This is a genomic window from Rhodococcus sp. Leaf278 (genome assembly GCF_001426085.1).
Lineage (GTDB): Bacteria > Actinomycetota > Actinomycetes > Mycobacteriales > Mycobacteriaceae > Rhodococcoides.
Genome location: NZ_LMRR01000007.1, coordinates 1 through 56,275 on the forward strand (window position 1 = coordinate 1; position 56,275 = coordinate 56,275).

Below are 56,275 nucleotides of genomic sequence, written 5' to 3' on the forward strand. Positions count from 1 at the left end.
CCCACCCCGAACGATTCCGGGCCCAACCCACCGCACCATCGTTACCAACACCGACCGGAATCAACATCCACCTGTCTCAGACAGGTTGACAACTACCGATTCGCCCTCGTATTCGCCACTATTCTGCGCGCGTTTGGCAAACGCGCGCGCGTTTGCCGGGTAAGCGCCTGATAAGCAGGGTGCCGCTGCGCCGCCGAGACAGCCGGTTGCATCGACCGCACTCAGCCGCAAACGCGCGCGCGTTTGCGAGGACCGGGACCGGGACTGAGACCAGGCCGGGATCAGGACTGGGACCGGGCTAGGCCGGGATCAGGACCGGGACCGGGATCGGGATCAGGACCGGGACCGAGCTAGGCCGACGCACCGCTCACATGGGCGAGCTGGCCTGCGCCCAGAATCGTTTCGGGATACGGCCCGCGTGTCGGGCCTGATATCCCGCCGCTACCGCGTGTCGCATCGCCGACGCCATCAGCGCGGGATCCTTGGCCCGGGTCACCGCGGTCGCGAGCAGCACTGCGTCGCAGCCGAGTTCCATCGCAAGGGTGGCGTCGCTGGCCGTACCGATGCCCGCGTCGAGGATCACCGGCACCGAGGCGGCGTCGACGATCATCTCGATGTTGTGCGGGTTGGCGATTCCGAGGCCGGTGCCGATGGGTGAGCCGAGCGGCATGACGGCCACGCAGCCGATGTCCTCGAGGCGCTTGGCCAGTACCGGGTCGTCGGTGGTGTACGGCAGCACCTGGAAGCCGTCGTCGACGAGTTGTTCTGCGGCTTTGACCAGTTCGATGGCGTCGGGCAGCAGCGTGCGCTCGTCGGCGATCACTTCGAGTTTGACCCAGTCGGTCTCGAGCGCTTCGCGGCCCAGCTGCGCGGTGAGTACTGCCTCGGCCGATCCTCGGCATCCTGCGGTGTTCGGCAGTGGCGCGATGTTCAACCGGCGCAGCAGATCCAGGACTCCCGTCCCACCGGCGGCGTCGACGCGGCGCATCGCAACGGTGGTCAGTTCGGTTCCGGATGCGACGAGGGCTTCCTCGAGTACCGCGAGATTGGCCGCTCCCCCGGTGCCGGTGATGAGCCGGGAGGTGAACGTGCGACCGGCGATGGTGAGTGCGCTAGCCACCCTGAACCGCCGTGAGAACGTCGATGGTCCAACCCTTTTCGACGTCGGTGGTGTCCCATCGACTCTTGGGCAGCACGGCGCCGTCGACGGCAACGGCGATGCCCTTCTCCGGCATGCCCAGGAATTCGAGCAGCCGACGCACGGTCATGTCCTCGGTGAGCAGATGGTCCTCGCCGTTGACGGTGATACCGATAGCAACCTGGGTCATGGTGTCCTTTCGATCTGTGAGAAGCGTTCAGGGGAAGCAGCTTTCGCCTCGGGTAACTGCTCACCCATGATCAGCGCGGCAACGGCGTCGGCGGTGATGGGAGCCAGTAGGATGCCGTTGCGGCCGTGGCCGGTAGCGACGATCACCTGGGGAGACAGCCTGCCGATGATCGGTAGTCCGTCCGGGCTCATGGGCCGCAGTCCGGCGGCGGTTTCGTACAGTTCGTATTCGCCGATACTCGGCATGAGCCGTTCGGCGTCGGCGATCAGGTCACGCACCCCCGCTACGGTCACCTGCGTGTCCCCACCGGATTCGTATTGTGTTGCGCCGACGACCAATCCGTCGCCGCGCGGCACCAGGTAGATCGCCCTGCCGTGCACGGTTCCGCGAACGGTGCGAGATGGCGGTGGCGCAGCGCTCGGTCGACGACGCAGCCGCAGGATTTCGCCCTTGACCGGACGGACGGGCAACGTGGGCCACAGCGCCGCCGACTGCGCACCGGCGGCCAGGACCACCTGATCGGCGTCGGGCAAAGTCTGAACGGAGGTCTCGGAGAATTCCACTCCCGCATCGAGACACGCCTGCTCGAGCGCAACGATCAGCGCCCGGTTGTCGACAGAAAGCTCGGTCGGAGCCAACAATCCGAGCCGAATGTTCTGCGCCAGTGCAGGTTCGAGCTCCCGCAGCTCTGCGCGTCCGAGAATCTGCAGTTCGTGACCCTGCTCGCCCACCCACTCGGCAACGGTCCGCAGATCGGCGGCATCCGCGGAATCGAGGGCAACCGTCACCGATCCGGTCGCGGAGAACACCGAGGGGCCGGGCAGGCGCTCGGCAAAGTCCGGCCACCGCTCCAGCGAGGCGGCACCGAGGTGCAGGAGTTCGTGTTCGCCCGGCCACCCCTCGGACAACGGGGCCAGCATGCCGCCCGCCACCCAGGACGCGCCCTTGCCCAGAGCTGGATCGTGCACGGCCACTCGGTGACCGTCCCGGCTCAGGCGGAGCGCCGTCGACAGCCCGATGACGCCTCCGCCGATAACGACGATGTACACGCGATTCACGTCCTCACTCCCTGCGCCCGCATGATCGGGTTCAGGTATTGACGGTAAGGGCGGCGAACCCACTCTCAGCCCCACGATCCTCGGGACTCCCGCGATATCTCGGCCACTCCGTCGTCGGTGGCGGCCACCATGAGAATACAGTTCGTTTCGTGCATCCATCTCAGACCGCCCGCAATCAGACTCCCCGTGAGCGTCTTGCGTCCGCTCGCCTGTACTTGTGTACCGATGCCAGGCGCGACAAGGGCGATCTCGCGCAGTTCGCCGAGGCCGCATTGTCCGGTGGCGTCGACATCATTCAGCTGCGCGACAAGAACTCCGCCGGAGAGCGCGAGTTCGGTCCGCTCGAAGCCAAGGACGAGCTCGCTGCGCTGGCAATTCTGCTCGCCGCGACCAAGCGGCACGGTGCGCTGCTGGCGGTCAACGATCGCGCGGATCTGGCGCTGGCCTCCGGCGCGGACGTGCTGCATCTCGGTCAGGGCGATCTGCCCGTGCACTATGCCCGCCAGATCCTGGGTCCGGATGTGGTGATCGGCCGCTCGACGCAGAACCGGGCCCAGTCCTCGCTCGCCGCGATCGAGGACGGCGTCGACTATTTCGCCGTCGGGCCGGTGTGGCCGACGCCCACCAAGCCCAACCGATCCGCCGCCGGCCTCGAGACTCTGCGGGCCACCGCGGACGCGCTGCCCGAGCGGCCGTGGTTCGCGATCGGCGGAGTCGACGCCACCAACGTGGATCAGGTCAGAGCAGCCGGTGCCGACCGCATCGTGGTGGTTCGCGCCATCACCGAAGCTCGGGACCCACAGGCAGCCGCTCGCGAGCTGGTCCAGGCTCTGCAGGTCTAGCCGGGGCACACTGGACGGGGTGTTCTCCTCCCTGGCCCCGGCCCGCCGTCGTTTCGTGTTCGTTGTGCTCGCCCTTGTCCTGGTGGGGGTCGTCGCGGCCGTGGCGGCATTCGTCGCTTCGCGCGTCACGAGCGATCCCGTGGCGAGCGTCGACCAATCCGTGCCGGGCCCGGTGCTGCTGGTCCCCGGTTTCGGCGGTTCCACCGATGCGCTCGACGTGCTCGCGGCCGGGCTGCGCGAAGACGGACGCGACGCCACCGTGGTGGCCCTGCCCGATGGTGGCGTCGGCGATCTGACCGTGCAGGCGCAGACGCTGCGCGACGCGGCCGACGAGGCTCTGAACCGGACCGGGGCAACCTCGGTCGACGTCGTCGGGTATTCCGCCGGCGGTGTGGTGGCCCGGATCTGGGCAGCCGACCTGGGCGGTGCCGAGCAGGCCCGGCGCATCGTGACGCTCGGCTCCCCGCATCACGGCACCCAGGTGGCCGGGCTGGCGGCCCAGGTTCTGCCCGACCGATGCCCGACGGCCTGTCAGCAGCTCGCCCCGGACAGCTCCGTGCTCGCCGCCCTGAACTCCGGCGACGAGACCCCGGAGGGGCCGCAGTGGGTGTCGATCTGGACCCAGCTGGATCAGGTGGTGACCCCGCCCAATTCGGCCGAACTCGACGGGGCCATCGCCATTCCAGTGCAGAGCGTGTGTGCCGATTCCACCGTCGATCACGGAAACCTGCCCCGCGATCCTCTCGTCGCTGCAATGGTGTCCGCCCAGCTCGGCAGCAGCTCCACCACCCAGCTCGGCGCGGCCGATTGCAGCCGACTCAGCTCGTGATGTCCTTGGTCGTGAAATTGGCCCATGCCGCGCCCAGAAGGACGACGACGTAGACGCCCTGCAGGCCGACGCCGCGGACCAGGTCCCGCGTCGGCACCGGATCGCGGAACAGGTCGACGAAAGCCAGCCAGTACCGCGTCGGCAAGTACGTCGCGATGGCGTCGGCCGCATCCAGGGTCAGCAGCAACGAGCTGGCGATGAGGAAGGCCAACGCGCCCAGCGTCGCGGCGAGCGGGGAGTCGGTCAGGGTCGAGAGGAACAACCCCATGGCAGCGACTCCGAGCATCGACAGCGTCACGTAGAGCACAGCGATGACGGTGCGTACGGCGACCTGTTGATCGGTCAGCACCGTGCCCGAGACGCTGGCGACGCCGGCCAACGACGTGGTGTCGAACAGAGTCGTCCCGACGAAGTATGCGACGGCGGCCACGATGACCACCGCCAGTAGCACGAAGGCGGCCACCGAGATGAGCTTCGCCACCAGTAGCTTCGTCCGTCCCACCGGACGGGCCAGCAGGTAGCGCAGGGTGCCGGCCTGTGCCTCCCCGGCGACGGAATCGCCGGCAATGACCGACACCGCGACGGGCAGGAACAGCGGAAGCACTATCGCGAGCGCGGCGAGCGGGAAAAGCTGGCCGTTGGTGGTCACTGCGGAGAGAAAGGCGGGACCCTCTCCCGGGCGCGGGCCCACATCGGTCAAGGCCAGTAGGCCCGCGACGATGGTGGGCAGCAGGTTGAGCAGCAGGATGACGACCCAGGTGCGGGGTCGGCGAAGCATCGCGCGCAGCTCGACGCCGATCATGCGGTCACCTTCTTCCGGGCGGGACCGTCGACCCGGTCGGCACTGGCGCCGGTGACGGCCAGCACGGACTGCTCCAGACTCATCTGCTGCGTCGTCAGCTCGCTCACCCGCACCCCACCGTCGACGAGCAGTCGATTGAGCAGGGCCGAGTCGGGGTGTTCGATCACGAGTTGCTGCCCGTCACGCTCGAGCACGGTGGCGTTCTCGACTTCAGCGAGCACGGTGACGGCCTCGGCCGGGTCCAGGGTGGACACGAGTACTCGACCGGTGGGCTGCTGGAACGCGGAGAGCTGATCCTGCAGAACGAGGCGACCCCGATCGAGCACGCCCACTCGGTCGCACAGTTGTTCCACCTCGGCCAGCAGGTGGCTGGACAGGAACACCGTGGTGCCCCGGGCGTGCAGGCCCAGCAGCAACTCTCGAATCTCCAGGATTCCCTGCGGGTCGAGACCGTTGGTCGGCTCGTCGAGTATCAGCAGCTCGGGGGTGCGCATGAGCGCCGCAGCCAAGCCGAGACGCTGCCGCATGCCGAGCGAGTACTGCTTGACCGGTCTGCGTCCCACCCCCGCGAGGCCGACCTGCTCGAGGGCCTCGCCGACCCGGGCAGTCCGGGTGCGCCGGGCACCACCCGGCCCGGCCGCGTCGAGCAGCGTGAGGTTCCGGCGTCCGGAGAGATTGGGGTAAGCGGCGGGGTTCTCGATCAGCGCGCCCACCCGCGGCAGCACGCTCGTGCGTCGCCGCGGCATCTCCTCGCCCAACACCTGCATCTGCCCGGAGGTGGCCAGGACCAGGCCGAGCAACATCCGCACGGTCGTCGTCTTGCCGGAGCCGTTCGCACCGACGAAGCCGTAGATGTCGCCGGCACGCACGTCGAGGTCGACGCCGTCCACTGCCCGCACCGATCCGTAACTCTTGGTCAGGCCGGTCGTGCGAATCATGTGGCTGCTCCTTCGAGCTGCTGGGCGGCGGTGGCCAAGGTTTCCGGGGTGACGGTGCCGGAGAGCAGGTAGCGCCGCCGGTCGGCGGTGGGCTCGGTGATGAGGACGTTGAGCGGCCCGATCGACAGCGCGACGCTGCTGCCGGTCACGACTGCGCCCGGGGCTTCCCGTAACTGGTCGACGAGTCCGCGTGCCGCGCGGCGCGGCAGCGGAGCGGCGATCAACTCGGTCACTCCGCGGCCGTAGATTCCCACCGCACCCTGGCCGTCGCGGTCACCCAGGTCGAGTCCGGCCAGAGCCTGAGGAAGACGGGCGGAGTCGATCCCGTCGGCGAACGAGGCGATATCGAGTCCATCCTGTTGCTGCACATCGGTTCCCGGCGGTGGGACGAAACGAACGGTGTCGGCGTCGGGGGTCGCCGAGGAGAAGTCGAGGAACGCGGTGCTGACGATCGGGCGAGTGGCCCCGTCGCCCAGCACGTCGACCTGCAGCGGCAACCCGCTGTCGGGGTCGACCCACACATCGACTTCGGTGACGGTGCTCTGCGGCTCGCTGGGAATCACCCGAAGGCCAGGGGCGTCCCGGCCGGCGATCCGGCGATCCGGCAGCCGGGTGACATCGTCTGCGCTCGCTTCGCTGAGCAACCGCTGCCCCAGCTCCGGGGGGAGCAGGTCGGCTTCGCGAGGCAGGCGCAGGCTCGGCTCGGGGACCGGTGTCACCACTGCCGTGTTCTGTTCGTAGTCCCATCTCCACAGTCGAGCCGGGCTCCGGTAGAGGCCACGTTCACCGGCGAGACGCACGGTGTCGACACGCCAGCTGTCCGGGCCGCGATACCAAGCGCGCAGGGTCGTGGTGTCGCCCAGCAGATCCGGAAGGCCCCCGAGTCCGTCGGTCACCGGCAGCGTCACACCCCCTACCGCCTGGGCGTAGCCCGAATACGGGGTCGCAGTGGAGGACTGGACTCGGGAGAGCAGTTCGGCCGCGGCGATGTTCGACGCGTCGACGGGCCAGCGTTCGATCACCGAGGGGGTGGCCAGGAGCAGAGCGATGCCGAGCACCACTGCCGGCCACCGCCACTTGTCACGCACCTACTCGACCGTACGGACGTACCCGGTGTGCTGCATGTAGTTAGGTCAGCGAGGGCCGGACTCCGGGGGAGCCGCTGCCCACTCGTACTGCCAGCGGGGCCATAGGCCCAATTCTCATCGCGGCTGGACGTGGCGGGCACGATCTGATCCGGCACCGAGGCAGGCAGCTTTCGTCGCACGGTTGAAAAAACATGCCTCCGGCCGGAGGCGATAACACGCGCAATTTAGCGGGCACTAGGGCGTCGACGCCGCATCTTGCGGCCCCGCGTTTGCGTGGCATCGAGAAAACGTCAGACACCTGACGTACGGTCTTGAGCAGAACAAATAGTGGAGGTTAAGTGGACGCGGTAGGACTGTTCGCCGGCATCGGCGGATTGGAGATCGGCCTCAACCAAGCCGGATTCAACACCACACTGATGTGTGAAATCGATCCTGCCGCACGTAAGGTGCTTGACACCCAGTTCGACAACGTCGACACCGTAGATGACGTGCGTAGGCTGCGTTCGTTGCCTAAAGGCACCGAGCTTGTCGCGGCAGGCTTCCCCTGTCAGGACCTTTCGCAAGCGGGTAGGACCGCCGGGATCACCGGCTCGCGATCAGGCCTCGTTGGCGAGGTGTTCCGCCTCATCAAGCGCAAGCAGGGCCCAAGGTGGTTACTACTTGAGAATGTGCCGTTCATGCTTCAACTTGATCGCGGCGCTGCCATGCACCACCTCACACAGTCATTGACTGGCCTCGGGTATCGCTGGGCCTACCGAGTCGTTGACGCCCGGGCGTTTGGTCTCCCACAGCGTCGGCACCGTGTGGTGATGCTCGCTTCGCGCGACGAAGACCCGCGTTCAGTGCTATTCAGTGGCAACGCTGAACCACCGACCGAGTTGCGTACTGGTAACGATCCGTGTGGCTTCTATTGGACCGAGGGCAGAACTGGCCTCGGTTGGGCCGTCAACGGTGTACCGACGATCAAGTCGGGCTCCACGCTCGGCATCGCCAGCCCTCCCGCTATCTGGCTACCCGGTCGTGGCATTGTCACCCTTGGCATCAGGGGCGCAGAGAAACTGCAGGGCTTCCCGGCCGGGTGGACTCTCCCAGCGGTCGATGCTGGTGCTCGTGCGGGCAGTCGTTGGCGGCTCGTCGGAAACGCAGTCAGTACGCGAATGTCGAAGTGGGTAGGCCAACAACTTGTCGAGACCCATCACCCTTACGACAACCAATCCGACCTTCAGGTAGTCGGACGGTGGCCCATTGCGGCTTGGGGCGATAAGACTGGCTCTTACGTGGCTGGCGGGGTCTCTTCGCTCTGGCCGGAAGCGGTGCCGATGCAGCCGATAGAGGAGTTTCTTGAGGATTCCGCATCTTTGTCCGTACGCGCGACCGCGGGGTTCCTAAAGCGGGCGCGTGCTGGATCGTTGCGATTCGCTCCAGACTTTCTGAGCGAGGTCGAGGATCACCTCGACTCAATGACAACCACAGGTTTGACAGCGTGACTTACGGCCCGGCAATCATCGCACGCACGTTATCCAAGCCCAATAATGTCGTGAGCAAAAACGGTTCGCAGTGGCAGTATCATCCGCGCAGCGACCATCATTCTAAAATCGCCTGCTGGGCAGTGCTCTTCGATCTTCTATCCGCGTCGTCACTAATGCAGCGGCATGCGGCAACAGGCAAGGTCGCGTTCGGAATTAATAGAGAACTCAATGATTGGACGACCAACAGAACCAAAAATCTGGATCTGGTTGTCGCGAGGACGGGCGACGATGTTGGGATCACAACCACGGATCTTGTAGACCTCGCAGACAAGTATGGAATTGGCCTGACCGCACAAGAGCAATCTGCTCTAACAGCCTTGCCCACCAGTCCACGCGGTGACGCTGGGGCAATTGTCCTCGTCGCCCTAGAAGCCAAGGCCTGCATGACTGAGCACAGTAAGGCTCGGTCTCGCCTTTATGACGAACTGACCTCCAGCTATCAGACGGTCCACGGCGACAGCAACAACGCATTGGCAGTAGGCCTCGTGATGGTCAATCGCTCGGACTCCTTTGTCAGCCCGTTGAGGCAACACCCTGGCATGCCGACCACCGTTAATGCACACCAACAACCGAAGGCTGCGATAAGGACCATTGAGAAGATGGAGGAGATACACCGAAGGTCGGGCCCCCACAGTGGGCAACTGGGGTTTGATGCGCTCGGGATCCTTGTGGTGGACTCGAAGAATGACGGCAGTCCGGTGGAACTGGTGACTGAGACCCCGGCACCGCCGCCGAACAGCCCCTTCCACTACGACAATATGATTCGTCGAGCAGCTCAGTTATACGACACGAGCTTTAATAATGTCTGATTGCTCGAACTGTAAGTGTGGCGTTCAGGGAAATGTTTCTGGATCCATCCTTTGTGCCTGGTCTTCGAGAAAATAAGGAATCTACGAGTTTTCAACCCAGAACGACAATTTAGACGCACTTCCGACGAAGAGAAATTGGCGGCAAGGTACTACTCGACAGACTCGACTACTGCACTCCCGTCATTCTGAGTCACTTCACTTCCGGCCGACTCCGACGCAATTGCCGACTCGGTTATCGATGCGACTCCCGGAACGTAAACCAACTTTCGTGCGCGCCGTCCTTCACGCTTTACCCAGCCCATAAAGTCAACCTGCCAGGCTCTTTGTGCGGCAAGCAAGGAAACGTCGAGGACATACACGTTGTAGCGGTCAGACTGCTGGTTCGGCACCGTTTCATTTTGGGCGACTGTATGAACAAAGCGCATATTTTGAAGCCGATTTGTTTTGTCAATAAGTTCACGATTGCTTGCATTGATGAGAAAACATGACGACTTGGTGTTCCGACAGTGATCAGTCAGCCTCACCACCAGGCCTTCTAGTTCGTCGGACGCCCCACCGCTGTCTTCTCTCATGTCGGTGTACTTTGTCTCAACTGTTCGACCAGATGCGGAGTTTACGTCTTCTGCGATGATGCGTTCGCTGCCCGATTTTCCAGATGGTCCGCGGTTCTTAGCACTCGCAATACTTTCACTGACTAGACCAATATAGTCGCGAGGAACTCCGCCGGCGGCTAGCACTAGGCGGTCGAGCGCACCGTCGGAAAATAGCGAACTGGGATCGACGTCACATTCTACGCAAAGTCGATTCAGGATCGTTTCCAAGAATTTTTTCGAGCGCTTGAATTCCTGCAGGCCGCGGTCCAGCGATAGGTCGCGCAGGTCGTGCGGAGCCTGCAATCCAATAGGAGGATTGCCACCCGCATAAAGCCGAGTCCACAAGGCTATAGATCCAAACTTGAGCCAGACCCCGGTGTCCTTGACTGCGCGGTGAAAGTAGCCAGCTATTCCAGGCTGATCATCTTGCTTCAAATGGTAAAAATCATCGAGAATTATAAACGTGTTGGGAGACGCCCTACCTATCGCAAGCATAAGCGTGCGGTAGGTCGAAAGAGCGCGTTCGAGGTGTTCACTCTTCTTTGCACTGTACCGCTGAGCCAGCGCCTTACCACTGGTCTCCTTGTTTGATCGACCTTTCGAGTAGTCGAAGGTCCCTGCAAGTGGGCCCGCTTTCGCTGAGGTTTTAATCGCACCATTGTGCGCCACGTTGGATTCTGTAAGGTAATTTTCCGTCCATTCGATTTCGCTCTCGCTCGGAGATTTTTGAAGCTCGCGCAGAGAGCGCACAGCATGATCTAACTCATCCGCCAAATTTTGTTGTGCCGTCAGTGGTACGGCTTTCCGAAAAATCTTCTTCTTTTCAAGAGGCGACTGCGCTCTCAACTGGACAGATATCTGCGTGAACACTTCAGCAAGTGTGCCGACGAGAACGTCTGGGTAGGACAGACCCTTAAAGGTCTCTTGATCCGCCCATGCGACGAGTTGTCCGGATGCCTTCCTCGTGGATTCGATTTGACGAAGAAGGCTGGACTTTCCGGTACCGCGCCGCCCGTATAACACGTGATGAAAGTTGGACGACAGTCGCTTGACAACCTCGTCTTCTGGGGTAACGAATCTAGTTTCGGGCGATCCGGGCCGGGCCCGAGTCACTTCCTCGAGAAGAACCTGGAGGTTGCCGACCTGGTCTTCGTAGTAGTAAGTGTCAGAAGAAGGGGCCGGCGGGGTCATCATGCGGACTATACGCGTCTGGACTTACCACCAAGTCCTATTTTGAAGAGCGAAGTGCAGTCACCAGCACGGAAGAGGAGCCCGCGGCGTCGTTGGAAGGCTCTGCCCGTTTGGGCGGAGCTTACGACAGTGTTGTGCCACCGGGTTCACAGAATGGATCCACGGAGGCACCCAGGCTTTTTAAGTGCTGATGAACTATCCAGGCGTCGCCGGTCTCGCCTGTACCGGAGAGCAATACGTACTGATAGTCCCCTAGAGCCAACCCAGCACGGTCGACGGCGTCAGCACCTGCACCGAATCGGGGAGCCGGTTGCGCAGTCCGCGGTCGGCGGTGACCAATGCCGTCAGATCTCCGTCGAGTCGGGCCTGATCGGCCAAGGTGTCGTCGCCGCTGCCGTCGGCGAGAATCGTCGGGGTGCGTGGGTCGTCCACCACTGCGCTGCGGGCCTCGCCTTCGAGGACGGCTTCGATTCTCGTGAGCCACCCGTATTGGCCGCCGGGCAGTTCGACGGTGCGCGGCAACGTCTCGGCGAGCGAGGTGAGCAGTGCGCCGGTCGATCCGGCGCGGTCCTTCCACCAGCCGTTCGGTCGTGAACCGAGCACGTTGGCGGTGTCCAGCAGTACCCGGAGCGGCACGGTGCGCAGCCCCGACCAGCTCGACGCGAACCCCGGATGCAACGGAAGGTCGGCGACGATCGATTCCGGTACCCAGCGCAGTTCGGTGCTCTCACCGTTGGGGACGGTGGTCAGTGGATGATCGGTGTCGGCGACGACGGTGGTGTACGACCAGCCGCTCGCGACACTCGCAGTGACCCGTTCGCTCCGAACGCACAGCTGTTCGGCAGCGATACCGGCTTCCTCGTGCGCCTCGCGTACGGCCGCGTGCTCGGTGCTCTCGTGCGAGTCACGCGCCCCGCCGGGCAGCGCCCACGTTCCGCCTTGGTGACTCCACAGGGCGCGGTGCTGCAGCAGCACGAGTGGTTCTCCGGTGTTCGACGGTGCGCGAAGCAACAGTCCGGCAGCCCCGTGCTTTCCCCAGTGCCGAGAACCGTCGTCACCGATCACCCAACCGTCCCCGTCACCTCGCATGCTCACCACCCTAGGGGAATCATCCGCCCGTAGTGACTGCGCTGTAGTGCCTGCAGTACCGCCCGCCTGCTTATATGCTCGGTGACGTGATCGCGGCCGGCATTACCCCCTCCGCTGCCGTGCCTCCGACAACGGCCACTCCCGTCGGTGCCGTTACCGGCAAGCCCCCGGTTCGCTACACGATGCGTTCGACGCCTGCGCGGTTGGTAGCGATGGGCACCGCGCTGGTGGTGTTGGCGTTGACGGTCGGAAATCTGGCGTCCACGGCCGTCACCGAGCGGGTGGATACCCTGGGCACACTGCTGGTGCGGACCGAGCCGTTCGCGAACTCGGCGCAGAATTTGTACGGGGCCCTCTCGGTGGCCGATTCTGCTGCCGCAACCGCGTTCATTGCCGGCGGTCTCGAGCCGGCAGAAGTACGCGATCGGTACTCGCAGGCACTCGGCGAGGCGTCGTCGGAGCTGATCGCCGCCTCGGCCGGAGTGACCGAGAACGACGAGGCCACCAGCGCGGTGCTGACACAGATCGCCGCCGGACTGCCGGTCTACAGCGGCCTGGTCGAGACCGCCAGGGCCAACAACCGAACCGGAAACCCGGTGGGGGCGGCCTATCTCGGTGAGGCCTCGACCATGATGCAGACAACTCTGTTGCCACTGGCCGAGAAGCTGTACACCGAGCAGGCATCACGAGTGTCCGCCGATCAGGAACGGTTCACCAGCCCGCCGTTCTTCGCAATCGGGTCGGTGGTGTTCCTGCTGCTGATGACCGGCCTGGCTCAGTGGTACCTCTCGCGCACCACGCGTCGAACGTTGAACGTCGGATTCCTCGGTGCCACAGCCGCTGTCGTCGGTCTGCTCGGCTGGATGCTGGTGGTGGGACTGATCTCCTCGATCGCCACCGACCGTGCGCTCGATCGCGGTGTCGCTCCGCTGAAGTCGTACACGACGGGTTTCATCCTGGCGCAGCAGGCCAGGGCCGACGAGACCCTCGATCTCGCCCGCCGCGGCGGCAGTCAGGACTATGGACAATCGTTCGACGCCAACGTCTCTCGCATGTCCGAGATGTTCCAGGGTGACACGGCGGTGATCGACGCGCTGAACACGTGGTCCGGCTCGCATGCCCGAATCGATTCCGCCCTCGAAGTCGGCGACTTCAACGGAGCGGTCGCCATCGCCACCGGAACAGCAGAATCAGATTCCGCCGCCGCCTTCAACGCTTTGGACACTGTTCTGGTCGACGGAATAGAGAATGCACGAGCCGAACTGCGCTCCAACATCGATCGCTCCGTCGGAGTGTTGTCCGGCCTGTCCAACGGTGCGTACGTGCTCACCGTCGTCGCCTCGGTGGCGTTCGGTGTCGGCCTGTTCCCGAGGCTGCGTGAGTACCTGTGAAGCGCCTGCTCGCCATCGGCATCCTGGCAACTGCCCTGCTGGTCGGCTGCACTCCGCCGGAAAACCCAGTGCCGCAAGTGGATACGACGTTCACCGAACCGCCGCTACCGGACGGCGCATCCGTAGCCGCTCGCCCCACCGAGACCTCGGCCGACGACGAGTGCGCCCGCCCCACCGCCAGCCTGCGCCCACTGCCGAGTGGCACAGACGCACCGCCGGTACCACAACCGACCATCGACGCACTGCGCGCGAAAGGCCGCTTGGTCGTCGGACTCGACACGGGCAGCAACCTTTTCAGCTTCCGCGATCCGATGACCGGTCAGCTGGTCGGGTTCGACGTCGATATCGCGCGGGAGATCTCGCGCGACCTCTTCGGTGACCCGAATCGGTTGGACTTTCGGATCCTGTCCTCGGCGCAGCGACTGGAAGCCCTGCAGAACTCCTCGGTGGACATCGTGGTCAAGACCATGACCATCACGTGCGCTCGTCGTAAGGACGTGCAGTTCTCCACGGTGTATTTCCAGGCGCAGCACCGGATTCTGGTGGTGCAGGGTTCTGGTATTCGCGACATCGGCGACCTGGCGGGCAAACGAGTCTGCGCCGTCGAGGGCACCACCTCACTACGACGACTGCAGCGAGTGCAACCCGCAGCGACCGTGGTCACCGTGCCGATGTGGTCGGATTGCCTTGTGGTGCTGCAACAACGACAGGTCGACGCCATCAGCACCGACGACGCCATTCTGGCCGGTCTGGCTGCGCAGGACCCGTACCTCGAGATCGTCGGCGACAGCCTGAGCCCGGAGCCGTACGGGGTCGGGATCAATCGAGAGAGCGAGGATCTGGTGCGCTTCGTCAACGGTACGTTGGCCCGCATCAGGTCCGACGGAACCTGGAATCGCCTCTACAACCGATGGCTGACGGTCCTCGGCCCCTCCCCCGGCCCGCCGACCGCGTCGTACAGCGACTAGGGGCTCACATCATGGACGACGACGAACAGCAGCCCACGGCCCCGGCGGAACGAACACAGGCGGTCGCGCGCGCCGACGACAGCGAGCGCACCCGAGCAGTATCGAGAACACCGGTCGGAGGGAACACCGACGGACCCTCCGGGACGGACGGCGTCGAGCGCACTCAGGCCGTCTCGCGGTCGCCGGTCGGCGACCGGAACCCGACATCTACTGCTCATTCTGCTTCCACCCGTTCGAAGACGGGCCGCGCGAGATCCGGCCGATCGCGCAGCACCGGCCTTCGACGTCGACTCGGCGGCGGGCTGGTCGATGTCCCCAGGGTGGAGCCGGTCGATCCCGAAACTGCGGTGATGTCGGATCCGACGGTGCCGCAACACAAGCGGTTCTGCTGGAAGTGCAACGCCAAGGTCGGCCGCACCGAGCCCGGTGAGCCCGACATCGCCAAGGGTGTATGCCCGCACTGTGGCACCACGTTCGACTTCACGCCCCTGCTCGAGCCGGGCGATCGAGTGGTCGGCCAGTACGACGTCCAGGGTTGTATCGCGCACGGCGGCCTGGGCTGGATCTACCTCGCCATCGACCGCAACGTCAGCGACCGCTGGGTGGTGCTCAAGGGACTACTGCACTTCGGCGACGAGGAAGCCCACGCGGTCGCGGTCGCAGAACGTCAATTCCTGGCCGAGGTAGCGCATCCCGGCGTCGTCAAGATCTACAACTTCGTCGAGCAACCCCGCAGCGACGGGTCGACCGTCGGCTTCATCGTCATGGAGTACGTCGGTGGACGGTCTCTGCGAGACATCCTCGGTACGTGCGACGGCGGCAGGATGCCCGTCGAGCAGGCACTCGCCTACGTCCTGGAAGTGCTTCCTGCGCTGGGCTACCTGCATTCGATCGGCCTGGTCTACAACGACCTCAAGCCCGAGAACATCATGGTCTCCGACGACCAGATCAAACTCATCGACCTCGGCGCGGTAGCGGGTATCGAGGACTACGGCTACCTGTACGGCACGGTGGGCTACCAGGCCCCGGAGATCGTGAAGACGGGGCCGACGGTGGCGTCGGACATCTTCACTGTGGGTCGCACGCTCGCGGTACTGACGCTGGACATGCCCTCGAAGAACGGCAAGTACCTCGACGGCCTGCCGTCGGTCGAGGATTCCGAAGTGCTGCAGCAATTTCCGTCGCTATACCGACTCCTGCTGCGAGCGACTCACGAGAACCCCGCTCGACGGTTTCGGTCCGCGGACGAATTCGCCGGGCAGGCGACCGGAGTGCTGCGCGAGATCCTGGCCATCCGAACCGGCGTCGAGCGTCCCGGCCTGTCGACCGTGTTCAGCCCGCCCCGTACCACTTTCGGAACCGAGCAGTCGGTGGGCCGTACCGACACCTACGTGGACGGCACGGTCCGCAACGAACGAATGACGGCTACCGAAGTTGTTGCGGCGCTACCTGTTCCACTGGTGGACCCCAACGATCCGAGCGCGCCCCTGCTCGCGGCGGCGGTGCACGTGGAACCGCGTCAGACCCTGGACTCGTTGCAGCACGCCAAACGCAACGGCATCGAACGCATCTCCGCGGGCGCGGACAAGAACTCGGATTCCACGCCCTCCTCGTCCCCTGTCGAGCTGGGGGTGGAGATCACCCTTGCCGAGGTCAAAGCCAATCTGGATCTGGGGAACGTCGTCGAGGCCACCGAGATTCTGACCAAGGTGCAGTCCGAGGACCACACCGCCGATCCGTGGCGGGTGCAGTGGTATGCGGGCCTGATCGCCCTGCTGCATCACGAATACGATTCTGCGTTCACCAGTTTCGACAACGTGCTCGGGGCGATGCCCGGAGAGCTGGCACCCAAGCTCGCTCTCGGTGCGACCTCCGAATTGCTCGGCCATGTCGCCGCGGGCCGAGCCGACGAAGCCGAGAAATGGCGTGCCCGAGCCGAGGACCTCTATCGAGCTGTCTGGCGCACCAACCGAGGCATCGTGAGCTCGGCGTTCGGGTTGGCCCGGCAGCTGCAGCGCCGCGGCGATCAGACCGGAGCCATCGCCGCTCTGGATCAAGTGCCGATCAGCTCACGGCACTACTCGATGGCGCGCATGACCAGCGTGCTGACGCTGCTGATGGATCGCTCGCGAGCCGAACTGTCCGAGGCGGACTTCCGTTCCGCCGCCCGCCGAGTTGCGTTGCTCCCCAAGGCAGAGAGCCGGGCACTGCAGATGCGGACGCTGGTACTCGCGATGGCCCTGGACTGGATCGTCTCCGGCCACGCCGCCACGGCCGAACGCGAACCGATTCTCAGCGTCCCGTTCACCGAGGACGGATTGCGGCGTGGCACCGAGAAGGGGCTGCGGGCATTGGCCCGCAACGCCACCGATCGCGCGCACCGCTTCTCACTGGTGGACCTGGCGAACGCGATCCGGCCCCGATCCCTGTTCTAGGTTCCCTGTTCTAGCCGCGTACCAGATCGGCCGTCGCCCGAGCGATCGCCAGCTCCTCGTTGGTCGGCACCACCAAGACGGTCACGGTCGACGAGTCGGTCGAGATGACCCGAGCCTGCTTGCTGCGCAGCGCATTACGCTCCGGGTCGATTTCGATACCGAATCCCTGGAGGTTCTTCAGAGCGTCGGCACGCACGGCGGCCGCATTCTCGCCGACACCGGCGGTGAACGTGACGACATCGAGCCGGCCGAGTCCGAGCATGTACGCGCCGATGTATTTGCGCAGTCGGTGGATGTAGACGTCGTAGGCCAGCCGCGCGGAGGCGTCACCGTCGTCGATCCGTTGCTGCAGTTGCCGGAAATCGTTGACCCCGGACAACCCGATCAGTCCGGAACGACGGTTCAGCAGGGCATCGATGTCGTCGACGCTCATGCCGGCGCTGCGGCGCAGATGCATGATGACGCCGGGGTCGATGTCGCCGCTGCGGGTTCCCATGACCAGACCCTCGAGCGGAGTCAGGCCCATCGAGGTGTCGACTGCTTTGCCCCCGGCAACCGCGGAGGCCGAGGCTCCGTTGCCCAGGTGCAGCACGATCTGATTCAGGTCTGCGAGCTCGCGGCCGAGGAACTGCGCCGCCTGATCCGAGACGTAGTGGTGCGAGGTGCCGTGGAAGCCGTAGCGCCTGATGTCGTGCTCGGCGGCGACGGTCGCATCGATGGCATAGGTCGCGGCTGCGTCGGGCAGCGAATGAAAGAAGGCCGTGTCGAAGACTGCCACGTGCGGCACGTTCGGCAGCTGCTTCCTGGCGACTTCGATGCCGAGAACGTTCGGCGGGTTGTGCAGCGGTGCAAGGCTACTCAGGTCCGAGATCTGCTGCACTACGGCGTCGTCGATGATCGTCGGACGGTAGAACACCGTACCGCCATGGACGACGCGGTGCCCGACGGCAGTGACGTCGGAGCCCAGTTGGATGCCGGCGTCGGCGAGCATCTCGAACGCCGATGCCAAACCGGCACCGTGATCCTCGATGTGCTGGGTACGCTCGATGCTCTCACCACGATGGTCGAGTTCGACGCGGCCGTCGGATTCACCGATACGCTCGACGAGACCGCTGGCCAGCGACTCACCGGAGCCAGGGTCGACCAACTGGAACTTGACCGACGACGACCCGGAGTTGACGACGAGGATGCTCACGATTCACTGTTCTCCTTGGCCGAGTCGGCAATTCCTTGCGCCTGAATAGCCGTGATGGCAACGGTATTGACGATGTCCTCGACGAGTGCGCCGCGCGAGAGGTCGTTGACGGGTTTGCGCAGGCCCTGCAGAACCGGCCCGACGGCCACGGCACCGGCGCTGCGCTGAACAGCCTTGTAGGTGTTGTTGCCGGTGTTGAGGTCCGGGAAGATGAACACCGTCGCACGGCCGGCCACCTCGGAGTCGGGCAGCTTCGACGCGGCGACGGACGGCTCGATCGCCGCGTCGTACTGGATCGGACCTTCCACGAGTAGCTCCGGATTTCGTTCGCGCACAATGGCAGTGGCCTGTCGAACCTTGTCCACATCGGCTCCGGAACCGGATTCTCCGGTGGAGTAGGACAGCATGGCCACCCGCGGCTCGATGCCGAACTGGGCCGCAGTCTGCGCCGAGGACACGGCGATGTCGGCGAGCTGCTCGGCCGTCGGGTCCGGTACGACGGCGCAGTCTCCGTAGGCGAGTACGCGATCCGAGAGGCACATCAGGAAGATCGACGACACCGTCGACACTCCTTCGGTGGTCTTGATGATCTCGAACGACGGCTTGATGGTGTGCGCGGTGGTGTGCGCCGCACCCGAGACCATGCCGTCTGCGATTCCCTTGTGCACCATCATCGTTCCGAAGTACGAGATGTCGGCCATGATCTCGCGGGCACGCTCGATCGTCATGCCCTTGTGCTTGCGCAGTTCGGTGTATTCGGCCGCGAAGTCCTCGGTGTACTCGCAGTTGTTGGGATCGAGGACGGTGGCTTTGTCGAGGTCGACGCCCAGTTCCGACGCCCGTCGGCGAATGGGACCCTCCTCACCGAGGATCGTGAGGTCCGCAACCTGACGCTGCAGCAGTCGTCCGGCAGCCCGAAGGATGCGGTCGTCGCCGCCCTCGGGGAGGACGATGTGCTTGCGGTCGGCGCGGGCTCGGTGGATCAGCTGGTACTCGAACATCTGCGGCGTCGTGATGGTGGGGATGGCGATGTCCAGTCGTCCCAACAGTGTTTTCGCGTCCACTCGCTGTTCCATCAACCCCAGTGCGGTGTCGACCTTGCGCTGCGATCCCACCGCGACGCGGCCCCGGGTCTGCGCCGCGGCGGAGGCGGTGTCGAACGTGCCGAGATCGGTGGTGAGGATCGGCAGCCGGGGGCCGAGTCCGGCCACCAGACGTGCAATGGCCGGATGGGGCTCGATGCCGCCGTTCATGATGATGCCGGCCAGCGACGGAAAGCCGTCGGCCTCATGGGCATTGACCAGGGCGAGCAGCACGTCCGATCGGTCCGCGGGCGCGATGACGACGACGCCCTCGGTGAGGCGCTCGAGGATATGTTCGGCAGTCATGCCACCGACCATGACCCGCAACGCTTCTCGCTGCAGCAGCGACGAATCACCACTGTAGAGAGTGCCGTCGACGGCGTCGAGCAGCTCCGCCATGGTCGGGGCGACGAGGAGGGGGATCTCCGGCAGGCTCCACGCCGGCACCCCGACCGACGCCAAGGCATCGGTGACCGCATCGAGATCGTCGGGGGCACAGCGGTTTGCCACGATCGCGGCCAGGTGGGCGTGATGTTGGCGTAGTTCGGCCTGGCACAGAGCAGCCAACTGCGCGATCTCGTCGGGTGTGCGGTCCGACCCACGCAGTGCGAGCAGCACCGGCGCACCGAGATTGACGGCGATCCGCGCGTTGAAGCCGAGCTCACTGGGGCTGCCGACATCGGTGTAGTCGCTGCCCACGATCACCACAGCGTCGCACTGGGCAGCAACCTCGTGATAGCGATTGACGATCTCGCTGAGCGCTGCGTCCTGATCTGTGTGCACCTGCTCGTAGGTCACGCCGAGCGACTGCTCGTAGGTGAGGTCTGCGGTGGTGTGCTCGACGAGAAGTTCCAGAATGTAATCGGGTTCGTCCGTGGAGCGAGCGATGGGCCTGAACACCCCCACTCGGGCGGCCGTCGCGGCGAGCATCTGCAGCACACCCAACGCAATGGTGGATTTACCGGAGTCGCCTTCCGGTGACGCGATGTAGATGCTGGAGGGATACATGTCCGACGCGTCGGTCCCGCTGGGCTCAGCCATGGTCAACAGCTTAGTGGTGGTCGTTCCGCAGGCTCCACTCCTGCTTAGTGGTTGGGGTGTTGACACCGGGCGCAGTCGGGTTGTCCTATGAACCATGGCCGATTCACCGTTCCCGGACGTGCGCTGGGGCAGCGAGACCTCCTTCATCCGCAAGCCCGCCGTCAAGTTCGCGTCGACCAAGCCCGGTTCCTGGGTGATCAGGAATCTCGCGGGCGTCGACCGCTGGCTGTTGACCAAATCCGACGGCCGGTTCACTGTCCTCGGCCCTATCGCGGCACCGGTGGTGTTGCTGACCACCACCGGCCGGAAATCCGGCAAGCCGAGGACGAGCCCGCTGCTGTACTACCGCGAGGGCGACAAGATCTTTGTCGTCGGATCCAATTTCGGTCAGCAACATCACCCGGCGTGGACGTCCAACCTCCTTGCCGATCCGAAGGCCGTTGTGGCCATCGGCGGCAAGAAGATTCCGGTGACGGCCACCCGAATCACCGGCGACGAGAAAGCCCGCATCTACCGACAGTTCGACGCGATGGTCGAGGTGTACGGGGAATACGAGACAAGGACCGACCGAGACATGCGATTGTTCGCACTCTCGGCCGATCTCTAGTCTCCTGAGCCTCAGCCGAGCTTGCGCAGGCGCGGTGCCAGATCCTTCTCGAACAGTTCGAGGAACCGCTTCTGATCGTGTCCGGGCGCGTGGAACACCAAGTGGTTCAGGCCCGCATCGGTGTACTGCTTGACCTTCTCCACGGCCTCATCCGGGTCCGAGGCCACGATCCAGCGCTTGGCGACCTGCTCGATCGGCAGCTCGTCGGCGGCCTTCTCCATCTCGATCGGGTCGTCGATCGAATGCTTCTGCTCGGGCGTCAGCGACAGCGGGGCCCAGAACCGGCAATTCTCCAGTGCGAGTTCGGGATCGGTGTCGTAGCTGATCTTGATCTCGATCATCTTGTCGATCTTGCTCGCATCGCGCTCGGCCTTGCCCGCGCCCTCTTCCACGGCCGGGAGCAGCTTGTCGGTGTAAAGCTCCATGCCCTTGCCCGAGGTGCAGATGAACCCGTCGCCCGCGCGTCCTGCATACCGCGCGACGACGGGTCCGCCGGCCGCGATGTAGACGGGAATGCCGCCCTCGGGGACGTCGTAGATCGACGCGCCCTTGGTCGTGTAGTAGTCGCCCTCGAAATCGACGCGGTCGCCGAGCCAGAGCTCGCGCATCAACCGCACGGACTCACGGAGGCGCGCGAATCGTTCCTTGAACTCCGGCCATTCGCCGGTGAACCCGGTGGCAATTTCATTGAGCGCCTCACCGGTACCGACACCCAGCATGATGCGTCCGGGATACAGGCAGCCCATCGTCGCGAATGCCTGGGCGATGACCGACGGGTTGTAACGGAACGTCGGCGTGAGCACCGAGGTCCCGAGTTGAATCGTCTTGGTTCGCTCACCGACGGCAGTCATCCACGCGAGCGAGAACGGCGCATGCCCGCCCTCGTGCCGCCACGGCTGGAAATGGTCACTGACCGTCGCGGAGTCCATTCCGTGCTGCTCGGCGAGCACACCGAGCTCGACCAACTCACGCGGCCCGAACTGCTCCGCCGATGCCTTGTACCCGAGCTTGAGACCCTGCGCCACGCCGAACTCCTGTCGTTGGTCGTCTAGTACATCGATTGTGCACCTGCGGTGATCGACCGAGTCCTACTGGATCCCCAGAACGGTGACCACTGCAGCCAATACGGCCACCGCGCCGATACCGATCGCGAAGATCCACAGGTCTCGAGACTCCGGCATCGGTGCACCGTTCTCCAGAGCATCACGAACACGCATCCACCGCCGCAGGCCGATGATCGGTGCCGCGGCGGCGAGTGCAATCAGAATCAGACCGAGTGCCGTCCGAACCCATCCGGTACTGAAATCGGGGACGAGGTGGACGATCGCAATTCCGCCTGCGAGCAGACCGAGCGAGGTCCGTAGCCAGGCGAGAAAAGTGCGTTCACTGGCGAGCGTGAATCGCTCGTCGGGGCGCGTCACGCCTGAGCGCGTGATGTCGGGGCGGTCATGCGCTCGCGAATCAGACGGGCAACCAATTCAGGATCGTCAGGGGTGAACACCGGCGAGATGCGGCGGATAGTCAGCACCACTGCAGTGTCCTTCTTGGGACGCATCACGTCCAGCGGAAGCCACTGATCGATCGTCGACGCACCCCACAGTCGCCACGTCCGCTCCCGGAACTCGAGTTCGAGCAGACCCTGTCGGCCGGATCGCACGCTGCGCGAGGCCATCAGCAGTCAGGAGAAGCCATTGGCTCCGCCTGTACCTTTTGGTACAGTGTGTATCGATCAGTACAACTTGCACGCCCGACTGCTTCGATAGGAGCCCCACATGTCGCGTCCTCCGCTTCCGCCGTTCACCGAGGCCACGGCCATCCAGAAAGTCCGCGCCGCCGAAGACGCATGGAACACCCGCGACCCCGCGCGCATCTCTCTCGCGTACAGCGAAGACAGCTGGTGGCGTAACCGCTCGACCTTCGTTCGAGGCCGCGCCGAGATCGTGGAGTTCCTCACCGACAAGTGGGACCGCGAGCTCGACTACCGGCTCATCAAAGAGCTGTGGGCATACACAGGCGACGTGATCGCCGTCCGCTTCGCCTACGAGTATCGTGACGTGACCGGCCAATGGTTCCGCGCCTACGGCAACGAGAACTGGCACTTCGACAAGGACGGACTGATGACGCACCGCCACGCGAGCATCAACGACGTCGCCATCACGGAGTCCGACCGTAAGTTCTTCTGGGATGCATCCGGCCCCCGTCCCGCCGACCACGCCGGCCTGAGTGACCTCGGACTGTAATGGCCCGAACTGTCCTCGAACGCTCGGATGCGGTCCGAGCCCTCGCCGACGTGTTCCGCAAGCGCGGGTTCGAGAGCGGCTCTCTTTCCGTCATCCAGCAGGAGACCGGGCTCGGCCGCGGCAGCCTCTACCACTTCTTTCCCGCAGGAAAGACGGACATGGCCCGTGCGGTCCTCGAGCAGGTGGGCACGTGGTTCGAGGAACAGATCTTCGTTCCCCTACGCACCACCGAGAACACCACGAGTGCGATCGAAGCGATGTCACGGGAGGTCACCGACTACTTCATGTCCCGCGACAGCGTGTGCCTGTTCGCGGCGATCACGCTGGGTCAGGAAAAGGCAACATTCGCCGAAGCGGTCCGGAACTACTTCACGGACTGGGTCGACGCTCTCGCCGTGGCACTGCAACGAGGCGGGCTCTCGACCCAGGAGGCGGCAGCCCGTGCCTTGGACGCGGTCGCAACGATTCAGGGCGGACTGATCCTGGCCCGTGCCTACGGCGACCACGCGACCTTCCCGCGGATCATCGACCGCACCGAACAGCGCCTGCTCGCCCCCGCTCCCTGAGCGGGCTCTCGCGGTTGACCGGTTGGCCGCCCCTCGCACACTCCACGCGACCGAGCCCCGGCCTCGCCTTGTTCGTGGGCACACCGATGACGGCAAAGCGACGAAGAGATACCGCCGTTCTGACGTCAGGCGTCGGGCGCACGTTCCGGAGTTCTCACCAACGTCAACTGCGATGTCCGACGCAACTCGAATCCGATAGCGAGGTAGAGGTCGATCGCGCGCACGTTCGCCGCCGACGCGTGCAGAAAGGGCTCCTCGCCGCGGGCGCGGATTCCATGACCGACCGCGCGCACCAGATCCGTCGCCAGGCCGTGCCCTCGGAATGCCGGGTCGGTGCATACCGCGCTGATTTCCGTCCACCCCGGCGGGTGCATGCGCTCACCGGCCATTGCGATCAGTGCGCCATCGCGCCGGACCCCGAGGTACGTGCCGAGCTCGATCGTCCGGGCCAGGAACGGCCCGGGCTCGGTACGGCGAACCAAGTCGAGCATCTCCGGGACGTCTGCTGCCGTGAGCTCGACGGCCTCGGAAAAGGGCCGCGTCTCGAGGTGGGTGCCGATGAGCTGCACCAGACCGAACGCCTCCACCCGCGACCACCCCTCGGGCAGTGCGCGCTCCGGACCGTCCAGCCCCACCACAGTCCGCAGGCCGAACAGGGCCTCGATGTCATCCCAGTCCTGCTGATCGAGCACGTCGGGGTGCGCGAGAAACGGAGACACCTCAGGATCCGCCCGCACGATCCGTCCACGCCGGACCGCAAAGCGCGAGAGCGGACCGTCGAGGGAATTGCGAACGGGGTCGTCGAGAGGATGAGCGGACACAGCAAATAGAGTCGCACGAACGGTCGACGGCCAGCGCACCGTCACGCCCGACACCAATACTTATACCGGTATAGTTATTCGTCACACGACGAAAGGCAACACATGATCGAGATTCTTCCCCCCAGCAAAATCCCACTTGCACGCAAATCCGGCGCTCTGGTCGCCGAGATTCTCGAGACAGTCCGCGAGCGTGCGACCGTCGGCACCAACCTGCTCGAGATCGACGAGTGGACCAAAGACATCATCCTCGGGGCCGGAGCAACGTCCTGCTACGTCGACTACGCGCCCTCCTTCGGTCGAGGACCGTTCGGCCACTACATCTGCACTTCCGTCAATGATGCTGTGCTGCATGGCCTTCCGCACGACTACGCGTTGGCCGACGGCGATCTGCTGACTCTCGATCTTGCTGTGGTCCTCGGCGGCGTGGCCGCGGACTCCGCCATCAGCTTCGTCGTCGGCGAGTCTCGAAAAAAAGACACAGCGATGATCGACGCCACCGAACGGGCTCTGGCCGCGGGAATTGCCGCGGCGCGTCCGGGAAACAAGATCGGCGACATCTCGCATGCCATCGGCACGGTGCTCAGCGAAGCGGGCTACCCGATCAACATGCAGTTCGGCGGCCACGGAATCGGATCCACGATGCATCAGGACCCCCACGTGTCCAACAACGGGCGGCCGGGCCGCGGCTACGGCCTTCGCCCCGGCCTGATGTTGGCACTCGAGCCCTGGATCATGGAAGACACCGACGAACTCGTCACCGACGACGACGGATGGACTCTGCGGAGTACGACGGGATGCCGCACTGCGCACAGCGAGCACACGGTGGTCATCACCGACGACGGTGCCGAGATCATGACCTTGCGGGCCTGACTACAAGCGCTTCTCGAAGGTGTTCGAGAACGGCAGCACCTCGTAGGGCGGAAACACCGGGATTCGGGTGTAACCGCTCTTCTCGTACAGCCGAACGGCGTCGGGCTGCCTGTCGCCGGTCTGCAGTATCAGTCGCGGCAGGCCCTGTTCACGAGCGGCATTTTCCGACGCCTCCAGCAGGGCTGCCGATACCCCCGTACCGCGATGGTCGGGGTGAACGAACATCCGCTTGAGTTCGAGATCGGACCCGTTCCACCGCAGCGCTGCATGTCCGACGGCATGTTCGACTTCGTCCGAGTCGCGGCGGTACACGACGAACGTCCGATGCACAGTGCTCTCGTCGACGGCGTTGGCCTGGGTCTTCGACATCAGCGCGGCCCGGTCTGCGTATCGGGGACCCACCTCGGCGGACATTGCCGCGCGCAGCGCTTCGGCGTCGGGATGATCCCAGTCGACGGCGCGGGTGAACAGGACGGCGCGGGGTCGGCATACATCGGTCACGCCCGATCGCAACACGTCGACGGTCGCCGGTCAACTGTTCCGATCACGATGAGCCGATCCATGGCGCACGAGCCCGCCCTCGATCACCCTGTGACGGTGAACAAGAACTGTCGCTGCCCACGCTGACCAACTGCCCGGTATCCGCAGCACACCCTTGTCTCAGGAGCTCTCCGCCATGACCACCGAAGCGACCGTCGTTGTCCACATCTCCGATTCCGGCACATCATCCCTGCAGGGATTGACCCGACCGCAGTTGCACGCACTCGCCGACGCGCTTCGCAGCGCCGCCAAAAGCTATGCGCCGCATGCAAAGATCCTCACGCGATTCGATGTACGGGTCAACGATCTGAACGCTCCCCTGGTCATCGACATCCCCGCCCGCGACGTGATCCTCGGCGGCAAGAGCATTCGACTCAGTCACACCGAGTTCGAGATTTTCGCATATCTGGCGCAGCATCCACGCGTCGTCGTTGCGAGATCCGAACTCAACACATCCGACGGCGGACGCAGCGTCGATGTCCACCTCTCCCGAGTGCGAACCAAACTGGGGCACTTCGGTCGGCTGATCACCACGGTCCGGGGTACGGGATATCGCTTCGACCCGGAACCCGGAATCCGCGTCATCACCCAACCGACGGTATTGCGCAGCGCCTGACCGTTACTGCGACAGAGCAACAGTTCTGCGGCGACGGTTTCGCCGGACCACCACGAACACGATCAGAGCCACCAGAACCACGGCGATCACGGCACCGAGTGCTGTCGCTCCACGGAAGCCCGGCGCACTGGTGTCGAGTGTGCGTTCACCTGCGTGGGCCGCGTTGCTGGTGCCTAGGACGATCGTGAGCGTCAACAGGTTCGGGATGGCGGTCACGACAGCCAGGATCACCGATCCGATGGCCAACTGCTTGCCCGCTCGACCCTTGCGGACCGACCAGGCGCTCCAGAAGAACATCAGCGGCGCGAACGTGCAGACGATGCCGAACAACAGGCCCCACAGGATGCCCTTGGTGAACGTACGGTCGGCCAGTTCTTCGACCCGAAGACTCCACCAGCGCGGCAGAAACGCCGCCAGAACGAAGTACGCGATCAACAGCAGCACGATGCCGACTACGACGAGAATGCCCCGCCTCTTCCAGTTCGCCGAGCTGGTCGACGGTGCGGGCGTGGTCGGATCGGCAGTCATGAGGACATCGTAGATCGTGCGTGGCCGTACCCCACTCGAGTCGAGACCCGATTGTTAGCTCTATCTGCAGGGACGAACAGCGTTAGGCTTCGCGTCGTGGTCGCCGATTCACTGCGCAACTGGCTCACCGACTCGGACCCAGCGCTGCGCTGGCAGGTCGAGCGCGACCTCATGGACGAACCCTCCCGAATTTGGGAAGCAACTCGCGCCCGAGTTGCCATCGAGGGTTTCGGTGCACGGCTTCTTGCCCTCCAGGATCCGGACGGTCAATGGGCGGGTGGTGCCTTCTTTCCCGCGAACTTCGATGGTTCCGAGGCTCCGGGACAGCCCTGGACCGCCACCACCTGGTCGCTGAATTCGCTGCGCGAGTGGGGTCTCGACCCCGCGGTCCTGCGAGCGCGCCGCACGGTCGAGCTGCTCGACGAGAACAGTCGGTGGGAGTACGACAATCTGCCGTACTGGGGCGGCGAAGTGGACTGCTGCATCAACGCGTGGACGGTCGCCAACGGGGCGTGGCTCGGTGCGGACGTCGAAGGCATCGTCGAATGGTTTCTCGAACATCAACTGCCGGAGGGCGGTTGGAACTGCGAGTGGGTCGAGGGGTCGACCCGCGCGTCGTTTCACTCGACACTGAACTCGTTGAAAGGATTGCTGGAGTATGACATAGCCCTCGGCGGCACGGACGAGACTCGAGCTGCCCGGCGCGCCGGTGAAGAGTACTTGCTGACGCGAAAGCTCCTGTACACCCTGTCCACGGGCGAGAAGGTCTCACCATGGGTGGATCACTTTTTCCACCCATTCCGTTGGATGTACAGCGCCCTCAACGCTGCCGACTACTTTCGGCAGGCCTCCCTGCTCGATGGGACACCGCCGGATCCTCGCTTGGACGAGGCCATCGAAGTCATCAGGGCCGCCCGCCAGAGCGATGGAACGTGGTTGCAGGGTCGCCCACATCCAGGTCAGGTCTGGTTCGAGATCGACGTACCGGAGGGCGAACCCTCGAAATGGCTGACGCTGATCGGAACCAGGGTCTTGACGTGGTGGGATTCCTACTACGGGTAGTCCACGCACACGTCACATTGACGTGATCAGCCGCGGATACCGAAGTCCACGGCAGCGTGGGTGCATGCAGGCTGCGATCCGAGGAGATCGATGATCGCCGCCAGTCGAGCTTTGAGCCTGGTCATGAACCTGACGCTAGGCCCGAAGCCCAGGTGATGCACCCGTTGCGATCACGCTGATTCGAATGCCGGGCGCGGCGCTACCGATCCTGTTCCGTCGACCTCCAGGACGATCCGGTCTCTCGCTCGAAAGCTGGTCGCACGTCGACGGTGTCGTACACGATCGACAGCGATGCGATGCGGCCGTTGTCGTCGAGTTCGGCGACATCGACGACGTCGAACGGGGCAGCCACCCCGGAGGGCAGCCGCCAGTCGAAATGGAACCAGAAGGTGACGAGCCGCCTTCCCTCCGAGGTGCGTCCCTCGGCCACGCCCTTCGACGTCAGCTCGGCACCTGCAGTATCGATGAACAACGCACGATAGAAGTCCGGTGCGGGCGTCGGACCGTACAACGGTGAATGCACGACGGCACCGGGTGCGAACAGACTCAGAATCGCTTGAAGATCAGCGCGATGCAGCGCGTCGAGGTAATGCGCCACCAGGTCGTCAGCGGTCGAGTTCATGCGACCACGCTATCCGATAGAAGCGAAAGTAGCCGTTCATCAACCGATCTCGTCAGGTTCTTACGTGATGCGCAGTCCTGCAACCAATACCCGCGCCATCTTCCGCGGGTCGTAGCGGGGGTCTGCTGCACCGATACACAGATTGCCTACCGCGCGCATCAGCTCCAGTGCGCTCTGCCCCGGTGCAATCTCCCCCGAGTCCGCAGCGGCGTCGAGCAACGACTCGCACACGGGAACCAGCCGATCCAGGAAGTAGCTGTGCAAAGTTTCGAATCCGGCGCTGTCCGACTGCATTGCCTCGGCCAAACCATGTTTGGTGACCAAGAAGTCGACGAACCGGTCGATCCACAGCACCAACGCGGCGTGCGGTGATTCGCGGCCCGCGAGAAGCTCCTGACCCGCGACGACACACGCCTCCACCTGATGCCGAAAGACAGCAACGACGAGATCCCCGCGTGTGGGGAAGTGCCGATAGATGGTTCCCACGCCGACGCCGGCCCGCCGGGCAATCTCGCGCACCGGTACCTCTACTCCCGAGTCGACGAACGCAGACGCAGCCGCGTCGAGCAAGGTCGCTTCGTTGCGCCGCGCATCCGCCCGTTTTCTTGGCTGCTCGGCTTCGGACTCGGTCACTGTTCCTCCCGGCATCGACAAACGGAACCTTGTTCCGTATGTTGGTTTACGGAACGTTGTTCCGCTTACTCACACCGTAGCCCACACTGGGCACAAGGAGATCACCATGCAGTACCGCACATTAGGACGAACCGGCGTCCAGGTCAGCGCGCTCTCACTCGGCGCGATGAACTTCGGAGCGATCGGGCGCACCACGCAAGACGAGGCCACCGCCATCGTCGATGCAGCGCTAGAGGGCGGCATCAACCTCATCGACACCGCGGACATGTACAGCCAGGGGCAGTCGGAGGAGATGGTCGGCAAGGCGATCGCAGGTCGCCGCGAGAACGTCGTGCTGGCCACCAAAGTCTTCAACCCGATGGGCGACGAACGGAATCACCAGGGCAGTTCGCGACGCTGGATCACCACCGAACTCGAGAACAGCCTGCGCCGACTCGACACCGATCACGTCGACCTCTACCAGATACACCGCTGGGATCCCACAACGAGCGACGAGGAAACCCTCGCCGCGCTGACGGATCTGCAGCGAGCCGGGAAGATTCGCCACTTCGGCTCTTCCACCTATCCGGCCTACCGAATCGTGCAGGCGCAGTGGGCAGCCCGGGAACACCACCTCGCACGGTTCGTCACCGAGCAGCCGCAGTACTCGATCCTGCAGCGCAGCATCGAATCCCACGTTCTTCCGGTCACGCAGGAGTACGGAATGGGAGTACTCGTGTGGAGCCCACTGGCCGGCGGTTTCCTCACCGGAGCCATCCGGGCAGGGCGAGCGGCCACCACCAACCGTGCGGTGATGATGCCCGAGCGTTTCGGCACGGACACCCCCACCGGACAGGCCAAACTCGATGCTGTGGAGAAGCTGGTCGCTGTCGCCGACGAGGCCGGCCTGACGTTGATCCAACTCGCACTCGGTTTCGTGACAGCGCATCCGGGCGTCACCAGCGCCATCGTCGGGCCCCGTACTGTCGACCACCTACACTCGCAGCTCGCTGCCGCCGACACCGTCTTGCCAGCCGACATCCTGGACAGGATCGACGAGATCATCGCGCCCGGTGTCGATCTCGCTCCCGGTGACAAATTCGACACCCCACCCGCACTCCTCGACGCGTCCCTGCGGAGACGCTGACATGGCGAGTTTCGGTCTGATGACCCCTCCACAGAACGTCCCCTACGCCGACCTACTCCGGGTGTGGCGCGAGGCAGACAGCATGCCCGAGATCGAGCACGCGTGGCTGTTCGATCACCTCATGCCCATCGGCGGAGATCTCGACGGCCCGATCTTCGAGGGTTGGACCATGCTGGCTGCCCTGGCCGCACAGACCGAGCGGTTACGACTGGGAATCATGGTCACCAGCAATCGCATTCGCCCGCCGGCGATCCTCGCGAAGATCGCCGCCACGGTCGACGCGGTCTCGCACGGTCGGCTGGACTTCGGTATCGGCGCCGGGTCACGGCCGAGTGTGCCGATGGCGCGACGGGAGTACGACGGCAACGGTCTTCCCTACAGTGACGCCGCGGATGCCGTTGCGAGACTGGGTGAATCGCTCACCGTGATTCGCAGACTGTGGACCGAGGACGAACCCTTCGACTTCCACGGTACCCACGTCGACCTCGTCGGGGCGTTCCAGAACCCGAAACCTGTTCAGCGACCCGGCCCACCGATCGTGATCGGCGGCCGAGCCGCAGAAGTGCTGCGTCTCGTTGCCGCGCACGCCGACATCTGGAACATCCCCGGCGGGGACCTCGACGACGCACTGGACCGAGCGAGACTGCTCGACCGGTTCTGCGCGGAGATCGGGCGCGATCCAGCGACGATCACGCGATCGGTCGCTTTCGGAGTGTCGTTCGAGGAACCCGAGAAGACGAGAAACGACATCGGCGACGCCATCGCCGCAGGATTCGATCACGTCGTTCTCATCCTCCCGGGCCCCTACCCCGCCGGCATCGCGCACCGAGTGAGCGAGGAGTTCATCGCTCACTCATAGGAACCTGTGCGCCCGGCCTTGTCCTCAGGGAATCAGGAGGAACTTTCCGCGCGGGTGCGTCGACTGCAACTCAGCATGCGCCTTCGCGGCGTCGTCGAGCGGAAAGACCTTGGCAACCGTCACCTCGAACACACCTGCACCTGCCTGCTCCAGCAGCACCGGGGACGCCAGACGTCGACGCTCCATGCTCGCCGGCCCACCAACGGTGAGGAAACCGTCCGCCGACGCCCGCCCGAAAGCTGCCGTGCTGACCAATCTAGATCTGTTCGTGAGTAATTCGAGAGACACGTCGATGGCCTCGTCGGTGCCCACCGTGTCGATTGCCGCATCGATACCGTTCGGTGCGGCTGCTCGAACACGCTCGAGCAAGCCCTCGCCGTATTCGACGGGCTCGGCCCCGAATGCACGCAGTGCATCGTGGTTCTGTCGGCGCGCAGTCCCGATGACGGTGGCACCGCGCTCGAGGGCAAGCTGAGCCACGACGGACCCGACACCGCCTGCTGCTCCGTGCACGAGGACAGTGTCTCCGCTCTTGATAGCGACCGATTCCATTGCGTCGTAGGCGGTTCCAGCCACAGCGAGTACACCCGCAGCAATGTTCCAATCCAAGGCGTCCGGCTTCGGAAACACAAATCGTGCGGGAACCAGAATCCGCTCGGCGTATGTACCGTTGTGGCCGGACACGACCACCTCGTCGCCCACTGCGATAGGCCCGCTCGGGCCCTCGACGGGTCCGCCGACCGCAACCACGATCCCCGATGCCTCGCTACCCAACGCAATCGGGAGTTTGGATTCGTCGGTGCCGAACGCGCCGCTGTAGCTCTTGTAGTCGAAGGGGTTGACGCCTATTGCCTTCACCTCGACCAGAACTTCACCTTCGGACGGCTCGGGCAACTCTCGGTCGACGATCTCGATGACGTCGGGACCGCCGTAGGACGCCGCAACTGCAACTCGTGTCATGCGCCGTACAACGGTCGCCACGGCGCATATGTTCCGCTCAGATCCGGAGGCGCGGTAGTCCCCATTCTTTACCGAGTAGTTCGTACGAGCGCAGCCGGTCTGCATGTCCATGTGCGACCGAGGTGATCACCAGTTCGTCCGCGCCGGTTGCGTCCTGCAGCGCCTCCAACTTGTCCGACACCGTTGCCGCAGACCCGACGACCTGAGTGTCCACCCGATCGGCGACGAGCTGGTACTCCTCGCCGGTCAGGGGTGCCACAGCTTTCGGATCGGGATACTCGACTGCACCTCGGCCGCTCCGAATGCTGTGCACCCACTGCGGGAATGACGCCGCCAATTCTGCCGCCACTGAATCCTCTGCTGCTACAACCACATCGGCCGACACCGCAACGTATGGCTCGGACAGCCGATCCGACGGCACAAAGGCACGGCGATACTCGTCGATCGCCCCGAGAGTCGTCCCCGGGCTGAAGTGGTAGCTCGCTGCGAACGGCAGACCGCGGGCCCCGGCCTCACGGGCAGTCGGCCCAGCGCTGCTGCCGAACAGCCACAGCGCCACGTCGGCCCCGACACCCGGCCGTGCCGTCAGCGGCACCCCGTCCCGCTCGTAGGTACCGGCAAGCAATGCAGTGAGGTCGTCGAGCTGCTCGTGGAAGTCCGGAGCCTCAGCGTGTGGTTGCTGCAACGAAGCCAACGACGCAGCCAACATCGGGGTCTTGCGCGGGGCGGCCGCGGCGGGGGCTACCGGGAACAGCTCCGAGGACCCTGATGACACCGCACGCTCGGGCGCAGCCTGCTCGGCATCGGCCAGGGCTGCTGCCTTGCGCTGACCGGACCTACCGACACCCAGATCGATGCGTCCCGGATACAGAGCGTCGACTGTCCCGAAGGATTCGACGACGGCAGCAGCCGTCGTGAATCCGAGCTGGACCGCGGCGGATCCAACACGAATCCGGTTGGTAGCAGCGGCAATCAGACCGATCAACACTGCGGGTGACGAGCTGGCTGCCGCCACGAAGTGATGCTCGGCCACCCAGTAGCGCTCGTAACCCCACTCCTCGGTCTGGCGAGCAAGGTCCAGGGTGTTACGAAGCGCTTGCTGAGCGGTCGACCCCTCGCTGATCGGGGACAGATCGAGAACGGACAACGGAACTCGCGTCATCTCGGGTTCTTCTCCCCTGCCTCGACAGCGACAGTCAGCCTGTTCTCGGTAGGCGCGACGGGGCACGTCGCGTAGTCGGTGAACGCACACGGAAGGTTGGATGCCCGGTTGAAATCGAGGACGACGATGTCATCTTCCGGAGCGGGTACTGCCAGAATCCGGGCCGCCGGATACGTGGTGACACCACTGGTCTTATCGGTGAACAGCACCTTCAGATCACTGCCCGCACCGCCGAAAGCGAGCAACTGCTGTGTGGTGCCCGCCAATTCGAAGTCGAGAGTGCCCACGGCCGTGTGGTGGTGTTCGAGTCCTTCCACCACCGCTCCGGTCGTGATGGTGATCGGCGAGTCGTACGGGGTGAACCTACCGGTGGCAACGAAGTGCTCGTTCGGCTCGTAGGCCGGGATACCGGTATAGGACTGCAGGGTCTGTGCTTTCGGGTCGTGTACGCGCAGCGCGACCGAACCGGTCCGACGGATCACTTCGATACGCCGATCGCCGTCCTCGACGAGGATGCCCGGTGCACCCTCCACCGGATTCAGCGTCGTCACCCCGTCGAATCCCTCGACGGTCACCGAATCGGCATCGGCTTTCCATCGGCCGGGTAAGTCCGCGATGGTCTCGAATTCATCCGTCAGCCAATACAAGCCGGTCAACGACACCCAACCCAGCGGGTCACCGTAGGACGTCTCACGGTCGGCATGCCATTGCTTCCAGTCCTGCTCGAAATCACTCATGATGCTCGCACTCCTTCACGCTGTTCGTACGGATGCCGCAGACCGAGGTGGTCGCGCAGGGTGGTTCCGGCATACTCGGTGCGGAAGCTACCGCGGTCCTGAAGTTCCGGAATCACCTTGTCGACGAATTCATCGAGCCCGGCCGGGGTGATATGCGGGACGAGAATGAAGCCGTCGCTCGCGTTGTTCTGTACGTAGCTGTCGATCTCATCCGCCACCTGCGCAGGCGTTCCGACGAACTGCTGCCGCGTCGTCATCGCGATGATCAGTTCACGGATGCTCAGGTTGTCTGCTTCGGCGCGCTCGCGATACTGCTGGGCGATGGTTCTGGGGTCGCCATGTCGCGCGCGGCCGCGGGTGATGGACACGTCCCCGCTGGGTTCGATATCGGGCAACGGACCGTCCGGGTCGTATGCAGACAGGTCCTGTCCCCACACCTGTTCGAGGAACGAAATTGCCGTCTTACCGCTGACCTGCTGATGCCGGATGTGGTCCGCCTTCTCGACCGCGTCCTGAGCAGAGTCTCCGAGCACGAAGGTCGCTGCGGGCAGCACCTTCAGGTCGTCGTGCTCGCGGCCGTACTTGGCGAGCCGACCCTTGACGTCGGAGTAGAACTTCTGTCCGTCCTCGAGCGTGCCGTGGATGGTGAAGATCGCATCGGCCTTCGCTGCTCCGAACTCTCGGCCCTCGTCGGAGTCGCCCGCCTGCAACAGAACCGGATGCCCCTGCGGACTGCGCGGCAGTGTGAAGCGGCCCTCGACCTCGAACTGGGGCCCGGAGTGCCTCACGGTGCGGATCTCGGACTCGCGACCGAAGATTCCCCGCTCGCGGTCGACGACGAAGGCATCGGTCTGCCAGCTGTCCCAGAGCTTTCGCGCGACGTCGACGATCTCGTTGGCACGCACGTAACGGTCGGCACGATCGAGATAGCCACCCCGTCGGAAATTCTCGCCGGTGAATGCATCCGAGGACGTCACCATGTTCCATGCCGCCCTACCGTCGGACAGGTGGTCCAGTGAGGAGAATTGTTTCGCGAGTTCGAACGGTTCGTTGAACGTGGTGTTGATCGTCCCGGCCAGTCCGAGCTTGGCCGTCACCGATGCAAGCGCGTTCAGGACGGTGAGCGTATCCGGCCGTCCGACCACGTCGAGATCGTGAATCTTGTTGCGGTGCTCACGCAGTCGCAGTCCTTCGGCGAGGAAGAAGAAATCGAACAGACCACGCTCGGCCGATTCGGCGAGGTGCACGAACGAATCGAACTCGATCTGGCTCTTCGATTCCGGATCGGCCCAGACGGTGGTGTTGTTGACGCCGGGAAAATGAGCACCCAGATGTATCTGCTTCTTCGTCACAGGCTCTTCCCTTCGAGTGCATAGCGATTGACGGGGCGCGTCAGGCCGAGACGCTCGCGCAGAGTCGATCCGCTGCGGGTGTCGGTGGCCGGTAGTGCCGCCACTCCAGACGGCAGGGCGAGCGGTACCAGGGTGACCCCGTCCAGCCCGGCCGCTTCGATGGAACCGAGCAGGAGATGCAAGCCCGCCAGGTCGCCGATATGCGACACGCTCTCAGCGGCTCTGACGTGCCCCGCCCAGTTGTCGAGCTGAGCGAGTTCCTCAGCAGCAGAATCGGATACCAAGGTCTCCACGTCCAACAGCACGAACACGTCGGCCGGGTCACGGCCTTCGGCAACGACGGCCCGTCGAATGCGGGCGGCGGTCGTTGCCGCGTCCTCGATAGTGTCGGCGGCGATACGGACAATGTCGGAGCGCGCAGCGGCTACCGCCGCAGACTCGTCGGACTCGGCGCGAATCACGACGAGCGGCTGACCCTGAGGAGATCTCGGCGTGATCGACGGGCCCTTGACCGAGAAGTTCTCACCCTCGAAATCGATGTAGTGCAACTTGTCTCGGTCGATGAACCGTCCGGACGCAACGTCGCGGATCTCCGCGTCGTCCTCCCAGCTGTCCCACAGCCTGGTGACGACCTCGATCGCCTCGTCCGCCTCACGCCAGAGGCTGCCGTTGTCCTGCTGCGCTTTCCGACCGAACAGCGCTGCCTGCTCGGCACCCGGACTCACCTCGACCTGCCAACCGGCCCGGCCGTGAGAAGCGAAATCGAGACTCGCGATCTGCTTCGAGATGTGGAACGGCTCGGTGTGCGTGACGGTGATCGTGGGCACCAGCCCGATCGTCTCGGTGAGGGCGGCTGCCCGTGCCGCGACGGCTGCGGCCTCGAGCGTCCGGCTGGCGAACGAATCGCCCAGAAACGCAAGATCGATACCCGCTCGGTCTGCGGTCTGTAGCTGGTCGATCCAGAACCCTGCTGTGAACAGGTCTTCGGCGCGAGAATCGGGACGACGCCAGGCCTGCGGATGGGCGCCGCTGCCTCTCAGGTCTATCGCGGTCAGGAACAGCTTGTCAGACACTGGTGCTCGCTTTCTCGTGCGCGCTTCCGGGTATGGCCCCGAGTAGCTCGCGGGTGTAGTCCTGCTGTGGATTGCCGAACAGTGCTGCGGTGTCTCCGTATTCCACGATGACGCCTGATTGCATGACGGCCACGGTGTCGCTGATCTGACGGACGACTGCCAGATCGTGCGAGATGAAGAGGTAGCTCAGACCCAGCTCGGACTGCAGATCGTCGAGCAGCGTCAGAATCTGTGCTTGCACCGACACATCCAGGGCCGAGACCGGCTCGTCGAGCACCACCAGTTCCGGTGCCAGCGCCAGTGCTCGGGCAATCGCGACGCGCTGGCGCTGCCCACCCGACAGCTCGGCAGGCCGTCGGGCCAGGTAGTCGCTGGTGAGCGCGACCTGATCCAGCAGCGTTCGGGCACGCTCGGAACGCTCACGCGACGAACCGACCTTGAACGCGTCCAACGGTTCTCGCACGATCTCGCCGACGCGCAGCTTTGGGTTCAGTGACGCGTACGGGTTCTGATAGACGATCTGAACACGCCGCCGCAGTTCACGCCTGGCCTTGCCACGCAGACCGGTGATGTCCACACCGTCGAACGTGACCGAACCCGACGACGCGGTCTCGAGACCGATCGCGATGCGCGCCAACGTGGACTTACCGGACCCGGACTCGCCGACGAGCGAGACCGTCCGCCCACGTTCGACGGTCAACGTGGCTCCCTTGACCGCATCGAGGTGAACACCACGGCCGATGGTGAACCGCTTCGATACATCGCCGACCGTCAGGATTGGATCGGCTGCCGTGGTGCGCGCGGGTCGTACGGTCGTATTCAGCGACGGTGCCGCGTCCAACAGTTGACGTGTGTACGCGTGCGTCGGGTTCGCCAGCACCTCTGCAGTAGGCCCCGTTTCGACGATCTGTCCTGCGCTCATGACGATGAGGCGATCGGCTCGGTCCGCCGCCACGCCCAAGTCATGGGTGATCAGCAGAACCGCGGCACCGGTCTCGGCGATCCGGGCATCGAGATGGTCGAGGATGCGTCGCTGCACGGTGACGTCGAGGGCGCTGGTCGGCTCGTCGGCGATCACCAGTTCCGGGCGGCACGCGAGAGCGATTCCGATCAACACGCGCTGACGCTGCCCACCGGACAGGTCCTGCGGATATTGCCGCGCCCGCACTTCGGGGTTGTCCAGACCTGCTTCGGTGAGGATACGAATGGCCTCGACCCTCGCGGAGCGACGATCTGCGAGGCCGTGCACCCGCAGCACCTCGGCAACCTGGTCGCCGACGCGAACCACCGGGTTCAGCGAGGTGGTCGGGTCCTGCGGAACGAGCCCGATGTGGCGGCCGCGCAACCGATTCAACGTCTTGTCCGAGGCGGTGTCGAGCCGCTGGCCGTCGAACGTCACCGATCCGCCCACGATGCGCCCGGAACCCGAGAGCAAACCGATGAGGGCGTGGGCAGTCGTCGACTTCCCGGAGCCCGATTCACCGACCACGGCCACCACCTCACCGCGGTCGACGGTGAACCCGATGCCGGACACGGCGGTCGTCTCGCCGTAGTTCACGTGCAGATTCTCTACTTCGACAATGGGGCTCATTGTGATCGCCTCTCGAGTGCATGGCCCAGGCGGTGCGCGGACACGACGACGGCCACGATCACCAATCCCGGCAGTGTGGTCATCCACCAGGCGGTGGCCAGGAAGTTGCGGCCCTCGGAAATCAGCGATCCCCACTCCGGTGTGGGCGGAGCAGCGCCGAAACCGAGGAAGCTCAACGCCGACACCGCAAGAACTGCCATACCGAATTCGACTGCAGCGAGTGCGATCACCGGTCCGTACGAATTTCTGAGGATGTGCCTGCGGAACACGTCGAACCACCGAACACCCGAGGCGTACGCCGCTTCGACGTACAACGATCTGCGCACCCGCAGCACCTCCGAACGCATCACTCTGGCGAAATTGGCAATCAGCGTGACGCCGACGGCGATAGCGACATTCACGGTGCCGAAGCCCAGAGCAGTCACCAGCGCCAGCGAGAGCAGCAGCGTCGGAATCGACAGCAACACATCGACGATGCGCATCAGCACCGCGTCGACTACTCCGCCGACGGCCCCCGAGACCAGACCGATGATCGAGCCGACCACCAGGGCGATGCCGACTGCCAACAGCGTTGCCGTCAGCGACAATCCGGAACCGTGGACCACTCGGGTGAAGACGTCACGGCCGATGTTGTCGGTGCCGAACCAGTGCGCCGCACTCGGTGCCTGCAGTTTGTCGGCCGGTGTACCCACCAGCGGGTCGCCGCTGGCGAAGACGGACGGGAACAGCGCGGACCCGAGAGCCAGCAACAGCACGACCACGGAGGCACCGAGCCAGATGTGCTTCAGCACGTCTCGCGGACCCCGGCGCCGCGCGGGTTCCGGTGTTTCTTCGACTACCGGGGGAACTGCCGAATGGACGGTCGGTTCACGAATCAGAATGTCAGACATGAGCTTTCTCCGGTTCTGCACTGGCCTGCGCGGGCCGGTACTCGCGCACGATGCGTGGGTCGATCAGCGGATAGAGCAGGTCGACTGCGAGATTGACCAGGACGAAGACCAGCGAGGTCAGAACCACGATGCCCTGCACCACCGGAATATCCTGGGCCAGCACCGATGTCTGGGTCAGCCGTCCGACTCCGGCGCGCGAGAACACCGTCTCGACCACTACCGATCCGGCCAGCAGGGTGCCCACCAAGACCCCGGCAATCGTGAAGGCGGGGATCGAGGACAGACGCAGAACGTGTCGCGTCTGCACCCGAAGGCGTGAGACCCCCTTGGCACGAGCCACATCCACGAACGGCTGCTTCCACGTGGTGGCCATGCTGGTAGCCAGGACCTGCGCGATGACAGCACCGGTCGGCAATGCCAGTGTCACCGCAGGCAGCACCAACGACGCTACGCCGTCGTCACCGAACGCCGGGAACCAGCGCAGTCGGAACGAGAACAGTTGCAGCAGCAATAGTCCTACCCAAAACGTCGGCACTGCCACCCCGAGCGGTGGAAGCGCAAGCAGCAGGTTCTTCAGCCATGGGATCTCGGTATACGTGGCGGCGTAGGCCACCGCGGCTCCGCACACGACGGCCAGCACCAGGGCCGTCCCCGCCAAGCCGAGTGTGCTGGGCACCGCGTCCAGGATGGCCGTCGTCACTGGCTGGCCGGTGGCGATGGACAATCCGAAGTCGCCCTGCACAGCCCCGACCAGTGAATGCCAATACTGCACAAGCACCGGCTGATCGAGACCGTAACGAGCCTGCAGTTCAGCGATGGCCGCAGCGTCGGCTGGGGTACCAGAGCCCGCCGAGTCCACGGCAAGACTGACCGGGTCCGACGGCAGCAGGAACAGCACGATGAACGAAATGGTGAACGCAGCCCACAGCACTGCCACTGCTTGCAGTACTCGCTGTCCGATGTAGCGGATCATGCGCTCAGCCAAGTGTCGAAGAACTGAAAGCGGGCCGAGGCCTCGAATTTCAGATCCTGCACTGTCGACGCCGCGCCGACGGCCTGGGAGAGTTCGATCGTGGGAATCCACAAGCCGTTGTCGAGCACCTGCTGCTGCGCGGTGGCGATTATCTCGTTGCGCGCCGCCACGTCGGTGGTCGAGAGCTGATCGGTCAACGTTGCATCCAGATCCGGGATCGGACCGCGGGCGTTCAGGTTTCGTCCGTCCACCGCAAACGAGGTACGCAGAATGTCGCCGTCGGCGCGAGTGCTGTTGTAGTACGTCGCGTCGTAGTCCTTTGTGCCTTGCCGCGCCGTCGCCTCCGAATTGGAGACCAGCTCGAGCTGCAGGTCGACACCCACTGCACGCAGTTGCTGTTGGGTCAGTTCCAGAATCGCCTGGTTGCCGGCGAACACCGCCGAGTACATGACCTTGAAACTCAGCTTCTGCCCGTCCTTTTCACGGATGCCGTCTCCACCGGGAACCCAGCCCGCGGCGTCGAGCAGCGACTTCGCCTTATCGGGGTCGTAGGTGACATCGGCGAGCTCGACGTAACCCGGCGTGGCGCTGGCCAACGTGCTTGTCGCTGTTCGGAAGTCGGGGCCGAGGACCGTATCGACGAGTTCCTGACGGTTGATCGCCGGCACCAAGGCCGTCCGGACGGCGGGGTCCTGTAGCGCACCGCGAGTGACGTTGGGCTGAATACCGAACGGAACGCCCGGGTTGGATGCCGTCAGGATTCGGCCACCGGTCGCCTCGATCTGCGGCGCGTCCTGCGGTAGTGCGTCGCTGACGGCGTCGAGCTGATCGGAGGAAAGACTACCGGTACGCACACCCGACTCGGGCACGATCGTGAACTCGATACGGTCCAGGTACGCCTCGCCCTGGTGAGCGAATACCGCAGAGCCCCAGTTGTATCCGCTTCGCTTGGCCAAAGCGACGGAACGGTCCTGCTGATAGTCCGCATAGGTGAACGGTCCCGATCCGATATTGGTGCCCAAGCACCGAGACTCCGCCGACTGGGCCGACGTCGCGGTGGACTGAATCCCGAGCTGAGGCGTCGAACTCGCCTGCAGAAACTGCGCATTGGGTGCCGAGAAGTCGATGCGAACCGTGAGCGGATCGACGACCGTGGCACCTTGGTACCCGGTGAGGTAACTGGCGGCCAGCGGCGCCTTGGCGGCACCGAGGGTGCCGGTGATAGCGTCGAAATTGTCCTTGACGGCGGTGGCGTCGAGCGGAGTGCCGTCACTGAACGTCACGCCATCTTTCAGCTGGAAGGTGAAGGATTTCGCGTCGGGAGTCACTTCCCAACTTTCGGCCAACCATGGCTCGATCTCGCCGGTGTCAGAGTTCTGGTCGGTGAGCGAATCGACCACCTGGCGAGTCACGTAGATCGTTTGATTCGTACCCGCCTGCGCCGGATCGGAGCAGGTGGGAGCCCCGGACAGGCCGTAACGCAGCGTCCCTCCGGACTGCGGTGGTCCGGCGTCGGCGGCCGAGGTGGTGGCGCTACCTGCGCACCCGGCGAGCAATGTGGCGGTGGCGGCAACTACTCCGGCCACCAGAAGTACAGGGCGAGTGGACACGTGGGTGTCTCCGGTATCTGGTCGATCGCGCGCACGGTCCAGCGTCCGAGCTGGGTGTGCCCAGGAAGGAGTGCGCGCAGATGATGAAGTGAAACGTGAAGTACGAGCTGAGCCGAAATGTCAGCTGAGACAGGTCGAACCGTTCAGACGGCACAGATCGACATGAAGCCGACGACATCCGTCGACGAAGCCTGAGGCGACTCGGGTGTTCACGTGTATTCCTCCATCGGTCCCGGCGGTAGCACCCTCACCCGACGAGCGGGGGGTTGCTGCGACGTCATAGAGCCAGGTCTCTCGGTCGCTCTGGATGGTCCTTCGTATTCGATACTACGAGAGGGTAGGCGCAGTTGCCAACCGGGGTAGAAAAAGGACTTACCGACGAAAGTCTCGAACAGAGTGAACGGACGAGCCCTCCCAATCAGACGGCAACTGTCAATTCCGCTTTTTCACTGACGCCCGAATCCGAATCAAGCTGTCGCTCAACCATATCGGATCGCACGTCGATCATGCGTTGCACCCAAAAGTCGACCGTTTCACCAGCGGCGCAAAACCGATCCAGCACGTCCATACACAGCCAGGTCGCAACCGAAAAATCCTGCTCCGCCCCGTCGAGACCCATGAGTGCCAATTCTTCGCCCACGGCGATGAGAGCGCAATCGACACCGGCACTACTGCGCTCCAGCCATCCCAACGCCCGACGGAGATACTCCCAATCGGCTGCGGGCACAGGTTCGATGGCCGATTGCCTGCACAATTCCGCCGTCGCGACGAGCGCGTCCACAACCGGTCCCGACAGTGCACCGTCGAGTTCGACGAGCATGCCCCGATCGGAATCTATGAGGTCGGCCATGTAGCGCCAGCGGGTCGAAGGGGCGACGTCCTCCGGCCACAGGTCAGTCGTACCGAACTGAAGTCGACTGATCAGTTCTTTCGACGAACTGCACGAAGCGGCGAAACGGAATGCGTCGTTCATGTCGATCATCCCCACTGGGTCGTAACACAACATTGGACACCTGCTCGGCACTCGAGTACGGAGGTACTGCCGAGCAGTAGCTTTCGTCACCGATGCAAGCAACGATGCTGTGGTCGTTACGTCCGCCTTGGGGGATATTGAACGCCCTCACCAGCATCTACGCGACTCGGCGTTACCGAAAATCGACAACGTCACACTTGTGGTCGATGTGTAATCCGCCACATACTGCAGCACTTCGTTTCGGCATCCCGGCAGCCGAGCGCGAGTTGGAACGCGTGTTCGAAATTCTGTCGGTGGGTCGCGATAGATTCTGTTCATGCTTTCGGGGGACGGCGGATCAGGGGTGGACGGTATCGAGACGGTGCCGCCTCCCCCTGTTGTGTCCGATCCTGCACTGTCGGTGTTGGTGGATCGGGTCGAGTCCGCGGTCGCCGAACTGGCGGAACAGGCATCGGTGTCGTGGACGAACGCCGACCGGCGTGCGGTGATCCAACGCATGGAAACTGTGTCGCGGTCGCTGCCGGCGTACTCGTACACCTGGCTCAACGAGCTGATCGATCAGCGCGGCCTCGATGTGTATCCGGGGTCGGTGCCGTGCTCGGTGGCATGGATGCTGCGCATCACCCCACGCGCCGCCGGTGCGCGGGTGCGTCTGGCTGCGGAGTTGGGGGATCGCACCGCACTGTCCGGTGAGGTTCTGCCGCCCCTGCTGCCGCATACCGCGGCAGCGCTGCGGGCGGGGTTGCTCGATGCCAAACATGTGCAGATGATCCGCGAATTCTTCAAGCACTTGCCGGCCAGTGTGGATCCGCAGACCCGTGATCTCGCCGAACAGCAATTGGTGGGCTACGCCTGCACCCGNAGATGATCCGCGAATTCTTCAAGCACTTGCCGGCCAGTGTGGATCCGCAGACCCGTGATCTCGCCGAACAGCAATTGGTGGGCTACGCCTGCACCCGACGTCCAGACGATTTCGCTCCGTTGGTGGCTCATTTGGATTCGATCCTCAGCCCCGACGGCGACTACGACGAGGACGAGGACGAGGACGGTAAGCCCAAGCCGAAGAAGCGTCGGGATGCGTTCTTCTACCTCNGGCAGCGAGAACAACTACGACTACCTGGATTCGATCCTCAGCCCCGACGGCGACTACGACGAGGACGAGGACGAGGACGGTAAGCCCAAGCCGAAGAAGCGTCGGGATGCGTTCTTCTACCTCGGTGAGCAGGGTGCCGACGGGATGTCGGACGGGAAGTTCTGTGTCGATTCCGAACTGCGGGCCTACCTCGAGGCGTTGTTCGCCAAAGCCGCGAAACCGGGCGTCAACAATCCCGCCGACCCGACATCGGTCGTCCACGACGACGAAGACGGCGAGACCAGCAGCGACGACGAAGACGGCGAGACCAGTAGCGACGACCAGCGCGGCGGGAGCGGCAGCGACGACGAGGGCGACCAGAGCGGCAGTGCCACAGCGCCGAAGCCCGAGCCGACCACCCACGAAGCAGACTCCAGTGTCGCCGAGTCCACCGATGGAGGCCCGTGGGATGAGACGGACTGCGACGATGGCGCCGACTGCGGTGAATGCGACGGTGCCGACTGTGGTTGCGGCACAGCACCCGACGGCACAGCACACGACGACACAGCTGCAGCTGACGGCAGTGCCGAACCAGGCGACACAACCGACGCAGCCGAGACCGACGACGACACCGACGGATCCGATACCGACACCGACACCGACACCGACACCGACACCGACACTGCGGCACGCGCCGCTGCCGCTGCGCGGGATCGACGCACCCAGAACGAAAGACGTCACGACGCCCTGAAAATGGCACTCCGGCACACCCTCGCCTCCGGGACCCTCGGCACCCACCGCGGCCTGCCCGTCACCGCCATCGTCACCATGAGCTTGAAAGACCTCGAATCGGGCTGCGGCTACGCCATGACCGGCACCGGATCCCGCGTCTCCATTCGCGACGCCATCCGCATGGCCTCGCACGCGCGCCACTACCTGACCATCTTCGACGACCACGGCAGAGCCCTCTACCTCGGCCGATCCAAACGCATCGCCTCCGCCGACCAACGCATCGTCCTCATCGCCCGCGACCGCGGCTGCAGCTTCCCCTCCTGCACCCGCCCCGCGACCTGGTGCCAGTCCCATCACATCGACGATTGGGTCGAGGGCGGGCCCACCGACATCGACGCCGATCCAAACGCATCGCCTCCGCCGACCAACGCATCGTCCTCATCGCCCGCGACCGCGGCTGCAGCTTCCCCTCCTGCACCCGCCCCGCGACCTGGTGCCAGTCCCATCACATCGACGATTGGGTCGAGGGCGGGCCCACCGACATCGACGCCCTCACCTTCGGCTGCGACATGCACCACGCCCTCGTCGGTACCGGACCAGGAAATGGGCGACCACCAAAACCGGAGCAGGACATCGCTATCCGGGCCGCACCCTCTGGCACCCACCAACCGGGATGGACCCCAAGCGCCGCGGGCTCATCAATCACGCACACCATCCAGAGGAAGTGTTGTACCCGCCCGAACAGCACGACGACTTCACCGCCACAGGCGACACAGGCGACACAGGCGACACCGGCGACGAGGAACCACGACAACCCGCATGACGACCCAAACCAACACCACGGCACAGCCCTGCCTGCTGCACACGCCTACGCCAAAGCAATCGCGATTCCGGACAGTGTGAGACCTACGGTTGCGCCCACTACCGATCAGGTCTTCGATGAGGGCAACGTTGATCGGAAGGACTCAAGCGCATGGCGTACGACGAGCTTCTTGCAAACCGAATCCGCAACATCCTCACCGACCAGGAAAGCCTGCGCGAGCAGAAGATGTTCGGCGGTCTGGCGTTCCTGGTGCGAGACAAGATGGTGGTATGCGTCGGCACCGGAAACCGTGCTCTGTTGGTCCGAGTGGACGGAGCTCGCGAACCCGACTACCTCGCGCGCACAGGAGCCCACCACGCTGTCATGGGCCGAGACCGCTCGATGGGCGCAGGGTGGATCACCGTCGACGCAGGCGCGCTGACAAACGAACAGGCAGTGGAATTCTGGGTCGTGGCCGCGCTCGAACACAACACCAACGCGACCGGCTGACCGGCACCGAAACACTCCTTCGCTTCACCGCACCCACCTACGGAGTAAGCCGGGCACTCACTACCGCGGACTCATTCGAGACTCTTCTCGAATGGATGCGATCCGACCGTCCTGGACGGCAAGCTCCGGTCGTACAACGGGATGTATCCGGCCGCCAGGTACAGGGCAACTGCTTCGGGCTGATTCCAGCCGGTTGTCAGATACACCCGGCGATATCCACGCGCACGTGCGCTGCGTTCCAGCTCGGCCACAACGAGTCTGCCGAAACCTCTGCCGCGGTGCACCTTCGAGGTCCAGATGCGTTTGAGCTCAGCGGTGGTCGCGTCGTACTGCCGGTACGCGCCGCCGGCAACCGGAACGCCGTCGTTCAACGCAATCACCAGAACGCCGCCCGGAGGGGCGAATTCCTGAGCGGGATAGGACTTCAATTCCTGATACTGAACGCCGGGACTGCGGCCGTACCTGGACGCATACTCGGCCGCCAGCTCCTGTAGCAATGGCGTCGCCAGTGGATCGTTCTGATCGACTTCGACGAAGTCCAGCCGCGCTGGACCGGTGTCGCCGGTGCGAGTGTTCAGATCGAACGTTGCGCTCATGTGCTTCCTGTCTCGATTATCCGTCGACCAGATCTGCGACCAATTCCCCGATCGCAGGCGCGAACTTGAATCCGTGGCCCGAGAATCCGGCAGCGATAACGGTGTTGCCACTGCGTCCGATAGCGAAGTGGGAATCCGGAGTGCTTGTGTAGAGACACGTCAGCGGATCGGCCGTATCGGCGTTCACTCCCGGCAGCCACGTGCGCGCATACTCGATCAGGCGATCGACTCCCGCTGGATCGGCCGCGAAGTCGCGAGTGCGCGGATCGACAACCGGTCCGGTGGCATGCTCGCCGATCTTGATGCCGTCCGGCGACCACAACCCATAAATGCCGGCGGTATCGAGAACTACGCCGGGATGGTGAATGAAGCTCGGCCACTCCACGTCTGGGCTCAACGGTACGAAGTGTGCCGGTTGTTCCTGGGTGGTGACCAACGGCGGAGTGGCACCGTGAGGCACGAACCCCGCCGTCCATGCTCCCGCCGCGAGAACGACCACGTCGGCCGCGTAAGTGCGGGTGTCCGTCACCACGTCGAAGCCGGAGATCTCACGCACGGGAGTCTCGTATTCGACCGTCGCACCGCACGAGCGAGCGGCCGCTATTGCTACAGCGACGCTGCGATCGGCGTGAAGTCGCCCGGCCGCAGCATGGAACAGCACTGTGGTGTCGAATCGAATTCCCGGCCACCGACGCTGCGCGGCGACGGGTTCCAACACCTCGAACTCCAGACCTGGCCGCTCGAGTGCGCCGATCCGTGGATTCACGGTATCCGGATCCCCATGATCGACTGCTCCCGTGATCTCCAACAATACTGTGTCGGTTGAATTTTCGAGCTCACGCCAGAGCGTGTGTGCCCGAGCGGCCAGTGATACGTAGTAGTCGTCGGCATAGGCGTGTCGAAAAATTCGCGAACTACCGTGCGAGGCACCGTTCTTGTGCCCCGGCTCGAACTGCTCGAGCAAGGTGACGTCGTGCCCGCGTCGCGCAATCTGCCAGGCGGACGACGCGCCGATGATGCCGCCGCCGACGACTACTACTTTCACCGTCTGCCTACGCTGCGGGCTTGCGGGGCAAACCGGGCGGGTTGATGACGGACTCGGACACAGCTTCGGACTGCAGACCCCAGCGATCGATCACCTTCTGGTAGCTGCCGTCGTCGATGGCATGTTGCAGTGCCTCACGGACAGCCTCGATGAGACCGTTGTCCTTCTTCGTAAGCACCGCGATCTCACCCTGCAGCGCATCACCGGCCCCGGAGAAGGTGCCGACGATTTTCGATTCGCCACTGGTCGCGGCGTGGTAGACGGCAGAGGGGTTCGGCCCGAGATAACCGTCGATGCGCTTGGATCCCAATGCCAAGTAGTAGTCGGAGGTGTTCTGGTAGTAGGCGAGCTCGGCCGGCGCAAGACCCTCGGCCACGTTCGCCTCGTTCCAGTCCACCAACAACTGTTCCTGGTTGGTGCCGGACCCGACGCCGATCTTCTTGCCGGCGATGTCCTGACGCTCCTCCACCTTCCAATCGGCGTCCTTCTGGGTCTCGAACGCAAGATTGTCGAGCCGGTAAGTGGCGAAGTCGTACTTGTCCTTGCGCTCCTCGGTCACCGTGACGTTGGAGATGAACACATCGTTCTCGCCGGAATCGATCTTGACGAAGTTCTGCGACCAGTCCGCAACCTGCAGATCGACGTCCAGCCCGAGAATATCGCCGACGAGGTAGGAGAAGTCGACTTCGGATCCGACGATGGTGGTGTCGTCGGTGGCGTAGAAACGCAGTGGCGGTGCAGTTCCGCCCGACCCGGTGACGATCAGCGTTCCTCGGTCTCGGATGGCCTGTGGCACTATCGCTGCGATCTCGTCGACCTTGTCGACCCGAACTCGATCGGCCTGCTCGGGTGAGAGGTCGAAGCTTTGTCCCGCCTCCGTGACGACCTGCGACTCGGCCGCAGGTTCGCTGCAGGCGGTCGCGGTGAGCGCCACGATGGCCAGTGCTGCGGCCATGACCGTCAGCCTGCGTGATTGTTTGGTCATGAGTGTTGTCCGTCTTTCGGTTGTACGAGATGGTCTAAAGGACGTGGGAGAGGAAGGCCTTGGTCCGCTCGTGTTGCGGAGAGTCGAGAAGTGCTGCAGGAGTTCCTTGTTCGACGATGATGCCGGCATCCATGAACACAATGGTGTCGGCGATGTCACGTGCGAAGGCCACCTCGTGGGTGACGATCACCAGCGTTGCACCATCGCGTGCGAGTCCACGGATGACTTCCAGCACCTCCCCGACGAGCTCCGGATCGAGCGCCGAGGTGGGCTCGTCGAACAAAATCACTTTGGGGCGCAACGCCAATGCCCGCGCGATGGCGACTCGCTGCTGCTGACCCCCGGAGAGCCGACGCGGGTAGTCGTGCGCTTTCGCGCCGACACCGACCCGCTCGAGCAGCGCAAGCGCCTCGGGCTCGACGTCCGCGCGCTTACGCTTCTGCGCCGAGATGGGAGCCTCCATGACGTTCTCGAGCACCGTCAGGTGCGGAAACAGGTTGAAGTTCTGGAACACGAACCCGATCTGCGAACGCTGACGCAGAATGTCACGGTTGCTCAGCTCGTGCAGCTTGACGCCCTTGCGCCTGTATCCCACCAGACTGCCGTCCACCCGTACGGTCCCCTGGTCGACTTTCTCGAGGTGGTTGATGATGCGCAGCAGAGTCGATTTCCCCGATCCGGATGGACCGATGACGGCGGTGACCTCACCGGGGCGGACGGTCAGGTCTATTCCTTTGAGAACTTCGAGGGCACCGTAGGACTTGTGCACGCCGCGCACCTCAACGGCATAGGTCGTCGCGGACGTCGTGGCATCGAGTGTGGTCATCGTGTCGCTCCTCGCGGGGCGAGAGTGATCTCGGCCAACTTCTTTCGCAGCTTCTGGACGGGAGTGCGTTCGATGGTGCGCACCGCTCCCTTGGCGTAGTGCCGCTCCACGTAGTACTGCACCACCGACAGAATCGAGGTGAGAATGATGTACCAGACGGTGGCCACCATCAGCAGCGGTACCACTCGGCCGCTTCGGCCGTAGATGACCTGAACCTGGTAGAACAGCTCGGCGATGGCCATGACGGAGACGATCGAGGTGCCCTTGAACAGGCTGATCACCTCGTTGGCCGCGTTGGGGAGAATGCCTCGCATCGCCTGCGGAAGAATGATCTTGAAGAACTCTCGCCTTTTGGGAATACCCAGTGCTGCAGACGCTTCCAGCTGCCCCTGGTCTACCGAGATGATGCCGGCGCGGACGATCTCAGCGGAATACGCAGCCTGATGCAGAGCTAGTCCGACGATCGCAGCCGTCGACCCGCTGATGACGTTGTTGACGTCGAACTCGAAGAAGCTGGGCCCGAACGGAATTCCCACCGACAGGGTTTGGTAGAGATACGCGATGTTGAACCAGAACAGCAGCTGCACGATCAGAGGAATGGACCGGAACGCCCAGATGTAGAACCACGCAATCACCTGCAGGACAGGGTTGTTCGACAATCGAGCGACCGCCAAGGCGATGCCGAGCGCGAAGCCGATCAGGGTTCCCCAGAACGTGAGCTGGATGGTGAGCCACAGGGCCGAGAGCACCGATTGCGCGGTGAAGTACTGAGCGAACGTGCCCCAGTCCCATCCCGGATTGGTGGCGAAGCCGTGCAGGAACTGGGCAACCACGACCAGGGTGGCGATGCTGATCACCCACCGCCACGGATGCCACTTCTTCGCTACGACCAGCTGCTCGTCGGGGACCTGCGCATCGTCACCTGGGTTCGAGGCCGCAGGTCGAGCTTGTAGTTGAGTCACCGGAACCGCCGGGTCGGATGGGCAGCGATCATCGCCGTGTTGCCTTTCGGAGAATTCGAGCTGTGGGTACGCGAATCGGTCAAGCGTGCGTACAGGTACAGATGTTCATCAGGCGTGCCTCCATCGGTCCTGGCGGTAGCACCCACGCGCCCTAGGGCGGGGTTGCTGCGACGTCATCGAGCCAAGGTCTCTCGGTCGCTCTGGATGGTGACAGGAATGTATAGAACTTCAGATTGAAAAGTCAAGTGCGAGTGTTACTTCGGGTTGAAATCACGATGATCTCAACCCTTGTCACTTGTCTGACCTGCCTGGTGTCAGCTGAAGGCACCCCGGTATCGGGCCGCCGGATGCGACCCGGGCAACCTGTCCCGTCCCGTGAGCTTGTTTCGAACAGTCCCCTGCCCGTACTCGCGTTGCGCCAGCCCGCGCTGCTGGAGAACCGGCGTCAGATGCTCGATGACTTCCACGTAGCTGCCCGGAATTGTCGAGTTGATGACGTTGATCCCGTCGACCCCGGCATCACGCCACTGCTCGAGCCGATCGGCGATGGACTCGGGCGTTCCCACCACCCGGCCGCTGCGACTTCGCATCCGGGCGAGATCTCGGACGGTGGGTTCGCGGTCGGGAATCGCCTCCCGGAGCCACTGCAACGTACTCAGCGAACCTTGTGCCTCGACCTCTCCGATCGGCGTATCGAGATCGTAGAAGCCGAGGTCCACGCCGATGCCGCCTGCAGCATGCGCGATGATCGTGGACTCGTCGACGTACTCGTCCAACTCGGCGGCTTTACGTGCCGCTTCGGCCTCGGTGCTCCCGATGACGAACGACAGACCCTGGAAGAATTCGAGGTCTCCCGCGGATCTACCGGCCTCGACGACCAGACGGCGCGTGTCGGAGATGAGCGAGCGAGCGGCCTCGGGTGTCGGAGAAGCAATGAATTGAGCCTCGGCGTTACGCGCGGCGAAGCGTCGGCCCGTCGGAGATGATCCGGCCTGGAACAGCAGCGGCGTCCGCTGCGGAGACGGTGCCACGAGATGCGGGCCCTCGACGCTGTAGCGCGCGCCGACGTGATCGATCTTGTGCACCTTCGAGAAATCACCGTGCCGACCGGATGCTTTGTCCTGCAACAGAGCTCCGTCGTCCCACGACCCTTCCCACAGCTTGTACACCACATCGACGTACTCGTCCGCCCAGGCGTATCGATCCTCGTGGAGAGCCATGTCTCCGAAGCCGAAGTTTCGCCAAGCGTTGGGCGACAGGCTCGTCACGATGTTCCAGGCGATGCGGCCGTCCGTTGCGTGATCGAGCGTGGACATCTTCCGCGCAAAGTTGAACGGATGCTCCTGCAGAATCGACGACGTCAACGCGATCCCGAGATGCTCTGTTGCATAACCGATTGCCGACGCGATCACGGTGGGATCGTTGCTGGGGATCTGCAATCCGGATTCGACGAACTTCTCCCACGACCCCTGATAGTCGTCGTACAGTCCCACGACATCGGCAAAGAATATGAAATCGAACTTGCCCCGCTCGAGTTCTTTCGCCAACGACACCCAATGCTCCAACGAGGAGAAATTGGTCTGCTCCGCCTCCGGCCTACGCCACGCACCGTGCACGATGTGGGACGTGGTGTTCATGACGAATGCGGAAAACCTGAGCGGCCGAGTCATACCGCCACCTTGCCACGAACACAGCGCACCGAGCAGAGCCCTCGAATCAGCGTGATTTGAACCATTGCCTCTCGCCACGGACGCGGCGAGCCTTCTCGGTAGCGAATCGTTCTGTGCGGGCTGGGTCTCGCGCAGCGTCGACGAAAGGAATGGGTCGCCACGATGCCGAACAACTCTGCTACGTCGAAGAACGCCGCGATTGCCATGATCGAACGCAGTATTTCTTCCACCGCCGAATCCTGGGACTGGCAGATCGATGCACTGTGCCGAGGTCAGGACTCGGAGATCTTCTTCTCCCCGTCGGGTGAGGGGCGAACGGCACGTCGCCAACGCGAGGATCGAGCCAAGCAGGTGTGCGCCGGCTGCGGAGTGCGCGACGCGTGCAGGCGGTTCGCCTTGGCAGCCAACGAACCTTTCGGAGTGTGGGGTGGCACCACCGCCCGCGAACGCCAGTTGCACAGAGCCACCTCTCGACGTGCCGAAGAACGGCAGGCGAGTTGATAGCAGGAGTGGAGCCGGCGGAACGACCCGAGTAGCAGGAGGGAAGCCGGCGGCGCGACGCAATAGTTCTGCAGTCGAGCCTGAGCGCGACCGGCGTAGTTCACAATGGACGGGTGAGCGAAACCGAGAAGCCCCAGCAGTGGACGTACCTGATGGACATGGACGGTGTCCTCGTGCACGAGGATCACTTGATCCCCGGTGCCGATACGTTCCTCGCCGAGCTGCAGGCCAACGAGATTCCGTTCATCGTGCTGACCAACAATTCCATCCGTACCCCCCGTGACCTGCGCGCCCGTCTCGCATTCACCGGGTTGGACATTCCGGAGAAGTCGATCTGGACCTCGGCCCTGGCCACCGCCACGTTCCTGGGCAATCAGCGGCCCGGTGGCAGTGCATACGTCGTCGGTGAGTCCGGCCTGACGACGGCCCTGCATGACATCGGCTACACCCTCACCGATTCGAGCCCCGATTACGTGGTGCTCGGCGAGACCCGCACCTACTCGTTCGAGGCCATCACCACCGCCATTCGTCTCGTCGAGAAGGGTTCGCGCTTCATCGCCACCAACCCCGACGCCACCGGGCCATCTCGTGAAGGCTCGCTGCCGGCGACCGGTTCGGTGGCCGCGCTCATCACCAAGGCCACCGGCAAAGAGCCGTACTACGTGGGCAAGCCCAACGCGTTGATGATGCGTTCGGCACTGCGCGCGATCGGCGGTCACTCCGAGAACACGCTGATGATCGGCGACCGGATGGACACCGACGTGCTCTCCGGTCTCGAAGCCGGGCTGCAGACCATCCTGGTTCTCACCGGAATCTCGACGGTCCAATCCGTCGAGCAGTATCCGTACCGCCCCACCAAGGTTCTCGATTCCGTCGCAGACCTGGTGGGCCGCACACAGAACCCGTTCTGATGACCCTCGAATTCGTCCTGTCTCGGCAGGATCACCACGTCGTCGGACTGGGCGTTCGACACGCATTTACCGACGTCGCCGACGCGGTGACCGCGGTGCGGGAAGGCCGAAATGTCGTCGGGGCGTTGCCTTTCGATATGTCCGACGCCACGGCACTGATCGAACCGGAGGAGTTCTACCGACTCGACGGGCCCTGGATGACAACGGACCCACTGCCGCCGCTGCCGGCCGTGACCGTTACACGTCAGATTCCCGATCCTGACGTCCACGTGCAGCGGGTGCGCGATGTCGTCGAGCAATTGAAAGCCGGTGTCGCCGAGAAGATCGTGCTCGCACGGGCCATCGAACTGACCGCGGATTCGCCGATCGATCCCGCCTCGATGTTGAGCGCGCTGGTCTCCCGCGATCCGATGGGCAACGGTTTTCTGGCAGACCTTTCTCCGATCGGTGCCTCGGGCGGGCACATCATCGGTTCGAGCCCGGAACTGTTGGTTCGCAAACGCGGCAACGTCGTCACCTGCCATCCGTTCGCCGGAACGGCTGCGCGATCCACCGATCCGGCCGAAGAAGCACGCATCTCCGCGGCGTTGGCGGCCAGCGCCAAGGATCAGGCCGAGCACCGATTTGTCGTCGATGAGATCCGTGCTGCGTTGCAGCCGTACTGCGACACGCTCGACGTGCCGGAATCACCCCAGCTGAGCAGCACTCCACAGTTGTGGCACCTGTCCACACCCATTGTCGGCACCTTGGCCGATCCCGCGACCTCGGCGCTCGACCTCGCGCTGGCACTGCATCCCACCGCTGCCGTCGCCGGCGTTCCCCGAGCGGCGGCCATGGCTGCGATCGCCGACGTCGAAGGCTCCCGCGGCTTCTACGCCGGAGCCGTCGGCTGGACCGACGGCAGCGGCGACGGCGAGTGGATGGTCACGATCCGCTGCATCGAACTCGCTGCGGACGGACTTTCCGGAACGGCTACGGCAGGCGGCGGCATCGTCGCAGATTCCGACCCGGCCGCCGAATTGGACGAAACGACGGCGAAGTTCCGTACGGCGCTCAGCGTCTTCGAACGCTGAACCAGCTACTTCAGCGCCTGGTCCAGGTCTCCGATCAGATCCTCGGTGTCCTCGAGACCGATCGAGATACGTACGACTCCGTCGGTGATGCCTACTGCGGCACGACCTTCCGGCCCCATTGCGCGGTGCGTGGTGGTGGCCGGGTGAGTGATGAGCGACTTCGAATCGCCGAGGTTGTTGGAGATGTCGACGATGCGCAACGCGTCGAGCACCTCGAAGGCACGCTTCTTGCCTTCACCCTCGGGGGCTTCGAGCTCGAAGGTCACGACGGTACCGCCGCCCGACATCTGCGATTTCGCCAGTTCGTACTGCGGATGTGATTGCAGGAACGGGTATTTCACCCATCGCACCGCAGGGTGGGCTTCGAGGAACTCGGCGATCTGCAGAGCCGAGTTCACCGAATGTCGAACCCGCACCGGCATCGTCTCGAGTCCCTTCAGCAGCGTCCAGGCGTTGAACGGGCTCAATGCCGGACCGGTGTGCCGCATCAGAGTCTGCACCGGACCGTCGATGTATTCCTTCGATCCGAGGATCGCACCGCCGAGCACGCGTCCCTGGCCGTCGATGTGCTTGGTGCCCGAGTACACGACCACGTCGGCACCGAGTTCGAGGCTGCGCTGCAGCAGTGGCGTCGCGAACACGTTGTCCAACACCACCGTTGCTCCGGCAGCATGCGCCAGCTCGGAGACGCGCCGGACATCGACCAACGACTGCATCGGGTTGGACGGAGTCTCGAAGAACACCGCCGTGGTCGGCACCGACAACGCCTGCTCCCACTGCTCGAGATCTTCGCCGTCGACGAAGACGGTCTCGACACCCCAGCGCGGCAGAATCTCGTTGCACACCACGAAGCAGGACCCGAAAAGGCTACGCGCAGCGACCAATCGGTCGCCGGCCTTCAACAGTGCGCCAAGCGCGGTGAACACCGCGGACATGCCGCTCGAGGTACCGAAGCACGCCTCGGCCCCCTCGATCAACCGCAGCCGCTCCTCGAACATCTTGACCGTGGGGTTGCCGTAGCGCGAGTAAACGAAGTGATCGATGTCGCCGGTGAACGCCTGCTCCGCGGCACCGGCGCTCTCGTACACGAAACCCGAAGAGAGATAGAGAGCTTCGGCGTTCTCGTCGAAGCCGGACCGCATCAGACCGCCGCGAACCCCGAGGGTTGCCTGACCCACACCCTCGGGCAACGGCTTGCTGAATCCGCCGCCTTTAGGAACTCCCTTGTCGCTACGCTCCTGCCCGCCGGTCGGATTCCCGCTCACGACTGCCGCCAGGGCAACCCGACCGCACGCCAACCCGTGGCTCCGCGGTGGCCTTCGGAGTCGGTGGCACCTTCGAAGCCGTCGAGCACGTTGTAGGACGGACCGATGCCCGCTGCCGTCGCGGCTTCGGCGGCACCGATCGATCGCTGACCGGAGCGGCACAGGAAGACCACGGGCCGATCACCGTCCACGCCTGCGGCTTTGAGGTCGTCGACGAAATCGGTGTTGCGCGCACCGTCGGGGTAGCTGACCCACTCGATGAGGTGCGTCGGACGGTCGATGCCGGAGGTGTCCGGAACACCGACGTACTGCCACTCGGCGCGCGTCCGAACGTCCACGAGCACGGCCTCGGGGTTGCTCTGCAACAACTCCCAGGCAGCTTCCGGGGTTATGTCACCTGCGTAGGTCACTGGATCAGCCTTCCGTCACTTGCCGTTACATCACACATACCGAGATCGGACATACCTGGATCAGACATTCCTGGGTCAGACATTGCACACCAGCCACTTGTCGTCGACGCGGACGAACTTCCACTCGTCGTCGGTCTGCACGCCGGATTTCTCTTCCTTCAGCGGCACGGTCACCACGCCGCGGTCGCCGTTGACCTCGTATCCCGTGGGCACTCCGTCGATGGATGTCTCGCCGTTGCGCTCCACTTCACCGGCCCGGTCGGTGCGGTACTGCGCATCGTCGCCGGGGATGAGCA

The 56,275-nt window shown here is 64.1% G+C and carries 58 protein-coding genes, 1 pseudogene and 2 riboswitches (1 of these 61 cut by a window edge); of the genes and pseudogenes, 22 read left to right on the forward strand and 37 right to left on the reverse strand.

What is annotated here, in order from left to right; translation table 11 throughout:
• Window positions 1-367: 367 nt before the first annotated feature.
• Genes ASG84_RS08410 through thiO form a run of 3 tightly spaced genes read right to left on the reverse strand, consistent with a single transcriptional unit; the run spans window position 368 to window position 2,377 of the window.
• Window positions 368-1,120, reverse strand: coding sequence for a thiazole synthase (locus ASG84_RS08410; RefSeq protein ID WP_057476567.1), 753 nt, complete (start codon window positions 1,118-1,120; stop codon window positions 368-370).
• A complete protein-coding gene (thiS, locus tag ASG84_RS08415) occupies window positions 1,113-1,328 on the reverse strand; it encodes a sulfur carrier protein ThiS (RefSeq protein ID WP_057476568.1) in 216 nt (71 codons plus the stop codon). The genes ASG84_RS08410 and thiS overlap by 8 nt, the downstream gene beginning before the upstream one ends.
• Window positions 1,325-2,377 (reverse strand): glycine oxidase ThiO, encoded by a 1,053-nt coding sequence (thiO, locus tag ASG84_RS08420; RefSeq protein WP_235581598.1) that lies wholly within the window; start codon window positions 2,375-2,377, stop codon window positions 1,325-1,327. Before thiO ends, thiS begins: the two co-directional genes overlap by 4 nt.
• A gap of 158 nt (window positions 2,378-2,535) precedes the next feature.
• Here thiO and thiE point away from each other — a divergent pair, with 158 nt between their 5' ends.
• On the forward strand, window positions 2,536-3,228 hold the full coding sequence (gene thiE / locus ASG84_RS08425; RefSeq protein WP_057476569.1) for a thiamine phosphate synthase: 693 nt from the start codon (window positions 2,536-2,538) through the stop codon (window positions 3,226-3,228).
• 19 nt (window positions 3,229-3,247) lie between these two features.
• Complete coding sequence (locus ASG84_RS08430) at window positions 3,248-4,057, forward strand: lipase family alpha/beta hydrolase (protein WP_156399431.1); 810 nt, start codon at window positions 3,248-3,250, stop codon at window positions 4,055-4,057.
• Here ASG84_RS08430 and ASG84_RS08435 read toward each other — a convergent pair.
• From ASG84_RS08435 to ASG84_RS08445, 3 genes are read right to left on the reverse strand one after another with little or no spacing between them, the layout of a single operon-like run.
• Window positions 4,047-4,859 (reverse strand): ABC transporter permease, encoded by an 813-nt coding sequence (locus ASG84_RS08435; RefSeq protein ID WP_057476570.1) that lies wholly within the window; start codon window positions 4,857-4,859, stop codon window positions 4,047-4,049. The genes ASG84_RS08430 and ASG84_RS08435 overlap by 11 nt on opposite strands.
• Window positions 4,856-5,797 carry an ABC transporter ATP-binding protein gene (locus ASG84_RS08440; RefSeq protein ID WP_057476571.1) on the reverse strand — a complete coding sequence of 314 codons (942 nt, stop codon included), beginning with the start codon at window positions 5,795-5,797 and terminating at the stop codon, window positions 4,856-4,858. The genes ASG84_RS08435 and ASG84_RS08440 overlap by 4 nt, the downstream gene beginning before the upstream one ends.
• Entirely contained in the window at window positions 5,794-6,885 is a 1,092-nt protein-coding gene (locus tag ASG84_RS08445) for a LolA family protein (RefSeq protein ID WP_057476572.1), read from the reverse strand. The genes ASG84_RS08440 and ASG84_RS08445 overlap by 4 nt, the downstream gene beginning before the upstream one ends.
• 338 nt (window positions 6,886-7,223) lie before the next feature.
• Here ASG84_RS08445 and ASG84_RS08450 point away from each other — a divergent pair, with 338 nt between their 5' ends.
• Complete coding sequence (locus ASG84_RS08450) at window positions 7,224-8,372, forward strand: DNA cytosine methyltransferase (RefSeq protein ID WP_057476573.1); 1,149 nt, start codon at window positions 7,224-7,226, stop codon at window positions 8,370-8,372.
• Window positions 8,369-9,223 (forward strand): hypothetical protein, encoded by an 855-nt coding sequence (locus ASG84_RS08455; protein ID WP_057476574.1) that lies wholly within the window; start codon window positions 8,369-8,371, stop codon window positions 9,221-9,223. Before ASG84_RS08450 ends, ASG84_RS08455 begins: the two co-directional genes overlap by 4 nt.
• A gap of 149 nt (window positions 9,224-9,372) precedes the next feature.
• Here the strand turns inward: ASG84_RS08455 and ASG84_RS08460 are convergent, their stop codons facing one another.
• Complete coding sequence (locus ASG84_RS08460; protein WP_156399432.1) at window positions 9,373-11,007, reverse strand: hypothetical protein; 1,635 nt, start codon at window positions 11,005-11,007, stop codon at window positions 9,373-9,375.
• 252 nt (window positions 11,008-11,259) lie between these two features.
• Window positions 11,260-12,096 (reverse strand): NUDIX hydrolase, encoded by an 837-nt coding sequence (locus ASG84_RS08465; RefSeq protein WP_057476756.1) that lies wholly within the window; start codon window positions 12,094-12,096, stop codon window positions 11,260-11,262.
• A gap of 86 nt (window positions 12,097-12,182) precedes the next feature.
• On the opposite strand from ASG84_RS08465, the gene ASG84_RS08470 reads away from it, so the two are divergent.
• The 3 genes from ASG84_RS08470 to ASG84_RS08480 are packed head-to-tail and all read left to right on the forward strand — an operon-like array spanning window position 12,183 to window position 16,890.
• Window positions 12,183-13,487, forward strand: a complete 1,305-nt coding sequence (locus ASG84_RS08470) for a hypothetical protein (protein ID WP_235581593.1) — start codon at window positions 12,183-12,185, stop codon at window positions 13,485-13,487.
• Window positions 13,484-14,455: a glutamate ABC transporter substrate-binding protein gene (locus ASG84_RS08475; RefSeq protein ID WP_057476577.1), complete on the forward strand. Its 972-nt coding sequence runs from the start codon at window positions 13,484-13,486 to the stop codon at window positions 14,453-14,455. The genes ASG84_RS08470 and ASG84_RS08475 overlap by 4 nt, the downstream gene beginning before the upstream one ends.
• An 11-nt stretch (window positions 14,456-14,466) precedes the next feature.
• Window positions 14,467-16,890, forward strand: a complete 2,424-nt coding sequence (locus tag ASG84_RS08480) for a serine/threonine-protein kinase (protein ID WP_082520878.1) — start codon at window positions 14,467-14,469, stop codon at window positions 16,888-16,890.
• A 10-nt stretch (window positions 16,891-16,900) separates the two neighbouring features.
• On the opposite strand, the gene ASG84_RS08485 is transcribed toward ASG84_RS08480, so the two are convergent.
• Together ASG84_RS08485 and pta are read right to left on the reverse strand one after the other, a co-directional pair.
• Window positions 16,901-18,085, reverse strand: coding sequence for an acetate kinase (locus ASG84_RS08485; RefSeq protein ID WP_057476578.1), 1,185 nt, complete (start codon window positions 18,083-18,085; stop codon window positions 16,901-16,903).
• A complete protein-coding gene (gene pta / locus ASG84_RS08490; protein ID WP_057476579.1) occupies window positions 18,082-20,208 on the reverse strand; it encodes a phosphate acetyltransferase in 2,127 nt (708 codons plus the stop codon). Before pta ends, ASG84_RS08485 begins: the two co-directional genes overlap by 4 nt.
• Before the next feature lie 94 nt (window positions 20,209-20,302).
• Here pta and ASG84_RS08495 point away from each other — a divergent pair, with 94 nt between their 5' ends.
• Window positions 20,303-20,815, forward strand: a complete 513-nt coding sequence (locus ASG84_RS08495) for a nitroreductase/quinone reductase family protein (protein WP_057476580.1) — start codon at window positions 20,303-20,305, stop codon at window positions 20,813-20,815.
• Between the two features lie 11 nt (window positions 20,816-20,826).
• Here ASG84_RS08495 and fgd read toward each other — a convergent pair whose 3' ends face one another.
• The 3 genes from fgd to ASG84_RS08510 form a co-directional block, all read right to left on the reverse strand.
• Window positions 20,827-21,840, reverse strand: coding sequence for a glucose-6-phosphate dehydrogenase (coenzyme-F420) (gene fgd / locus ASG84_RS08500; protein ID WP_057476581.1), 1,014 nt, complete (start codon window positions 21,838-21,840; stop codon window positions 20,827-20,829).
• 63 nt (window positions 21,841-21,903) lie between these two features.
• Complete coding sequence (locus ASG84_RS08505) at window positions 21,904-22,236, reverse strand: YidH family protein (protein WP_082520879.1); 333 nt, start codon at window positions 22,234-22,236, stop codon at window positions 21,904-21,906.
• Window positions 22,233-22,487 (reverse strand): hypothetical protein, encoded by a 255-nt coding sequence (locus ASG84_RS08510; RefSeq protein WP_057476583.1) that lies wholly within the window; start codon window positions 22,485-22,487, stop codon window positions 22,233-22,235. Before ASG84_RS08510 ends, ASG84_RS08505 begins: the two co-directional genes overlap by 4 nt.
• A 100-nt stretch (window positions 22,488-22,587) precedes the next feature.
• Here ASG84_RS08510 and ASG84_RS08515 point away from each other — a divergent pair, with 100 nt between their 5' ends.
• Together ASG84_RS08515 and ASG84_RS08520 are read left to right on the forward strand one after the other, a co-directional pair.
• Complete coding sequence (locus ASG84_RS08515; protein ID WP_057476584.1) at window positions 22,588-23,055, forward strand: nuclear transport factor 2 family protein; 468 nt, start codon at window positions 22,588-22,590, stop codon at window positions 23,053-23,055.
• The gene (locus ASG84_RS08520; RefSeq protein ID WP_057476585.1) at window positions 23,055-23,621 is read left to right on the forward strand and encodes a TetR/AcrR family transcriptional regulator; all 567 of its coding nucleotides are present in this window, start codon (window positions 23,055-23,057) and stop codon (window positions 23,619-23,621) included. Before ASG84_RS08515 ends, ASG84_RS08520 begins: the two co-directional genes overlap by 1 nt.
• A 125-nt stretch (window positions 23,622-23,746) precedes the next feature.
• Here the strand turns inward: ASG84_RS08520 and ASG84_RS08525 are convergent, their stop codons facing one another.
• A complete protein-coding gene (locus tag ASG84_RS08525; RefSeq protein ID WP_082520889.1) occupies window positions 23,747-24,442 on the reverse strand; it encodes a GNAT family N-acetyltransferase in 696 nt (231 codons plus the stop codon).
• A gap of 102 nt (window positions 24,443-24,544) precedes the next feature.
• Here ASG84_RS08525 and map point away from each other — a divergent pair, with 102 nt between their 5' ends.
• A complete protein-coding gene (map, locus tag ASG84_RS08530) occupies window positions 24,545-25,312 on the forward strand; it encodes a type I methionyl aminopeptidase (RefSeq protein WP_057476586.1) in 768 nt (255 codons plus the stop codon).
• On the opposite strand, the gene ASG84_RS08535 is transcribed toward map, so the two are convergent.
• Entirely contained in the window at window positions 25,313-25,726 is a 414-nt protein-coding gene (locus ASG84_RS08535) for a GNAT family N-acetyltransferase (RefSeq protein ID WP_082520890.1), read from the reverse strand.
• Window positions 25,727-25,988: 262 nt separating this feature from the next.
• Here ASG84_RS08535 and ASG84_RS08540 point away from each other — a divergent pair, with 262 nt between their 5' ends.
• Window positions 25,989-26,468 (forward strand): winged helix-turn-helix domain-containing protein, encoded by a 480-nt coding sequence (locus ASG84_RS08540; protein WP_057476587.1) that lies wholly within the window; start codon window positions 25,989-25,991, stop codon window positions 26,466-26,468.
• A 3-nt stretch (window positions 26,469-26,471) separates the two neighbouring features.
• Here the strand turns inward: ASG84_RS08540 and ASG84_RS08545 are convergent, their stop codons facing one another.
• Window positions 26,472-26,996, reverse strand: coding sequence for a hypothetical protein (locus tag ASG84_RS08545; protein WP_057476588.1), 525 nt, complete (start codon window positions 26,994-26,996; stop codon window positions 26,472-26,474).
• Window positions 26,997-27,092: 96 nt separating this feature from the next.
• Here ASG84_RS08545 and ASG84_RS08550 point away from each other — a divergent pair, with 96 nt between their 5' ends.
• A complete protein-coding gene (locus ASG84_RS08550; protein ID WP_057476589.1) occupies window positions 27,093-28,058 on the forward strand; it encodes a hypothetical protein in 966 nt (321 codons plus the stop codon).
• Between the two features lie 199 nt (window positions 28,059-28,257).
• On the opposite strand, the gene ASG84_RS08555 is transcribed toward ASG84_RS08550, so the two are convergent.
• The gene (locus ASG84_RS08555) at window positions 28,258-28,680 is read right to left on the reverse strand and encodes a nuclear transport factor 2 family protein (protein WP_057476590.1); all 423 of its coding nucleotides are present in this window, start codon (window positions 28,678-28,680) and stop codon (window positions 28,258-28,260) included.
• 60 nt (window positions 28,681-28,740) lie between these two features.
• Complete coding sequence (locus ASG84_RS08560) at window positions 28,741-29,328, reverse strand: TetR/AcrR family transcriptional regulator (protein WP_057476591.1); 588 nt, start codon at window positions 29,326-29,328, stop codon at window positions 28,741-28,743.
• 91 nt (window positions 29,329-29,419) lie between these two features.
• Between ASG84_RS08560 and ASG84_RS08565 the strand changes: the two genes are divergently transcribed.
• Both ASG84_RS08565 and ASG84_RS08570 read left to right on the forward strand, forming a co-directional pair.
• The gene (locus ASG84_RS08565) at window positions 29,420-30,439 is read left to right on the forward strand and encodes an aldo/keto reductase (RefSeq protein ID WP_057476592.1); all 1,020 of its coding nucleotides are present in this window, start codon (window positions 29,420-29,422) and stop codon (window positions 30,437-30,439) included.
• Between the two features lies 1 nt (window position 30,440).
• Window positions 30,441-31,298, forward strand: a complete 858-nt coding sequence (locus ASG84_RS08570; RefSeq protein WP_057476593.1) for an LLM class flavin-dependent oxidoreductase — start codon at window positions 30,441-30,443, stop codon at window positions 31,296-31,298.
• 24 nt (window positions 31,299-31,322) lie between these two features.
• Here the strand turns inward: ASG84_RS08570 and ASG84_RS08575 are convergent, their stop codons facing one another.
• The 10 genes from ASG84_RS08575 to ASG84_RS08620 form a co-directional block, all read right to left on the reverse strand.
• Window positions 31,323-32,258 carry an NADP-dependent oxidoreductase gene (locus tag ASG84_RS08575; protein WP_057476594.1) on the reverse strand — a complete coding sequence of 312 codons (936 nt, stop codon included), beginning with the start codon at window positions 32,256-32,258 and terminating at the stop codon, window positions 31,323-31,325.
• A gap of 37 nt (window positions 32,259-32,295) precedes the next feature.
• On the reverse strand, window positions 32,296-33,420 hold the full coding sequence (locus ASG84_RS08580) for an LLM class flavin-dependent oxidoreductase (protein WP_057476595.1): 1,125 nt from the start codon (window positions 33,418-33,420) through the stop codon (window positions 32,296-32,298).
• The gene (locus ASG84_RS08585) at window positions 33,417-34,157 is read right to left on the reverse strand and encodes a DUF1684 domain-containing protein (RefSeq protein WP_057476596.1); all 741 of its coding nucleotides are present in this window, start codon (window positions 34,155-34,157) and stop codon (window positions 33,417-33,419) included. The genes ASG84_RS08580 and ASG84_RS08585 overlap by 4 nt, the downstream gene beginning before the upstream one ends.
• A complete protein-coding gene (locus tag ASG84_RS08590; protein ID WP_057476597.1) occupies window positions 34,154-35,509 on the reverse strand; it encodes an NtaA/DmoA family FMN-dependent monooxygenase in 1,356 nt (451 codons plus the stop codon). The genes ASG84_RS08585 and ASG84_RS08590 overlap by 4 nt, the downstream gene beginning before the upstream one ends.
• Window positions 35,506-36,582, reverse strand: a complete 1,077-nt coding sequence (locus tag ASG84_RS08595; RefSeq protein WP_057476598.1) for an LLM class flavin-dependent oxidoreductase — start codon at window positions 36,580-36,582, stop codon at window positions 35,506-35,508. The genes ASG84_RS08590 and ASG84_RS08595 overlap by 4 nt, the downstream gene beginning before the upstream one ends.
• Complete coding sequence (locus ASG84_RS08600; RefSeq protein ID WP_057476599.1) at window positions 36,575-38,173, reverse strand: dipeptide ABC transporter ATP-binding protein; 1,599 nt, start codon at window positions 38,171-38,173, stop codon at window positions 36,575-36,577. The genes ASG84_RS08595 and ASG84_RS08600 overlap by 8 nt, the downstream gene beginning before the upstream one ends.
• The gene (locus tag ASG84_RS08605) at window positions 38,170-39,063 is read right to left on the reverse strand and encodes an ABC transporter permease (protein ID WP_057476600.1); all 894 of its coding nucleotides are present in this window, start codon (window positions 39,061-39,063) and stop codon (window positions 38,170-38,172) included. The genes ASG84_RS08600 and ASG84_RS08605 overlap by 4 nt, the downstream gene beginning before the upstream one ends.
• On the reverse strand, window positions 39,056-40,036 hold the full coding sequence (locus ASG84_RS08610; RefSeq protein WP_057476601.1) for an ABC transporter permease: 981 nt from the start codon (window positions 40,034-40,036) through the stop codon (window positions 39,056-39,058). Before ASG84_RS08610 ends, ASG84_RS08605 begins: the two co-directional genes overlap by 8 nt.
• Window positions 40,033-41,646: an ABC transporter substrate-binding protein gene (locus ASG84_RS08615; protein ID WP_057476602.1), complete on the reverse strand. Its 1,614-nt coding sequence runs from the start codon at window positions 41,644-41,646 to the stop codon at window positions 40,033-40,035. Before ASG84_RS08615 ends, ASG84_RS08610 begins: the two co-directional genes overlap by 4 nt.
• A 220-nt stretch (window positions 41,647-41,866) precedes the next feature.
• Window positions 41,867-41,960: riboswitch (SAM riboswitch) on the reverse strand.
• 104 nt (window positions 41,961-42,064) lie between these two features.
• Window positions 42,065-42,466: a hypothetical protein gene (locus ASG84_RS08620; protein ID WP_156399433.1), complete on the reverse strand. Its 402-nt coding sequence runs from the start codon at window positions 42,464-42,466 to the stop codon at window positions 42,065-42,067.
• Between the two features lie 649 nt (window positions 42,467-43,115).
• Between ASG84_RS08620 and ASG84_RS28135 the strand changes: the two genes are divergently transcribed.
• The 4 genes and pseudogenes from ASG84_RS28135 to ASG84_RS08635 all read left to right on the forward strand — a co-directional run.
• Window positions 43,116-43,480, forward strand: a 365-nt coding sequence (locus ASG84_RS28135; RefSeq protein WP_235581601.1) for a DUF222 domain-containing protein, incomplete at its 3' end; no start/stop codon positions are given.
• 3 nt (window positions 43,481-43,483) lie between these two features.
• On the forward strand, window positions 43,484-43,711 hold a 228-nt coding region (locus ASG84_RS28140; RefSeq protein WP_235581594.1), incomplete at its 3' end, for a DUF222 domain-containing protein.
• 25 nt (window positions 43,712-43,736) lie between these two features.
• Window positions 43,737-44,822, forward strand: a pseudogene (locus tag ASG84_RS28730) (DUF222 domain-containing protein); the annotation flags it as partial.
• A gap of 574 nt (window positions 44,823-45,396) precedes the next feature.
• On the forward strand, window positions 45,397-45,735 hold the full coding sequence (locus ASG84_RS08635; protein ID WP_057476606.1) for a TfoX/Sxy family protein: 339 nt from the start codon (window positions 45,397-45,399) through the stop codon (window positions 45,733-45,735).
• A 71-nt stretch (window positions 45,736-45,806) separates the two neighbouring features.
• Here the strand turns inward: ASG84_RS08635 and ASG84_RS08640 are convergent, their stop codons facing one another.
• The 6 genes from ASG84_RS08640 to ASG84_RS08665 form a co-directional block, all read right to left on the reverse strand.
• On the reverse strand, window positions 45,807-46,331 hold the full coding sequence (locus ASG84_RS08640) for a GNAT family N-acetyltransferase (RefSeq protein WP_082520881.1): 525 nt from the start codon (window positions 46,329-46,331) through the stop codon (window positions 45,807-45,809).
• Between the two features lie 16 nt (window positions 46,332-46,347).
• Window positions 46,348-47,376 carry an FAD-dependent oxidoreductase gene (locus ASG84_RS08645; RefSeq protein ID WP_057476607.1) on the reverse strand — a complete coding sequence of 343 codons (1,029 nt, stop codon included), beginning with the start codon at window positions 47,374-47,376 and terminating at the stop codon, window positions 46,348-46,350.
• A gap of 7 nt (window positions 47,377-47,383) precedes the next feature.
• The gene (locus ASG84_RS08650; RefSeq protein WP_057476608.1) at window positions 47,384-48,361 is read right to left on the reverse strand and encodes an ABC transporter substrate-binding protein; all 978 of its coding nucleotides are present in this window, start codon (window positions 48,359-48,361) and stop codon (window positions 47,384-47,386) included.
• A 34-nt stretch (window positions 48,362-48,395) separates the two neighbouring features.
• Window positions 48,396-49,187, reverse strand: coding sequence for an amino acid ABC transporter ATP-binding protein (locus tag ASG84_RS08655; protein ID WP_057476609.1), 792 nt, complete (start codon window positions 49,185-49,187; stop codon window positions 48,396-48,398).
• Window positions 49,184-50,080 (reverse strand): amino acid ABC transporter permease, encoded by an 897-nt coding sequence (locus ASG84_RS08660; RefSeq protein WP_235581602.1) that lies wholly within the window; start codon window positions 50,078-50,080, stop codon window positions 49,184-49,186. Before ASG84_RS08660 ends, ASG84_RS08655 begins: the two co-directional genes overlap by 4 nt.
• Before the next feature lie 186 nt (window positions 50,081-50,266).
• Window positions 50,267-50,360: riboswitch (SAM riboswitch) on the reverse strand.
• Between the two features lie 103 nt (window positions 50,361-50,463).
• The gene (locus ASG84_RS08665) at window positions 50,464-51,819 is read right to left on the reverse strand and encodes an NtaA/DmoA family FMN-dependent monooxygenase (protein ID WP_057476611.1); all 1,356 of its coding nucleotides are present in this window, start codon (window positions 51,817-51,819) and stop codon (window positions 50,464-50,466) included.
• Between the two features lie 162 nt (window positions 51,820-51,981).
• Here ASG84_RS08665 and ASG84_RS08675 point away from each other — a divergent pair, with 162 nt between their 5' ends.
• The 3 genes from ASG84_RS08675 to ASG84_RS08685 all read left to right on the forward strand — a co-directional run bounded on the left by ASG84_RS08675 (window position 51,982) and on the right by ASG84_RS08685 (window position 54,304).
• Window positions 51,982-52,320 (forward strand): WhiB family transcriptional regulator, encoded by a 339-nt coding sequence (locus ASG84_RS08675; RefSeq protein ID WP_442970912.1) that lies wholly within the window; start codon window positions 51,982-51,984, stop codon window positions 52,318-52,320.
• Between the two features lie 152 nt (window positions 52,321-52,472).
• A complete protein-coding gene (locus tag ASG84_RS08680; protein ID WP_068053998.1) occupies window positions 52,473-53,231 on the forward strand; it encodes an HAD-IIA family hydrolase in 759 nt (252 codons plus the stop codon).
• On the forward strand, window positions 53,231-54,304 hold the full coding sequence (locus ASG84_RS08685) for an isochorismate synthase (protein ID WP_057476613.1): 1,074 nt from the start codon (window positions 53,231-53,233) through the stop codon (window positions 54,302-54,304). The genes ASG84_RS08680 and ASG84_RS08685 overlap by 1 nt, the downstream gene beginning before the upstream one ends.
• A 5-nt stretch (window positions 54,305-54,309) precedes the next feature.
• Here the strand turns inward: ASG84_RS08685 and ASG84_RS08690 are convergent, their stop codons facing one another.
• The 3 genes from ASG84_RS08690 to ASG84_RS08700 all read right to left on the reverse strand — a co-directional run.
• Entirely contained in the window at window positions 54,310-55,569 is a 1,260-nt protein-coding gene (locus ASG84_RS08690; protein WP_057476614.1) for an O-succinylhomoserine sulfhydrylase, read from the reverse strand.
• A complete protein-coding gene (locus tag ASG84_RS08695; RefSeq protein WP_057476615.1) occupies window positions 55,566-55,979 on the reverse strand; it encodes a rhodanese-like domain-containing protein in 414 nt (137 codons plus the stop codon). Before ASG84_RS08695 ends, ASG84_RS08690 begins: the two co-directional genes overlap by 4 nt.
• 75 nt (window positions 55,980-56,054) lie before the next feature.
• Window positions 56,055-56,275, reverse strand: partial view of an Rv0361 family membrane protein gene (locus ASG84_RS08700; protein ID WP_057476616.1) — the end only. 307 nt of this gene lie beyond the right edge of the window; only the last 221 of its 528 coding nucleotides appear in the window; its start codon lies off the right edge, out of view; the stop codon is at window positions 56,055-56,057.

What these genes read in the sequence shown, in the direction of transcription:
- thiS (WP_057476568.1), bottom strand. Translation starts at nt 1,328, where the DNA reads ATGACCCAGGTTGCTATCGGTATCACCGTCAACGGCGAGGACCATCTG.
- ASG84_RS08435 (WP_057476570.1), bottom strand. Translation starts at nt 4,859, where the DNA reads ATGATCGGCGTCGAGCTGCGCGCGATGCTTCGCCGACCCCGCACCTGG.
- ASG84_RS08440 (WP_057476571.1), bottom strand. Translation starts at nt 5,797, where the DNA reads ATGATTCGCACGACCGGCCTGACCAAGAGTTACGGATCGGTGCGGGCA.
- ASG84_RS08460 (WP_156399432.1), bottom strand. Translation starts at nt 11,007, where the DNA reads ATGACCCCGCCGGCCCCTTCTTCTGACACTTACTACTACGAAGACCAG.
- ASG84_RS08465 (WP_057476756.1), bottom strand. Translation starts at nt 12,096, where the DNA reads ATGCGAGGTGACGGGGACGGTTGGGTGATCGGTGACGACGGTTCTCGG.
- ASG84_RS08480 (WP_082520878.1), top strand. Translation starts at nt 14,467, where the DNA reads ATGGACGACGACGAACAGCAGCCCACGGCCCCGGCGGAACGAACACAG.
- pta (WP_057476579.1), bottom strand. Translation starts at nt 20,208, where the DNA reads ATGGCTGAGCCCAGCGGGACCGACGCGTCGGACATGTATCCCTCCAGC.
- ASG84_RS08495 (WP_057476580.1), top strand. Translation starts at nt 20,303, where the DNA reads ATGGCCGATTCACCGTTCCCGGACGTGCGCTGGGGCAGCGAGACCTCC.
- ASG84_RS08510 (WP_057476583.1), bottom strand. Translation starts at nt 22,487, where the DNA reads ATGGCCTCGCGCAGCGTGCGATCCGGCCGACAGGGTCTGCTCGAACTC.
- ASG84_RS08515 (WP_057476584.1), top strand. Translation starts at nt 22,588, where the DNA reads ATGTCGCGTCCTCCGCTTCCGCCGTTCACCGAGGCCACGGCCATCCAG.
- ASG84_RS08520 (WP_057476585.1), top strand. Translation starts at nt 23,055, where the DNA reads ATGGCCCGAACTGTCCTCGAACGCTCGGATGCGGTCCGAGCCCTCGCC.
- map (WP_057476586.1), top strand. Translation starts at nt 24,545, where the DNA reads ATGATCGAGATTCTTCCCCCCAGCAAAATCCCACTTGCACGCAAATCC.
- ASG84_RS08535 (WP_082520890.1), bottom strand. Translation starts at nt 25,726, where the DNA reads ATGTCCGCCGAGGTGGGTCCCCGATACGCAGACCGGGCCGCGCTGATG.
- ASG84_RS08540 (WP_057476587.1), top strand. Translation starts at nt 25,989, where the DNA reads ATGACCACCGAAGCGACCGTCGTTGTCCACATCTCCGATTCCGGCACA.
- ASG84_RS08545 (WP_057476588.1), bottom strand. Translation starts at nt 26,996, where the DNA reads ATGACTGCCGATCCGACCACGCCCGCACCGTCGACCAGCTCGGCGAAC.
- ASG84_RS08555 (WP_057476590.1), bottom strand. Translation starts at nt 28,680, where the DNA reads ATGAACTCGACCGCTGACGACCTGGTGGCGCATTACCTCGACGCGCTG.
- ASG84_RS08560 (WP_057476591.1), bottom strand. Translation starts at nt 29,328, where the DNA reads ATGCCGGGAGGAACAGTGACCGAGTCCGAAGCCGAGCAGCCAAGAAAA.
- ASG84_RS08565 (WP_057476592.1), top strand. Translation starts at nt 29,420, where the DNA reads ATGCAGTACCGCACATTAGGACGAACCGGCGTCCAGGTCAGCGCGCTC.
- ASG84_RS08570 (WP_057476593.1), top strand. Translation starts at nt 30,441, where the DNA reads ATGGCGAGTTTCGGTCTGATGACCCCTCCACAGAACGTCCCCTACGCC.
- ASG84_RS08575 (WP_057476594.1), bottom strand. Translation starts at nt 32,258, where the DNA reads ATGACACGAGTTGCAGTTGCGGCGTCCTACGGCGGTCCCGACGTCATC.
- ASG84_RS08580 (WP_057476595.1), bottom strand. Translation starts at nt 33,420, where the DNA reads ATGACGCGAGTTCCGTTGTCCGTTCTCGATCTGTCCCCGATCAGCGAG.
- ASG84_RS08585 (WP_057476596.1), bottom strand. Translation starts at nt 34,157, where the DNA reads ATGAGTGATTTCGAGCAGGACTGGAAGCAATGGCATGCCGACCGTGAG.
- ASG84_RS08600 (WP_057476599.1), bottom strand. Translation starts at nt 38,173, where the DNA reads ATGAGCCCCATTGTCGAAGTAGAGAATCTGCACGTGAACTACGGCGAG.
- ASG84_RS08605 (WP_057476600.1), bottom strand. Translation starts at nt 39,063, where the DNA reads ATGTCTGACATTCTGATTCGTGAACCGACCGTCCATTCGGCAGTTCCC.
- ASG84_RS08610 (WP_057476601.1), bottom strand. Translation starts at nt 40,036, where the DNA reads ATGATCCGCTACATCGGACAGCGAGTACTGCAAGCAGTGGCAGTGCTG.
- ASG84_RS08620 (WP_156399433.1), bottom strand. Translation starts at nt 42,466, where the DNA reads ATGCTCGTCGAACTCGACGGTGCACTGTCGGGACCGGTTGTGGACGCG.
- ASG84_RS08635 (WP_057476606.1), top strand. Translation starts at nt 45,397, where the DNA reads ATGGCGTACGACGAGCTTCTTGCAAACCGAATCCGCAACATCCTCACC.
- ASG84_RS08640 (WP_082520881.1), bottom strand. Translation starts at nt 46,331, where the DNA reads ATGAGCGCAACGTTCGATCTGAACACTCGCACCGGCGACACCGGTCCA.
- ASG84_RS08650 (WP_057476608.1), bottom strand. Translation starts at nt 48,361, where the DNA reads ATGACCAAACAATCACGCAGGCTGACGGTCATGGCCGCAGCACTGGCC.
- ASG84_RS08655 (WP_057476609.1), bottom strand. Translation starts at nt 49,187, where the DNA reads ATGACCACACTCGATGCCACGACGTCCGCGACGACCTATGCCGTTGAG.
- ASG84_RS08665 (WP_057476611.1), bottom strand. Translation starts at nt 51,819, where the DNA reads ATGACTCGGCCGCTCAGGTTTTCCGCATTCGTCATGAACACCACGTCC.
- ASG84_RS08675 (WP_442970912.1), top strand. Translation starts at nt 51,982, where the DNA reads ATGCCGAACAACTCTGCTACGTCGAAGAACGCCGCGATTGCCATGATC.
- ASG84_RS08680 (WP_068053998.1), top strand. Translation starts at nt 52,473, where the DNA reads ATGGACATGGACGGTGTCCTCGTGCACGAGGATCACTTGATCCCCGGT.
- ASG84_RS08685 (WP_057476613.1), top strand. Translation starts at nt 53,231, where the DNA reads ATGACCCTCGAATTCGTCCTGTCTCGGCAGGATCACCACGTCGTCGGA.